The organism is Azorhizobium oxalatiphilum, assembly GCF_014635325.1.
Classification (GTDB): Bacteria; Pseudomonadota; Alphaproteobacteria; order Rhizobiales; family Xanthobacteraceae; genus Azorhizobium; species Azorhizobium oxalatiphilum.
Map to the genome: position 1 here is coordinate 338,907 of NZ_BMCT01000002.1, position 54,422 is coordinate 393,328.

General features: G+C 67.5%; 57 protein-coding genes and 1 tRNA gene (1 of these 58 only partly in view). 33 read left to right on the forward strand and 25 right to left on the reverse strand.

Annotated elements, in window-relative coordinates; genetic code table 11:
- Positions 1-933, reverse strand: the 5' portion of a protein-coding gene (gor, locus tag IEW24_RS10085) for a glutathione-disulfide reductase (protein WP_188578051.1). Its footprint begins 426 nt before the window's first position; 933 of the gene's 1,359 nt are visible here — the first part of the coding sequence; its start codon is at positions 931-933; the stop codon falls past the left edge of the window.
- 266 nt (positions 934-1,199) lie between these two features.
- On the opposite strand from gor, the gene IEW24_RS10090 reads away from it, so the two are divergent.
- Complete coding sequence (locus tag IEW24_RS10090) at positions 1,200-3,332, forward strand: glycosyltransferase family 2 protein (protein ID WP_188578053.1); 2,133 nt, start codon at positions 1,200-1,202, stop codon at positions 3,330-3,332.
- A gap of 57 nt (positions 3,333-3,389) precedes the next feature.
- Here the strand turns inward: IEW24_RS10090 and IEW24_RS10095 are convergent, their stop codons facing one another.
- Positions 3,390-3,920 carry a DUF2059 domain-containing protein gene (locus IEW24_RS10095; protein ID WP_188578054.1) on the reverse strand — a complete coding sequence of 177 codons (531 nt, stop codon included), beginning with the start codon at positions 3,918-3,920 and terminating at the stop codon, positions 3,390-3,392.
- Between the two features lie 21 nt (positions 3,921-3,941).
- Positions 3,942-4,652, reverse strand: coding sequence for a ribose-5-phosphate isomerase RpiA (rpiA, locus tag IEW24_RS10100; protein ID WP_188578057.1), 711 nt, complete (start codon positions 4,650-4,652; stop codon positions 3,942-3,944).
- 182 nt (positions 4,653-4,834) lie between these two features.
- Between rpiA and gph the strand changes: the two genes are divergently transcribed.
- The 3 genes from gph to IEW24_RS10115 all read left to right on the forward strand — a co-directional run bounded on the left by gph (position 4,835) and on the right by IEW24_RS10115 (position 6,544).
- Entirely contained in the window at positions 4,835-5,521 is a 687-nt protein-coding gene (gph, locus tag IEW24_RS10105) for a phosphoglycolate phosphatase (protein ID WP_188578059.1), read from the forward strand.
- A 102-nt stretch (positions 5,522-5,623) separates the two neighbouring features.
- Positions 5,624-5,698 (forward strand) — tRNA-Val (locus IEW24_RS10110).
- Between the two features lie 240 nt (positions 5,699-5,938).
- Positions 5,939-6,544 (forward strand): L,D-transpeptidase, encoded by a 606-nt coding sequence (locus tag IEW24_RS10115; RefSeq protein WP_244644287.1) that lies wholly within the window; start codon positions 5,939-5,941, stop codon positions 6,542-6,544.
- Between the two features lie 79 nt (positions 6,545-6,623).
- Here IEW24_RS10115 and IEW24_RS10120 read toward each other — a convergent pair whose 3' ends face one another.
- From IEW24_RS10120 to IEW24_RS10130, 3 genes are read right to left on the reverse strand one after another with little or no spacing between them, the layout of a single operon-like run.
- The gene (locus IEW24_RS10120; RefSeq protein ID WP_188578061.1) at positions 6,624-7,679 is read right to left on the reverse strand and encodes an ABC transporter substrate-binding protein; all 1,056 of its coding nucleotides are present in this window, start codon (positions 7,677-7,679) and stop codon (positions 6,624-6,626) included.
- 60 nt (positions 7,680-7,739) lie between these two features.
- Complete coding sequence (locus tag IEW24_RS10125; RefSeq protein ID WP_188578815.1) at positions 7,740-8,558, reverse strand: ABC transporter permease; 819 nt, start codon at positions 8,556-8,558, stop codon at positions 7,740-7,742.
- Positions 8,558-9,412, reverse strand: coding sequence for an ABC transporter ATP-binding protein (locus IEW24_RS10130; RefSeq protein ID WP_188578063.1), 855 nt, complete (start codon positions 9,410-9,412; stop codon positions 8,558-8,560). Before IEW24_RS10130 ends, IEW24_RS10125 begins: the two co-directional genes overlap by 1 nt.
- 303 nt (positions 9,413-9,715) lie before the next feature.
- Here IEW24_RS10130 and IEW24_RS10135 point away from each other — a divergent pair, with 303 nt between their 5' ends.
- Positions 9,716-10,039, forward strand: coding sequence for a hypothetical protein (locus IEW24_RS10135; protein ID WP_188578065.1), 324 nt, complete (start codon positions 9,716-9,718; stop codon positions 10,037-10,039).
- Positions 10,040-10,132: 93 nt separating this feature from the next.
- On the opposite strand, the gene infA is transcribed toward IEW24_RS10135, so the two are convergent.
- Together infA and IEW24_RS10145 are read right to left on the reverse strand one after the other, a co-directional pair.
- Complete coding sequence (gene infA / locus IEW24_RS10140; protein WP_188578066.1) at positions 10,133-10,408, reverse strand: translation initiation factor IF-1; 276 nt, start codon at positions 10,406-10,408, stop codon at positions 10,133-10,135.
- Positions 10,409-10,434: 26 nt separating this feature from the next.
- Positions 10,435-12,057 (reverse strand): DEAD/DEAH box helicase, encoded by a 1,623-nt coding sequence (locus IEW24_RS10145; protein ID WP_188578068.1) that lies wholly within the window; start codon positions 12,055-12,057, stop codon positions 10,435-10,437.
- A gap of 396 nt (positions 12,058-12,453) precedes the next feature.
- Between IEW24_RS10145 and IEW24_RS10150 the strand changes: the two genes are divergently transcribed.
- The 5 genes from IEW24_RS10150 (at position 12,454) to modC (ending at position 16,246) form a co-directional block, all read left to right on the forward strand.
- Entirely contained in the window at positions 12,454-13,020 is a 567-nt protein-coding gene (locus IEW24_RS10150) for a DedA family protein (protein WP_188578072.1), read from the forward strand.
- A gap of 52 nt (positions 13,021-13,072) precedes the next feature.
- On the forward strand, positions 13,073-13,375 hold the full coding sequence (locus IEW24_RS10155) for a hypothetical protein (RefSeq protein WP_188578074.1): 303 nt from the start codon (positions 13,073-13,075) through the stop codon (positions 13,373-13,375).
- An 80-nt stretch (positions 13,376-13,455) separates the two neighbouring features.
- The gene (modA, locus tag IEW24_RS10160) at positions 13,456-14,274 is read left to right on the forward strand and encodes a molybdate ABC transporter substrate-binding protein (RefSeq protein ID WP_244644289.1); all 819 of its coding nucleotides are present in this window, start codon (positions 13,456-13,458) and stop codon (positions 14,272-14,274) included.
- Between the two features lie 83 nt (positions 14,275-14,357).
- On the forward strand, positions 14,358-15,047 hold the full coding sequence (gene modB / locus IEW24_RS10165; RefSeq protein WP_188578076.1) for a molybdate ABC transporter permease subunit: 690 nt from the start codon (positions 14,358-14,360) through the stop codon (positions 15,045-15,047).
- On the forward strand, positions 15,044-16,246 hold the full coding sequence (gene modC, locus IEW24_RS10170; RefSeq protein ID WP_188578078.1) for a molybdenum ABC transporter ATP-binding protein: 1,203 nt from the start codon (positions 15,044-15,046) through the stop codon (positions 16,244-16,246). The genes modB and modC overlap by 4 nt, the downstream gene beginning before the upstream one ends.
- On the opposite strand, the gene IEW24_RS10175 is transcribed toward modC, so the two are convergent.
- From IEW24_RS10175 to IEW24_RS10200, 6 genes are all read right to left on the reverse strand, one after another.
- Complete coding sequence (locus IEW24_RS10175) at positions 16,179-16,574, reverse strand: winged helix-turn-helix domain-containing protein (protein WP_244644291.1); 396 nt, start codon at positions 16,572-16,574, stop codon at positions 16,179-16,181. The two genes, modC and IEW24_RS10175, sit on opposite strands and share 68 nt — an antisense overlap.
- A 199-nt stretch (positions 16,575-16,773) precedes the next feature.
- Entirely contained in the window at positions 16,774-17,151 is a 378-nt protein-coding gene (locus tag IEW24_RS10180) for a DUF2023 family protein (protein ID WP_188578080.1), read from the reverse strand.
- Entirely contained in the window at positions 17,130-17,612 is a 483-nt protein-coding gene (fldA, locus tag IEW24_RS10185; RefSeq protein WP_188578083.1) for a flavodoxin FldA, read from the reverse strand. The genes IEW24_RS10180 and fldA overlap by 22 nt, the downstream gene beginning before the upstream one ends.
- A 458-nt stretch (positions 17,613-18,070) precedes the next feature.
- Positions 18,071-19,090 carry a ketol-acid reductoisomerase gene (ilvC, locus tag IEW24_RS10190; protein ID WP_188578085.1) on the reverse strand — a complete coding sequence of 340 codons (1,020 nt, stop codon included), beginning with the start codon at positions 19,088-19,090 and terminating at the stop codon, positions 18,071-18,073.
- 72 nt (positions 19,091-19,162) lie between these two features.
- Positions 19,163-19,678 (reverse strand): acetolactate synthase small subunit, encoded by a 516-nt coding sequence (ilvN, locus tag IEW24_RS10195; protein WP_188578086.1) that lies wholly within the window; start codon positions 19,676-19,678, stop codon positions 19,163-19,165.
- 98 nt (positions 19,679-19,776) lie between these two features.
- Positions 19,777-21,537 (reverse strand): acetolactate synthase 3 large subunit, encoded by a 1,761-nt coding sequence (locus IEW24_RS10200; protein WP_188578089.1) that lies wholly within the window; start codon positions 21,535-21,537, stop codon positions 19,777-19,779.
- Between the two features lie 391 nt (positions 21,538-21,928).
- Here IEW24_RS10200 and IEW24_RS10205 point away from each other — a divergent pair, with 391 nt between their 5' ends.
- The 7 genes from IEW24_RS10205 (at position 21,929) to lpxK (ending at position 27,731) form a co-directional block, all read left to right on the forward strand.
- Positions 21,929-22,441, forward strand: coding sequence for a hypothetical protein (locus IEW24_RS10205; protein WP_188578091.1), 513 nt, complete (start codon positions 21,929-21,931; stop codon positions 22,439-22,441).
- A 67-nt stretch (positions 22,442-22,508) separates the two neighbouring features.
- Complete coding sequence (ubiA, locus tag IEW24_RS10210; protein ID WP_244644327.1) at positions 22,509-23,447, forward strand: 4-hydroxybenzoate octaprenyltransferase; 939 nt, start codon at positions 22,509-22,511, stop codon at positions 23,445-23,447.
- A 134-nt stretch (positions 23,448-23,581) separates the two neighbouring features.
- Positions 23,582-24,379 (forward strand): 3'(2'),5'-bisphosphate nucleotidase CysQ, encoded by a 798-nt coding sequence (locus IEW24_RS10215; RefSeq protein ID WP_188578821.1) that lies wholly within the window; start codon positions 23,582-23,584, stop codon positions 24,377-24,379.
- A 48-nt stretch (positions 24,380-24,427) separates the two neighbouring features.
- On the forward strand, positions 24,428-24,673 hold the full coding sequence (locus IEW24_RS10220) for a DUF4170 domain-containing protein (RefSeq protein ID WP_188578098.1): 246 nt from the start codon (positions 24,428-24,430) through the stop codon (positions 24,671-24,673).
- A gap of 18 nt (positions 24,674-24,691) precedes the next feature.
- The gene (locus tag IEW24_RS10225) at positions 24,692-25,426 is read left to right on the forward strand and encodes a lysophospholipid acyltransferase family protein (RefSeq protein WP_188578099.1); all 735 of its coding nucleotides are present in this window, start codon (positions 24,692-24,694) and stop codon (positions 25,424-25,426) included.
- Entirely contained in the window at positions 25,423-26,718 is a 1,296-nt protein-coding gene (locus tag IEW24_RS10230; protein ID WP_188578101.1) for a 3-deoxy-D-manno-octulosonic acid transferase, read from the forward strand. Before IEW24_RS10225 ends, IEW24_RS10230 begins: the two co-directional genes overlap by 4 nt.
- Positions 26,715-27,731: a tetraacyldisaccharide 4'-kinase gene (lpxK, locus tag IEW24_RS10235; protein ID WP_188578103.1), complete on the forward strand. Its 1,017-nt coding sequence runs from the start codon at positions 26,715-26,717 to the stop codon at positions 27,729-27,731. Before IEW24_RS10230 ends, lpxK begins: the two co-directional genes overlap by 4 nt.
- Before the next feature lie 261 nt (positions 27,732-27,992).
- Here lpxK and IEW24_RS10240 read toward each other — a convergent pair whose 3' ends face one another.
- Both IEW24_RS10240 and xseA read right to left on the reverse strand, forming a co-directional pair.
- Entirely contained in the window at positions 27,993-28,220 is a 228-nt protein-coding gene (locus IEW24_RS10240) for a DUF2093 domain-containing protein (protein ID WP_188578105.1), read from the reverse strand.
- Between the two features lie 103 nt (positions 28,221-28,323).
- Complete coding sequence (gene xseA / locus IEW24_RS10245; RefSeq protein WP_188578107.1) at positions 28,324-29,901, reverse strand: exodeoxyribonuclease VII large subunit; 1,578 nt, start codon at positions 29,899-29,901, stop codon at positions 28,324-28,326.
- Positions 29,902-30,033: 132 nt separating this feature from the next.
- Between xseA and purD the strand changes: the two genes are divergently transcribed.
- The 4 genes from purD to IEW24_RS10265 all read left to right on the forward strand — a co-directional run bounded on the left by purD (position 30,034) and on the right by IEW24_RS10265 (position 34,174).
- Complete coding sequence (purD, locus tag IEW24_RS10250; RefSeq protein ID WP_188578109.1) at positions 30,034-31,290, forward strand: phosphoribosylamine--glycine ligase; 1,257 nt, start codon at positions 30,034-30,036, stop codon at positions 31,288-31,290.
- Positions 31,291-31,388: 98 nt separating this feature from the next.
- Positions 31,389-32,303, forward strand: coding sequence for an alpha/beta fold hydrolase (locus tag IEW24_RS10255; RefSeq protein WP_188578111.1), 915 nt, complete (start codon positions 31,389-31,391; stop codon positions 32,301-32,303).
- A 148-nt stretch (positions 32,304-32,451) separates the two neighbouring features.
- On the forward strand, positions 32,452-32,922 hold the full coding sequence (locus IEW24_RS10260; protein WP_188578113.1) for a hypothetical protein: 471 nt from the start codon (positions 32,452-32,454) through the stop codon (positions 32,920-32,922).
- A 70-nt stretch (positions 32,923-32,992) separates the two neighbouring features.
- On the forward strand, positions 32,993-34,174 hold the full coding sequence (locus IEW24_RS10265; protein WP_188578115.1) for an NnrS family protein: 1,182 nt from the start codon (positions 32,993-32,995) through the stop codon (positions 34,172-34,174).
- On the opposite strand, the gene IEW24_RS10270 is transcribed toward IEW24_RS10265, so the two are convergent.
- A complete protein-coding gene (locus IEW24_RS10270) occupies positions 34,159-34,587 on the reverse strand; it encodes a nucleoside deaminase (protein ID WP_373870050.1) in 429 nt (142 codons plus the stop codon). The two genes, IEW24_RS10265 and IEW24_RS10270, sit on opposite strands and share 16 nt — an antisense overlap.
- A 183-nt stretch (positions 34,588-34,770) precedes the next feature.
- On the opposite strand from IEW24_RS10270, the gene IEW24_RS10275 reads away from it, so the two are divergent.
- On the forward strand, positions 34,771-36,873 hold the full coding sequence (locus IEW24_RS10275) for a pseudouridine synthase (RefSeq protein ID WP_188578119.1): 2,103 nt from the start codon (positions 34,771-34,773) through the stop codon (positions 36,871-36,873).
- 3 nt (positions 36,874-36,876) lie between these two features.
- Positions 36,877-37,434: a 16S rRNA (guanine(966)-N(2))-methyltransferase RsmD gene (gene rsmD, locus IEW24_RS10280; protein WP_188578121.1), complete on the forward strand. Its 558-nt coding sequence runs from the start codon at positions 36,877-36,879 to the stop codon at positions 37,432-37,434.
- A gap of 8 nt (positions 37,435-37,442) precedes the next feature.
- On the opposite strand, the gene IEW24_RS10285 is transcribed toward rsmD, so the two are convergent.
- Both IEW24_RS10285 and IEW24_RS10290 read right to left on the reverse strand, forming a co-directional pair.
- A complete protein-coding gene (locus tag IEW24_RS10285; RefSeq protein ID WP_188578123.1) occupies positions 37,443-38,141 on the reverse strand; it encodes a hypothetical protein in 699 nt (232 codons plus the stop codon).
- Between the two features lie 102 nt (positions 38,142-38,243).
- The gene (locus IEW24_RS10290) at positions 38,244-38,732 is read right to left on the reverse strand and encodes a MarR family winged helix-turn-helix transcriptional regulator (protein ID WP_188578125.1); all 489 of its coding nucleotides are present in this window, start codon (positions 38,730-38,732) and stop codon (positions 38,244-38,246) included.
- Positions 38,733-38,820: 88 nt separating this feature from the next.
- On the opposite strand from IEW24_RS10290, the gene IEW24_RS10295 reads away from it, so the two are divergent.
- Together IEW24_RS10295 and IEW24_RS10300 are read left to right on the forward strand one after the other, a co-directional pair.
- Positions 38,821-40,008 (forward strand): MFS transporter, encoded by a 1,188-nt coding sequence (locus IEW24_RS10295; RefSeq protein WP_188578126.1) that lies wholly within the window; start codon positions 38,821-38,823, stop codon positions 40,006-40,008.
- 11 nt (positions 40,009-40,019) lie between these two features.
- The gene (locus IEW24_RS10300; RefSeq protein WP_188578128.1) at positions 40,020-40,958 is read left to right on the forward strand and encodes an EamA family transporter; all 939 of its coding nucleotides are present in this window, start codon (positions 40,020-40,022) and stop codon (positions 40,956-40,958) included.
- On the opposite strand, the gene mutL is transcribed toward IEW24_RS10300, so the two are convergent.
- The 3 genes from mutL to efp form a co-directional block, all read right to left on the reverse strand.
- The gene (gene mutL, locus IEW24_RS10305; RefSeq protein ID WP_188578130.1) at positions 40,912-42,780 is read right to left on the reverse strand and encodes a DNA mismatch repair endonuclease MutL; all 1,869 of its coding nucleotides are present in this window, start codon (positions 42,778-42,780) and stop codon (positions 40,912-40,914) included. The two genes, IEW24_RS10300 and mutL, sit on opposite strands and share 47 nt — an antisense overlap.
- Before the next feature lie 109 nt (positions 42,781-42,889).
- Positions 42,890-43,312 carry a response regulator gene (locus IEW24_RS10310; RefSeq protein ID WP_188578132.1) on the reverse strand — a complete coding sequence of 141 codons (423 nt, stop codon included), beginning with the start codon at positions 43,310-43,312 and terminating at the stop codon, positions 42,890-42,892.
- A gap of 110 nt (positions 43,313-43,422) precedes the next feature.
- The gene (efp, locus tag IEW24_RS10315; protein WP_188578134.1) at positions 43,423-43,992 is read right to left on the reverse strand and encodes an elongation factor P; all 570 of its coding nucleotides are present in this window, start codon (positions 43,990-43,992) and stop codon (positions 43,423-43,425) included.
- Positions 43,993-44,151: 159 nt separating this feature from the next.
- Here efp and epmA point away from each other — a divergent pair, with 159 nt between their 5' ends.
- Together epmA and IEW24_RS10325 are read left to right on the forward strand one after the other, a co-directional pair.
- Positions 44,152-45,210 (forward strand): EF-P lysine aminoacylase EpmA, encoded by a 1,059-nt coding sequence (gene epmA / locus IEW24_RS10320; protein WP_188578136.1) that lies wholly within the window; start codon positions 44,152-44,154, stop codon positions 45,208-45,210.
- A gap of 88 nt (positions 45,211-45,298) precedes the next feature.
- Positions 45,299-45,775 carry a DoxX family protein gene (locus IEW24_RS10325; protein WP_210324176.1) on the forward strand — a complete coding sequence of 159 codons (477 nt, stop codon included), beginning with the start codon at positions 45,299-45,301 and terminating at the stop codon, positions 45,773-45,775.
- Between the two features lie 70 nt (positions 45,776-45,845).
- On the opposite strand, the gene rnhB is transcribed toward IEW24_RS10325, so the two are convergent.
- A complete protein-coding gene (rnhB, locus tag IEW24_RS10330) occupies positions 45,846-46,571 on the reverse strand; it encodes a ribonuclease HII (protein ID WP_188578137.1) in 726 nt (241 codons plus the stop codon).
- 142 nt (positions 46,572-46,713) lie between these two features.
- Positions 46,714-47,358, reverse strand: coding sequence for a hypothetical protein (locus IEW24_RS10335; protein ID WP_188578139.1), 645 nt, complete (start codon positions 47,356-47,358; stop codon positions 46,714-46,716).
- Positions 47,359-47,882: 524 nt separating this feature from the next.
- Here IEW24_RS10335 and ypfJ point away from each other — a divergent pair.
- On the forward strand, positions 47,883-48,758 hold the full coding sequence (gene ypfJ, locus IEW24_RS10340) for a KPN_02809 family neutral zinc metallopeptidase (RefSeq protein WP_188578141.1): 876 nt from the start codon (positions 47,883-47,885) through the stop codon (positions 48,756-48,758).
- Complete coding sequence (moaB, locus tag IEW24_RS10345; RefSeq protein WP_188578143.1) at positions 48,758-49,321, forward strand: molybdenum cofactor biosynthesis protein B; 564 nt, start codon at positions 48,758-48,760, stop codon at positions 49,319-49,321. The genes ypfJ and moaB overlap by 1 nt, the downstream gene beginning before the upstream one ends.
- Before the next feature lie 213 nt (positions 49,322-49,534).
- Here moaB and IEW24_RS10350 read toward each other — a convergent pair whose 3' ends face one another.
- A complete protein-coding gene (locus IEW24_RS10350) occupies positions 49,535-50,323 on the reverse strand; it encodes an HXXEE domain-containing protein (RefSeq protein WP_188578145.1) in 789 nt (262 codons plus the stop codon).
- Between the two features lie 157 nt (positions 50,324-50,480).
- On the opposite strand from IEW24_RS10350, the gene IEW24_RS10355 reads away from it, so the two are divergent.
- The 4 genes from IEW24_RS10355 (at position 50,481) to IEW24_RS10370 (ending at position 54,281) form a co-directional block, all read left to right on the forward strand.
- The gene (locus IEW24_RS10355) at positions 50,481-52,139 is read left to right on the forward strand and encodes an acyl-CoA dehydrogenase family protein (RefSeq protein ID WP_188578147.1); all 1,659 of its coding nucleotides are present in this window, start codon (positions 50,481-50,483) and stop codon (positions 52,137-52,139) included.
- 179 nt (positions 52,140-52,318) lie between these two features.
- Positions 52,319-52,600, forward strand: a complete 282-nt coding sequence (locus tag IEW24_RS10360; RefSeq protein ID WP_188578149.1) for an acyl carrier protein — start codon at positions 52,319-52,321, stop codon at positions 52,598-52,600.
- A gap of 15 nt (positions 52,601-52,615) precedes the next feature.
- Positions 52,616-53,089 (forward strand): 3-hydroxyacyl-ACP dehydratase FabZ family protein, encoded by a 474-nt coding sequence (locus IEW24_RS10365; protein ID WP_188578152.1) that lies wholly within the window; start codon positions 52,616-52,618, stop codon positions 53,087-53,089.
- Positions 53,082-54,281: a beta-ketoacyl-ACP synthase gene (locus IEW24_RS10370; RefSeq protein ID WP_188578154.1), complete on the forward strand. Its 1,200-nt coding sequence runs from the start codon at positions 53,082-53,084 to the stop codon at positions 54,279-54,281. Before IEW24_RS10365 ends, IEW24_RS10370 begins: the two co-directional genes overlap by 8 nt.
- Positions 54,282-54,422: the final 141 nt, after the last annotated feature.

Here is a 54,422-nt window from a genome sequence, read left to right on the forward strand (position 1 = left end):
GAGGTTAATGCGGTTGGTCACGTCGCCCACCGCATAGATGGACGGCACGTTGGTCTGCCCCTGCGCATCGACGATCACCGCACCCGATTTGTCCAGCGCCACGCCCACCGTATCGAGGCCGAGCTTCTGGGTGTTGGGCAGGCGGCCGATGGCGAGCATCACCTCTTCCACCACCAGTTCGCTGCCGTCGGACAGGGAGACGCGCTTGCCGCCCTCGGCCTTGGCAATGCCGGTGAGCGTGCGGCCGGTCAGGATGTCGATGCCCGCATGGCGCATCTCGGCGGCCACCAGCGTGCGCACATCCTCGTCGAAGCCGCGCAGGATCTGGTCGGCGCGCAGCACGAGGCTGACCTCGCAGCCGAGCGCCCGGAACAGGCAGGCGAACTCCACCGCGATATAGCCGCCGCCCTGCACGATGATGCGGCGCGGCAGCTGCGGCAGATGGAAAGCCTCGTTGGAGGTGATGGCCAGCTCGCAGCCGGGAATCGCCGGGCCGAGCGCGGGATGCGCACCCACCGCGATCAGGATGTACCTGGCCTCGATCACCTCGCCACTGCCGACGAGGCGCACGGTGTTCGGCCCTTCGATGACGGCCCGCTCATCCACGATCTCGACGCCGGGAGCGGCGAGGTTGCGGCGATAGATGCCCTCCAGCCTGCCGATCTCCGCATCCTTGCGGGCGATCAGGGTCGGCCAGTCGAAGCGGGCGTTCTCCACCGTCCAGCCATAGCCGGCCATGTCCTCCAGATCGTGGGCATAGCGGCCGGCATAGACGAACAGCTTCTTCGGCACGCAGCCGCGGATCACGCAGGTGCCGCCCAGCCGGTATTCCTCCGCCAGCATGACCTTGGCGCCATGCCCCGCCGCGATGCGCGCGGCGCGCACGCCGCCGGAGCCACCGCCGATGACGAACAGATCAACGCTTCGCGACATGCCTCAATCCTCCGGCGGTGGCGCGGCATCGCGCGCCCTGCCCGCCCGTATCCGGTCTTCGGGGTCGCGCGCTGCGCGCAGGACCGCTGGGGGGCGCAGTTCAAGTCCCTCGGGGGGGCGACGTCAAGCTGAAGGCACCCATGCGTCGCCGATCCACCGGCACGCCCTCTTGCTCGCGCCTCTTGCCCGCGCCCCATGATCGGTGCTTCAAACCGATGGTGGCCGGGGCGACCCGTCCGCCGACTTTTTCCAGTTGCGGCAGGTGCATGCCCGATCCCATTCCCCCCCGCTGGCTGCGCGCCCGGCGCACATCCGGTGGACAGGCCGAATTCCAGCTGCCTCCCGGCGTTCGCCTCAAGGTGCGGCGGCGCGGCTATGCCTTCGTGCTGGTGTTGGCCGGTGGCCCCGTCGAGGCGTACGGCGCCTTCCGCGACAAGACCGGCCGCAACCTCGGCCCTGCCCAGCTCAGCGCACCCGCATCCGGTGTCTTCATCCCTGAGGGCGCAGCGAGTCTGGTGCTGGAGCAGGCCGATCCGAGCCTGCGCGTGGGCTATTTTCCGCGCAGCAAAGTCGGCCTCAAGCTGCATGCCTTCGCCAATGGCGTGTTCGCCGCCCGCTCCATCCTGAAGCGCTGGCGTATGGCGGGGGCAGCAGCCCGCGACCTGCGCGGCACGCACGGCGCTCTCATTCAGGCGGGCCCCGCCCATCAGGCGGAACAGACCCAATTCTACCGGCGCTATCGCGAGCGTTTCGTCGGCGGCTTCCCCGAAGTGCCGGCGGCCGAGGCCGCCCCGCGCCTGACCTTCATCTCGACCTTCAGCACCATAGCCGACTTCAAGCTGGCTCAGGATGCATTGCAGCAACAGACCGATTCCCGATGGAACTGGCTGGTGAGCGTACCTGCTGCATCGCAGCAAGGGGTGCAGCAAAGCGTTGCGGATGGCGTCCGTGTGCGCCTGCTCACTGCGGGAGACGATCCGGCCGAGGATTTCAACGCGGCCCTTGCCGCTGTTGGAAATGCTGCGGAGCTGGTTGCCCCGCTCGATATGCGCGGACGGGTGACGCGGGATGCGGTCGCCATCATCCGCGCCGGCTTTGCGGCCCATGCGGACTGCCGCCTGCTCTATACGGACGAAGAGCGGCTCGATGCCGAGGGGCTGCCAGCGGAAGGGCTGTTCAAGCCCGCCTATAACCGGCATTTGCTGCGCAGCATCGACTATGTCGGCCAGCTGTGGGCGGTGCACAACGAGCGGCTGACGGAGATCGGCGGCGCCCGCATCGGCTTCGGCGGCGCATGGCGTTACGATCTGCTGCTGCGCGCGGCCGATCCCCTGCCCGCTGCTGTTATCCGCCACGTGCCGCGCGTCGCCTATGCCCGCACGCCGGACATGGGCGACGGCAGCTTCCCGCCGGACGCCGTTGAAGCCGCCTCCCGTGCCCTCGCCGGCGTCACCGGCACCGAAGTGATGGCCTCTGGCGGACGTCTGCGCCCGGTCTATGCCGTGCCGGAGCAAAAGCCGCTGGTTTCCTTCGTCATCCCGACGCGGGACCGCGCCGATCTGCTGGGCCTGACGCTGCGCTCCATGATCGCGCTGACGCGCTATCGGGACTTCGAGATCATCGTGGTGGACAACGGCTCGGTACAGCCCGAGACCTTTGCGCTGTTCGACGAGATCAAGGCCCTCTGGCCGGCCACGAAAATCGTGCGCGATGACGGCGACTTCAATTATCCGCGCATCTGCAACAATGGCGTGGATGCCGCGTCCGGCTCACTCATCTGCCTGCTCAACAACGACATGGAAGTGGTCGAGCCCGGCTGGCTGGACGAGATGGTGGCGCTCGCCAGCTTGCCCGGCGTGGGCGTGGTGGGTGCAAAGCTGCTGTTCCCGGACCGTACCATCCAGCATGCGGGCGTGATCGCCGGCCTATTCGCCTATGCCGGCCACTGGTTCGCCCATTCCGCCGCCGACGCTCCCGGCATTGGCAGCCGCCTGCGCAGCCGGCAGAACCTCTCCGCCGTCACCGGCGCCTGCCTGATGATCTCCCGCACCTGCTGGGACGCAATCGGCCCGCTGGATGCGGAGCGTTTCGCCGAGGACTGCAACGACATCGACCTGTGCCTGCGTGCGGTGGCGGCCGGCCATGAGCTGGTGTGGACGCCGTTCGCCTGCATCATCCACCACGAGTCGGCTTCGCGCGGAAAGCGCCGGGCCAAGGCGCATCGCGAGCGGCTGAAGGCGCAGCGGGCGCGGTTCGAGGCCCGCTGGCACGCCTCGACGCTGGTGGACCCGCACTACAATCCGAACCTGCGCCGCAAGAGCCTCTATGCGACCCTCGCCGCTGCCCCCGAGGGCAGCCTGGAGCCGCGCCTGAGCCGCGTGCCCCGGCCTCAGAACTGAAAAGGCCCCGGTGCGGAACACCGGGGCCTTTCAATCTTCAGGAAGCCGCAGGGCCGATCAGAGATCGTAGCCCTGCTTCTTCATCTCCTCGCGGATGCGGTTCATGGCATCCGAATTCAGCTTGGCGCCCCACTGCTGGATGCTGGTCACAGCCTGCTGGACGATCTGCGCGCGGTCGCTCACCAGCTTCTTGCCCACCGGGGTGGAATAGAAGGCCAGAGCCTCCTTCAGCTCGGCTTCCGTGAAGCGCTGGGCATAGGCGGTCGCGAGGATGTCCACGATCTCGCTCTTGCGCTTCTCGAATTCCGGGCGCAGCGCCAGCGCCGTGTCGCGCAGCTTCTTGGCCAGATCCGGATTGGTCTGGAGGAAGCCGAGGGCAGCGCCGTCGATGAGGTTGGGGATGACGCCGTCGAAGGCCCGGACCTCGCCGTTCGCCTCGACCAGCTCGCGGGCGACCTGCAGCTGGGACGAGGTCGGCTGGGACGAGGTCGGCTGGGGCGCCGCCGCCTGGGCCAGCGCGCCGCTGGTCATGAGACCGAGAGCGAAAAGGCCCATGCCCAGACGCCGGACGGATGGAAGCAGAGACATGCGTTTCTCCAGTGGGCAGATTCAGGCTGCGGTCTGATCTTCAAGCACGCGGATGCCGTCCGCGCCGGCCAGGACGGCACGGCGGGCAAGGCCAAGGAACAGGCCATGCTCGACGACGCCCGCCACCTCCTCCACCGCCCGGGCAAGGCGGCGCGGATCGGCGATCTGGCCGAGATGGGCATCGACGATGACATTGCCCTGATCGGTCACGAAGGGCTTGCCATCCTTGGTGTGGCGCAGGCGCAGCTCACCGGCGCAGCCGGCGGCGGCGATGGCGCTCTCCAGCCGGCGGGTGGTGGCGACGACGCCGAAGGTGACGATCTCGATGGGCAGCGGGAACACGCCCAGCGTGCCCACCAGCTTGGTCTCGTCAGCGATGACAATCATCTCGCGGGCGGCGCTGGCGACGATCTTCTCGCGCAGCAGCGCGCCGCCGCCGCCCTTGATCAGCGCGAGGCCGGGGCCAATCTCGTCGGCGCCGTCGATGCACAGATCGAGTTCAGGCTGCTCGTCCAGCGTCGCCAGCGGCACGCCCAGCGACAGAGCCTGCGCCTTGGTCTGCTCGGAGGTCGGCACGCCCACCACCTTGAGGCCGCCGGCCACGCGCTCGGCCAGCAGCGCGACGAAATGCTTGGCGGTCGAGCCCGTGCCGAGGCCGAGCCGCATCCCGTCCGTCACATATTCGAGCGCACGCGCGGCGGCGCGGCGTTTCAGATCCTCAGCATCGGCCATTTTAGACACGCTCTCGTAAAGCTGCTGGGCGTTGCCTAGCCGTGATCGCCGCGAACCACAAGCGGGGACGAGGCCAACACTTTTGGCGTTCCCCCGCGACGTAGCGCGCGAAAAGCGGCAGATTGGAGAGATATTTCCATGGCCGACAATCGTTCCGGCCCACGCAAAGGGACTGCCCCACCATGTCCGAGACCCGCCCCGTCATCGCCTTTGATCTTGACGGCACGCTTGTCGATACGGCTCCCGATCTCCTGTCCACGCTGGATTTGGTCCTCTCCACCCACAACATCCCCCCGGTGGATCGCGACGAGGCGCGCCCCATGATCGGCGGCGGCGCGCGCATGCTGATCATGCGCGCCCTCACCCATGCGGGCGTGGCGGTGGAGACGACCGAACTCGATCGCATGAACCGGCAGTTCCTCGATCATTATGCCGCGCACATCGCCGACGAGTCGCGTCCCTTTCCCGGCCTCATCGAGGCGCTGGACCGGCTGGAGGCGCAGGGAGCGATTCTCGCTGTTTGCACCAACAAGCTGGAATATCTCGCCCGCCTGCTGCTGGACGGGCTCGGCCTGACGCAGCGTTTCGCCGCCATCACGGGGGCGGACACCTACGGTATCGCCAAGCCCGATCCGAAGCCCCTGCTCTCGACGATTGCCGCCTGCGGGGGCGATCCGCGCCGGGCGATCATGGTCGGCGACAGCGCCACCGATGTGAACACCGCGCGAGCCTGCCGCATCCCGGCGGTGGCCGTGACGTTCGGCTATACGGAAATCCCGGCCGCGCAACTGGGCGCGGATCGAGTGATTGCACACTTTTCCGAGCTGGGTCTGGCTGTGGATGACTTGCTGCGATCCACAGCCGCGTGACGCCGGAACGGGATGAAGAGGCAGAGGGTGCTTGACACCCCGAGCCCCCCGCCATACACAGCCGACCTCGCTGCTGAACAACGGTTCGGCGGCAGGACGGATGGGCGATTAGCTCAGCGGGAGAGCACACCCTTCACACGGGTGGGGTCGCAGGTTCAATCCCTGCATCGCCCACCATCCGTTCCTCTCAAAACGTTCTGAAAAGCTTTGTCTTGCGCGCCGTCATACGGCGTCCACGCTCGCTTCGGCTCATGCTTTGCGCGCCCTGCCCTCGCGCGGCCGTGAACGGCCAAGCCCAAGAAACCGTTCCGAAGCGTGAACCAAACAATCACACAAGCGTTGCACGTCTGCCGCATATGCGGCGAAATCAGGTTCTTCTCCCGATAACCTCTCATGAGTTGCAGGGACTGATCGACGATGACGCTCAAAAGCCTCACGCTTGCGGCCGTTGCGGCCGCCCTTCTGGGCACGGTTTCCGCCCATGCGGCCCCCGGCCAGCCCGTCAACCGCAGCAATGATCCGTTCGGTTTCGCCGCTTTGTTCGGCGGCATGTCCGGCGGCGGTGCCGTGGTGGGCGTATCGCCCTTCGGGCGCCAGACGGTGTCCATCGACACCAAGTACAAGCCCGGCAACATCGTCATCAGCACCAGCGAGCGCCGGCTCTATTATGTGCAGAGCCCAGGACGAGCCATCGAATATGGCGTCGGCGTCGGCCGCGACGGCTTCCAGTGGTCGGGCGTGAAGACGGTCAGCGCCAAGAAGGAATGGCCCTCCTGGACGCCGCCGTCGCAGATGCTGAAGCGTCGCCCGGACCTGCCGCGCTACATGCCCGGCGGCATCGAGAATCCGCTCGGCGCCCGCGCCATGTATCTGGGCTCCAGCCTCTACCGCATCCACGGCTCCAACGAGCCGGAGACCATCGGACAGGCGGTGTCGTCCGGCTGCATCCGCATGACCAACGATGATGTGGTGGATCTCTATAACCGCGTGAAGGTGGGCGCGACCGTCTACGTCATGCGCTGAGCACGCCGCACCGACAAAAAAGGCGGGGCGCCGTTTCCGGGGCCCCGCCTTCTTTTTGGGTAAACCTTGAGACGTCAGCTCACTTGATGGTCTCGGACGCCTTCTTCACGAAGGTGCCATCAAAGGTCTTCGGCAGGTCGATGGTGGCGCTCTTCAGCTCCGGATCGAACTCCACCAGCATGTTAAGCGCATTCTTCATGCCGATCTCGGGGATCACGCCGGTGATCGAATAGGTAGGCTTGGATGCCTTCACCGCGGCCAGATAGAGCGTCTTGTCGCCGAGCAGATATTCCTCCGGCACCACCTTGGCCACGTCCTCCGGGCTCGCCTTCTCCAGCCACTTCAGCGACTTGTAGAAGGCATTCGTCAGCTTCTGGGTGGTCACCGGATTGGCGGCCACGAAGTCGCGCTTGAGGTAGAGCACCGCAGCCGGATTGGCGCCGCCGAAGATCTTCTGGTTGCCTTCCTCCGTGCGGGTATCGGCCAGCACGACCGCGTCGCCGTCGCTCTCCACCTTGGTGATGACGGGATCGAGATTGGCCATGGCGTCGATCTCGCCGCGCTTCATCTGCGCCACCGCGGATGCACCGCCGCCGACACCGATATAGGACACGTCGTCGGGCTTCAGGCCCTGCTTGGCCAGCAGGAAGTTGACGAAGAAGTTGGTAGAGGAGCCCGGCGCGGTCACGCCCACCTTGGCGCCCTTCAGGTCGGCCACGCTCTTGTACTTGGCGGCCTTGTCCTTCTGCACCACCAGCACGATGCCCGGATAGCGGCCGAGCTCGATCACCGAGACGATGTCCTGTCCCTTGGCCTGCATGCGGATGGTGTGCTCATAGGCGCCGGTCACGGCATCGATGGAGCCGCCGATCAGCGCCTGCAGGGATTTGGCGCCGCCACCGAAGTCATTGATGGTGACGTCGAGGCCTTCCTCTTTGAAATAGCCGTTCCGCTCCGCAATGGTCAGCGGGAGATAGTAGAGCAACGGCTTGCCGCCGACGCCCAGCGTCAGGGTCGGCTTCTCGGCCTTCTGGGCGAGCGCAGGCGCACCCTGCGCGGCGAGCCCGAGGGCGAGCGCCACCGCCGGCACGGCGACGCGCAGGAACTTTGAAAACACTGTCCGGTGGGAACGCATGGGTTTCCTCCTCACGTTTTTGCATTTTTACGCCCGGCCCACGATGGCCGGGCGGACAACTCAATGGCCGGCGGGAACGGTGGGCCGCCATACGGTGAGACGGTTCTCGATCACGGTCACAACGGCGTCGATCAGGATCACGAACACCGCCAGCACCAGCATGCCGGAGAATACGCCGGTCACGTCGAACACGCCTTCGGCCTGATGGATGCGATAGCCGAGGCCCGCCGCCGAGCCGAGATACTCGCCCACCACCGCGCCCACGAGGGCAAAGCCCACGGAGGTGTGCAGGGAGGAGAACATCCAGGTCAGCGCCGAGGGCCAGTAGACGTGGCGCAGCAGCTGGCGCTCCGACATGCCGAGCATGCGGGCGTTGTTGAGCACGGTGGGGCTCACTTCCTTCACGCCCTGATAGACGTTGAAGAAGACGATGAAGAACACGAGGCTCACGCCCAGCGCCACCTTCGACCAGATACCGAGGCCCAGCCACAGCGCGAAGATGGGCGCCAGCACCACGCGCGGCAGAGCATTCGCCATCTTCACATAGGGGTCGAAGACGGCAGCCACGATCCGCCGCCGGGCGAACCAGAAGCCGATCACCACGCCGCCGGCGGCGCCGATGGCGAAGGCGAGCGCGGTCTCAAGCAAGGTGATGCCGAGGTGATACCAGATGACCCCGGTGGCGAAATCCTTCCAGGTGCGCTCGAACACCGCCACGGGTGTGGAGAAGAAGAACGGGTCCAGCAGGAAGAAGGACTTTTGGGAGATCAGGCCGGCCGGCACCTTCCAGGTGGAGCCGATGTGCCAGATGCCGATGATGGCGACGGCCACCAGCAGTTGAAGGGCGAACAGCACCGGGCGTGAGGACAACAGACGCATCACGCGGCACCTTCCGTTTGACGATAGCCCTTCACCACTTCCTCGCGCAGCGCGCCCCAGATCTCCCGATGCAGCGCATGGAATTCCGGGGTGAGGCGCACCTCCGCGATGTCGCGCGGGCGCTCAAGATTGACCCGCCATTCGCCGATGATGCGGGAGGCCGGACCGGCGCTCATGATCACCACCCGGTCGGCGAGCGCGATGGCCTCGTCGAGATCGTGGGTGACGAACATCACCGCCTTGCGGTCGAGGCTCCAGAGATCGAGCAGGAGATTGCCCATGATCTGCCGGGTCTGCGCATCCAGCGGCCCGAACGGCTCGTCCATGAGCAGGATCTTGGGATCGCGGATCAGCACCTGCGCGAGGCCCACGCGCTTGCGCTGGCCGCCGGAGAGCATATGCGGATAGCGTTCGCCGAAGGCGCCGAGCCCCACCCGCTTCAGCCAGTCCTGAGACCGCGCCTTCGCCTCGGCGGCGGAGACCCCGGCGATCTCGAGGCCGATGGACACGTTGTCCAGCACCGTCTTCCAGGGGAACAGGGCTTCGGCCTGAAACAGATATCCCGCCTGCCGGTTCAGCCCGGCGAGCGGTGCGCCGAAGATGCGGACATTGCCGGCGGCAGGCACCAGCAGACCTGCGGCCGCGTTCAGCAGCGTGGACTTGCCGCAACCGGTCGGCCCCACGATGGCGAGGAACTCGCCATCCGCGACCCTGAGGTTGGCGCCCTCCACGGCCACGAACGGCGCATCCTTCGGACGGCTGCCGGGAAACGCGATGCGGACACCTTCGAGTTCCGCCGCCGCCGGCGCACCCGTTACGGGTGTTGCATCGGCGAGGCCACCAACCCCTGACATGCTTCCTCCACTGCCGCGCCGGCAATCCCGGCCCTCGGTTTCCTCCTACTATGCTTCTGTGCGTCACAGAACCACACGGCGTAATTAAATTGCTTGGCGTGTGGCATTGCAGGTGAAAAACTGCGTGCAGTGCAGCATTTCTTTCGCAGAAATGCGCTTTGCCGACGGGATCGGCGAGCCCGCGACCAATGCGCCCCGCTCGCCAGCGGGGGAAATTTACGTAACGGTACCAGAGATTTGATGCATGCAATGTAGGCGGTTGATAGGTAGCGAAACCGCTGCGGTCATGCTATTTCTGGGTGCATGAGCTACTACGCACGCGCGCAACGCCCGACCGCAGACTCATCCCAGGACGGCAGCGCCGGAAGCCAGGCGGCCGGCGGCGTCCAGGTTCGTATTCTTCTCACCCAGATGGCGCAGGCTTTCGTGCTTCAGTCCGGTCTCGCCGGGCGGATCACCTGGCTGACCGAGCATGCCAGCGGCTTCCACAGCGCCATCCAGCAGGGCGACCGGGTGGGCCTGTCGGATTCTTCGCGGCATGATCTGATCGTGCTGCGCCGCCGCGTGCTGCTGGACCCGGCGGTGCTCGAAATCACGCTGGACATGCCGCCCACCAGCCGCATCTGAAGCGCAGTCCGGAAGGGCAGCCGGGAAAAGCCGTTTGGACATGAAAAAAGCCGGGTCGAAGCCCGGCTTTTGTTTTGTCGTGGACGCTGCTGATCAGCGACGACGGAAGTTCTGCTGGCGCCGGGCGCCGGGCGGCGGCGCGCTGCCTTCCGCCTTGTGGCGGAAATTGATCCGGCCGCGATCGAGATCGTAGGGGGACATTTCCACCACGACGCGATCGCCCTCGATGGTGCGGATGCGGTTCTTCTTCATCTTGCCGGCCGCATAGGCCAGAATCTGATGATCATTGTCGAGCCGCACGCGGAAGTTGCCGTCAGGCAGCACTTCCGTCACCGTTCCTTCGAACTCCAGCAGTTCTTCTTTCGCCATATAGCTTGCTCCAGCTTCCCCAAATATCAGCGAGCCGGGCGCCGTGCCGGCCCCGTCTTGTCGCTGCGAACGGACGAAGCCGTCCGCATGAAACCAACCGCGCCCATCTCCGAGCCCTGCGAGCGCTGCCCGTTCTGGCTGCGCCCGTTGCGCTCGTGACGGGACGCTTCATTGCGCACACCACCACCCGCCGCCGGACGACCCTCAGGCTTGCGGTTGCCTTCCGGCTTCCGGTTCTCCTGATGCTGGCCGGAGGCCGAGCGCTGACGCGGCGCCTGCGAACGCTCACCATGCGAACGCTCGCCGTGGGGGCGCTCCGAGCGCTCCCCCTGCTGACGCTCGCCCTGATGGCGCTCACCATGGCGCTCACCACGGGGACGGTCGCCCCGGTTGCGCTCGCCATTTGAACGCTCACCATGCGAACGCTCGCCGCGCGGCCGGTCGCCCTGCGGGCGGCTGCCGCGACGCTGCTCACCATCGGCCGCCACCGGAAGCGGCGTGCCGGTCGGGGCCTGCCGGGCCTCGCCGCGCCGATCCGTCGTCGGGAGCGACATGCGGATCAGCTTCTCGATGGACCGCAGGTATGCGCGCTCTTCACCGTCGCACAGCGAGATGGCGATGCCTTCCCGCCCAGCGCGAGCCGTACGGCCGATCCGATGGACATAGGATTCGGGCACGTTCGGCAGATCGTAATTTACCACATGGCTCACGCCGGTGACATCGATGCCGCGAGCGGCGATGTCGGTGGCCACCAGCGTGCGCAGGGTGCCTTCGCGGAAGGCCGCGAGCACGCGGTCGCGCTGGTTCTGGGACTTGTTGCCATGGATCGCCTCGGCGGCGAGGCCGTTGCGGGCCAGCACCTGCACCACCTTGTCCGCGCCATGCTTGGTGCGGGTGAAGACGAGGGTGCGGTCGATCTCCTCCGTGCGCAGGATCTCGGCGAGGATCTGGGCCTTGTTGCCCTTCTCCACGAAGATCACACGCTGGTCCACGCGATCCGCCGTCTTGGCGACGGGGGTCACGGCAACCGTCACCGGATTGCGCAGCATGGAGCCCGCGAGATCGGCGATGGCGCTCGGCATGGTGGCCGAGAAGAACAGGCTGTGGCGCTTGGGCGGCAGCTTGCGCACAACGGCGCGGATGGAATGGACGAAGCCCATGTCCAGCATCTGGTCGGCTTCGTCGAGAACGAAGACTTCCACCTGATCGAGACGGACCGCGTGGTTGTCCACGAGGTCGATCAGGCGTCCGGGCGTGGCGACCAGCACATCGACGCCGCGATGGAGGGCGCGGATCTGGCGGCCCATGGGCACGCCGCCGATGGCCAGCGTCGTGGACAGGCGAATGTGACGGCCGAACTTGTCGAAATTGTCGAGGATCTGGCCGGACAGTTCGCGGGTCGGCGAGAGCACCAGAACGCGAACGCTCTTGGGCTGGACGGGACGCGGGTTACGGGCCAGATGGTCAAGGATGGGAAGCGCGAAGGCGGCTGTCTTGCCGGTGCCGGTCTGGGCGATGCCGATCAGATCCTTGCCGCCGAGAACGGCGGGAATGGCCTGGGCCTGAATGGGGGTCGGAGTGATGTGCTTCTCTTCAGTGAGGGCACGGACGATAGGCTCGGCGAGGCCGAGTTCGTGGAAAGAGGTCAAGCTCTGTCTTTCATGGGCGAAAGCCGGCCGCGCCGCACATTGGGGCACGCACGCGCTGTCGCGGGGGTCTTTGACACCCCGCGTGGCCTGGGCTGTCGCAATCATTCGGATGAAATCGGGCCGAAGCCGTTCGAGCGTACCAGAAATGATCCGGGCGATCTCGGAGGGCGGTTTCCGCTACGCGGCCCGAGAGCGACCCGAGATGGACCTTTCACAGGCACCTTGATCGCTACGAGCTGCCATATGGCCCAGATCCATGTTCTTTTCAAGGCTGTTGCTGCTGCGCTGCGACATTAGGAGAAAATCGCGCTGCTCATCACCTCAACATTCCGCTAGGAGAGGTATCCTCACTTGATTTGCGCCGCGCTCGCACAGAGATAGGGCTGCGGAGGTGGCATGTTCGATTTCAATTCTATCGTCTCGCCGGTGCTGGCTTTTGTGGAACAGCACCAGCAATGGGCCGCTCCTATCGTTTTCGCGCTCGCCTTCGGGGAATCGCTGGCCGTCCTCTCGATCTTCATTCCCGCCACCGTGCTTCTGCTTGGCATCGGCGCGCTGATCGAGGCGAGCGGGCTCAGCTTCTGGCCCATCTGGATGGCGGCAAGCCTGGGCGCCATCCTCGGCGACACCGTCTCCTACATCATCGGCTATTATTTCAAGGACGGCGTCAAGCGCATGTGGCCGCTGTCCCGGCACCCCGAGATGGTGGCGCAGGCGGAATCCTTCTTCGCCCGCTATGGCGTGTGGGGTGTCGCCGTGGGCCGCTTCTTCGGGCCCGCGCGGGCGGTGGTGCCGCTGCTGGCCGGCATTCTCGCCATGCGGCAGATCCCGTTCCAGATCGCCAATATCGGCAGCGCCTTCGCATGGTCCTTCGCCATGCTGGCACCCGGTGCGGCAGCGCTGAAACTGCTGGATCATCTGCCCAACTCCTCCGAGGGCTGGCTGCGCATGCTGGGATTGTGAAGGAACACGTCCTTTCCGGCCGGGGTTGCCCGTTTAACCCCGGAGGAAAGGCATGATGTTCAAAGTCCACTCCCTGTTCGCCTGCGGGTTGCTCGCGGGCGCTCTCGCCGCGCCCCTGCCCGCCTCGGCCCAGACCGGCAACAGCCAGCGACCGCCCGATGCGCCCGGCCCCACCGTGCCCGGCCCGCGGCCGGGGGAAAACCTCAGCGACCAGCTGCGCCGTAACGACGGTGTCATCCCGCCGGCACAGAATCTCGATCCGGAAATCCGCAAGACGCCGACGGATACGGGCACCACGCCGGTGATCCCGCCGCCCGGCACGCCAGGTGGGGATAACAGCCTCCAACCGAAATAGAACGGTTCCACTCTAGCTTGGGAGCGATGGTGCGCGGCACAGAAAGCTGTATATGACGGGATATAACGATGGAGGTCTCCATGTCCCGTCTCGCCACTGCTCTCAGCCGTTTCGATGCCCGCTTTCATGGCCGCCGCGCCCTGCTCTCGATGGCCCTCGCCGCCGTGGTCGGCGCGGCCGTGCCGACCTTCGCCCGCGCCCAGGAAGCGGTGACGGTGTTTGCGGCGGCCAGCATGACCAACGCCATCCAGGACATCTCGAAGGCCTATACCGAGAAGACCAAGGTGCCGGTCCGCACCTCGTTCGCCGCCTCCTCCGATCTCGCCAAGCAGATCCAGTCCGGCGCGCCGGCCAATGTGTTCATCTCCGCCGACACGCGCTGGATGGACTTCATGGAGAAGAACGATCTGGTCGTGAAGGACACCCGCGTCGAGCCCATCGGCAACTCGCTGGTGGTGATCGTTCCCTCCACCAAGCCCACCAAGATCACCATCAATTCGTCCTTCGACTTCGAGACCCTGCTCGGCAAGGACGGCAAGCTCGTCACCGGCATTCCGGAGAGCGTGCCGGTGGGCGTCTACGCCAAGGCGGCGCTGACCAAGCTCGGCCTGTGGGACAAGGTGCGTCCGCACGTGGTGGGCGCCGAGAGCGTGCGCGCCGCGCTGGCTCTGGTGGAGCGCGGCGAGGCCGCCGCCGGCATCGTCTATGCGACCGACGCCGCCGTGGCCAAGAACGTGACGGTCGCCGGCACCTTCCCGGCCGACAGCCATGATCCTGTGGTCTATCCCTTCGCCATCGTGAAGGGGCAGGACACCCCGGCCGCCAAGGCCTTCTTCGAATACCTGCTGAGCCCCGAGGCGAAGGCGGTCTACGCGAAGTACGGCTTCACCACCAAGTGAGGTTCTGAACGGTTTCCTTGCGCCGGCAGTCTTCTGCCGGCGTAAGGTCATGTGGTCTCAGGTCATCGAGGAATCCCGCCGTCATGCTGACACCGGAGGAATGGACCGCCGTAAGGCTCAGCCTGCAGGTGGCATTCTGGGCCACTGTCTGGAGTTTGCCGCCCGGCATCCTCGTCGCCTTCATCCTCTCGCGCCTGCATTTCCCCGGGCGCGGCCTGTTCGACGGGCTGATCCACCTGCCGCTGGTGCTGCCGCGCGTGGTGGTGGGCTATCTGCTGCTGCTGCTGCTCGGCGCGCGCGGCACCTTCGGCTTCTATCTGAACGAATGGTTCGGCATCCGCCTGATCTTCTCCACCGCCGGCGCCACGGTCGCCGCCGCCGTGGTGTCCTTTCCGCTCACGGTGAACGCCATCCGCCTGTCGCTGGACGCGGTGGACAAGGGCCTCGAGACCGCCGCCCGCACGCTCGGCGCCTCCCGGCTCGATGTCTTCTTCAGCATCACCCTGCCGCTCATGCTGCCCGGCATCCTCTCTGGCACGCTCATTTCGCTGGCCTCGGCGCTGGGCGAGTTCGGCGCCACCATCACCTTCGTCTCCAACGTGGAAGGCGTGACGCGCACCATTCCGCTCGCCATCTACAGCGCCACCAGCATGCCGGACGGCGACGACATCGCGCTCCGGCTCACCATCGTGTCCATCGTGCTCGCGCTCGGCGCCCTGCTGCTGGCCGAGTTTGCCGATCGCCGCATCCGCGTGGTTCTGGGGCGCATATGATCGAGATCGACGTCGCCCTCACCCGCTCGACCAGCTTCAAGCTGGAGGCGCGCTTCACCGCGCCGGATCGTGGCGTCACCGCGCTGTTCGGCCGCTCGGGCGCCGGCAAGAGCACCATCATTTACATGGTGGCCGGCACCGTGCGGCCTGACCGGGGCCGCATCCAGATCGGCGATGCCGTCTTCTTCGACGCCGCCACCCGCACCGAATTGCCCATGGAGCAGCGCCGCGTCGGCTATGTGTTCCAGGATTCGCGTCTGTTTCCGCACATGAAGGTGGAAACCAACCTGCGCTATGGCGAGCGGCGGGCGAAAGAGAAGCGCATCAGCTTCGACGCCGTGGTGGGCATGCTGGGCATCGGCCACCTGTTGAGCCGCCGCCCGCACACCTTGTCCGGCGGCGAGCGCCAGCGCGTCGCCATCGGCCGCGCGCTCCTGGCCCAGCCGCGCCTGCTGCTCATGGACGAGCCGCTGGCGGCGCTGGACGAGCAGCGCAAGGCGGAAATCCTGCCCTATCTGGAGCGGCTGCGGGACGAGCTGAAGCTGCCCATCCTCTATGTCAGCCATTCGCTGGAAGAGGTGCTGCGCCTCTCCGACATGATCGTGGCCATGGCCGATGGCGGCGTGGTGGCGGCGGGGTCGGTGTCGCAGGTGATGTCGCGCCCCGAGATGCTGCCCATCGTCGGGCGCTTCGATCTCGGCACCATCCTCGACTGCACGGTGAAGGCGCACGATCCGGACTTCGCCTTGTCCACCCTCGCCTTCGCCGATGGCGAATTGCGGGTGCCGCTGGTGGACCTGCCGCTCGGCACCCCCGCCCGCGCCCGCATTCGCTCGCGCGACGTGGCCCTGTCCTTGTCCCGGCCCATGGATGTGTCCGTGACCAACCGCCTCGCCGGCACGGTGGCCGATATCCGCCGCGAGGAAGGCCCCTATGCCGATGTGGGCGTGGACCTCGGCCATGCGGTGCTGCGTTCGCTCGTCACCAAGGAGAGCGTGGCGCGTCTCGCGCTGGAGCCGGGCATGCCCGTCTGGGTGATGATCAAGGCGGTGGCGGTCGATTCGCGCTCGCCGCTGTTCGACGCCCCCGCCCCCGGCGCGACGCTACCCGAACCCGCTAACCCACCTAAGGTCAGCCCGCCTCAGACGCCTTCGCTGCGTCTTGTCGGGGCTGATACGCCTTCGCGAGGGAACGGGTAAGTTCCGCCACCGCGCCTTCGGTGGCCTTGGCGCTCTGCCGCTCCATGGCGCGGTAGAGCGCGATCAGGCGATGGCCGAAGGGGGTGATGTCCGTGCCGCTGCCCCGCCGGCCGGGATGGGTGAGGATCACCCGCTCCTCGAACATGCGGTCCAGCTCGTCCATGAGCAGCCACGCCCGGCGATAGCTCATGCCGATGGCCTTGGCCGCCGAGAGAATGGAGCCGTGGGTGCCCACCGCCTCCAGCAGCATGATCTTGCCCGGCCCGAGCTTGCGGCCATCGGCGAAATCAAGGCGGAGGAAGGTGCGGGCGGCGGGGGTGTCGGTCACGGCATGTCCTTAGAGTGTTTCATTGTTTCATGGAAACACTGAAACACTCCAACCTATTGATAGAGAATGTTTTTCGGCTTGGATTGCGGAGCAAACCAAGTCGAACATGCTCTAGGCGGCCATGGAGCGGACCGGCGGGCGATCATAGCCTCAAGTGGAGCCGCCGCAGAACCCCAAAGGCGCCGCCCCTCCCCGCTGCTCAGTGGCAGGTCCCGCAGAGCGGCGCCCGCGCACAGCGCGTCAGATAACGCACGCATTGCTGCTCGCGGTCGTAACCCAGCAGCGTGCCGAGCATGAAATCCTCTTCCGGCGTGAGCTGGCAAAGGGGTTTCGTGACAATGCTGCGGGTGGTGTCCACGAAAGCGGCGCGGCCGAAGAACAGGTTGACCTTCACCGAATTCACTTCCTGCACGAAGTGGTCGATCTCGGTCTCCTCCAGCCGCGTCAGGATGTTCGGCAGTTCCTGCGCGCCCATGGTCATGAGAAACAGGCAGCGCACGCCCCGCCTGTACTCATAGATGTTGTGGTTGAAAATGCGGAGCGTGACGGTCTCGTCTAGACCAGCTTGGCCAGCCATTCCGTCACCCGCTTCTCGGTCTTGGAGGACTGGGTGTCGGGGTCGATCGCCAGACCGACGAACTGGCCGTCCCGCTCGGCGGCGGAGCCGGTGTAGCTGTAGCCGGAGGTGTCGGTGAAGCCGACCACCTCGCCGCCCTGCTCCACGGCCATGTCATAGAGGATGCCCATGGCGTCCACGAAGCTGTCCGGATAGGTCTCCTGATCGCCGGTGCCGAAGAGCGCGATCTTCTTGCCGGAGAGATTGGCGGACTTCATGGTGTCCACATTGGCTTCCCAATCGGTCTGGAGATCACCGGCGCCATAGGTGGGCGAGCCGAGGATGAGCAGGTCGCAGCTCTCGAAGTCGGACACCTTGGCGTCCTTGATGTCGATGGCCTTGCCCGACGCCTTCTTGGCGATGCGGGAGGCGAGGCCCTTGGTCGCGCCGCCATCCGAGCCATAGATCACATTGATAATCATGGGTCCGTCTTCCGTCTGGCCTCAAATCGGGAACGCCGCGCCATGCCGGCGTCGGACGGCCCTGCTCATCAGCGGGGCAGGACGAAAATTGAGGCAGCGAAAGTGCGGTCACAACATAGGGGTTTTACGTATTGGCGCAGTTATAAATGAGAATGATTCAATGGAGTATAAATACGACGCAGATGTCAGCTTTCCGACAATAGCTTGCATACGAATGACAATCGGAAAGACGGCAATTATTTTCTGAATACTGAAAGTCGATAGCCATAGCTCCGGCACTGCGAACCACCGGCACATGACAGGCGCTCGCCCGCCGGCCCGCGACCCACAACTGTTAATTGCGGGGATGGAGCAGCCAGGCCCCTCAAGTTACAGCACATCTTGCCCACCGCCGGATGTGAAAAACCCGCCGCCCCTTTCGGAGCGGCGGGCCTGGAAAGCGTCCGTTCGAAACGAACTCAGTTCTTGGTCTTGTCGACCAGCGCCTTGGCCTTGATCCACGGCATCATGTCACGCAGCTTCTCACCGACCTCTTCGATCTGGTGGGCGTTGTGGCGGGCGCGGGTGGCCTTGAACGAAGCCTGATTGACCTTGTTCTCCAGCATCCAGTCGCGGGTGAACTTGCCGGACTGGATGTCGTTCAGCACGCGCTTCATCTCGGCCTTGGTCTCGGGCGTGATGATGCGGGGGCCGGTCACGTACTCGCCATACTCCGCGGTGTTGGAGATGGAGTAGTTCATGTTGGCAATGCCGCCCTCATAGATGAGGTCGACGATCAGCTTCACTTCGTGCAGGCACTCGAAATAGGCCATCTCGGGCGCGTAGCCGGCTTCCACCAGCGTCTCGAAGCCGGCGCGGATCAGCTCCACGAGGCCGCCGCAGAGGACGACCTGCTCGCCGAACAGATCGGTCTCGCACTCTTCCTTGAAGGTGGTCTCGATGATGCCGGCGCGGCCGCCGCCATTGGCCGAGGCGTAGGACAGGCCGAGGTCATGGGCGTTGCCCGAGGCGTCCTGCGCGATGGCGATGAGGGTCGGCACGCCGCCGCCACGCTGATACTCCGAGCGCACGGTGTGGCCGGGGCCCTTGGGGGCGATCATGAGCACGTCGAGATCCTTGCGGGCCTCGATGAGGTTGAAGTGCACGTTCAGGCCGTGGGCGAACAGGAGGGCGGCGCCCTGCTTCATGTTCTCGTGCAGGCTGTCACGATAGATGTCGGCCTGGAGCTCGTCCGGGGTGAGCATCATCACCACGTCGCCCCACTTGGCGGCATCGGCGGGGGCCATGACCTTGAAGCCTTCGGCCTCGGCCTTCTTGGTGGTGGCGGAGCCGGGACGCAGGGCGACCACGATGTCCTTCACGCCGCTGTCGCGCAGGTTGAGCGCATGGGCATGGCCCTGGCTGCCGTAGCCGACAATGACAACCTTCTTGCCCTTGATCAGGTTCAGGTCGGCATCACGATCATAATAAACGCGCATGGACTTTCCTCTTTATTGAACGGTTGAAGGGGGTACGGGACGAACCCGGATCTCTTGGGCGCAGCCCGGCCGTCACATGGCCTCGGGGCCGCGGGAAATGGCGACGGTGCCGGTGCGCGACACCTCGACGAGCCCGAGCGGCTGCATCAGCAGCGCGAACTGGTCGATCTTGTCGGACTTGCCGGTGATCTCGAACACGAAGCTCTCGGTGGTGGCGTCGATGACGCGGGCGCGGAACGCCTCGCCCAGCCGCAGCGCCTCGCTGCGCGCCTCGCCGGTGCCGCGCACCTTCACCATGGCCAGCTCACGCTCCAGCGAGATGGCTTCCACGGTGAGGTCGCGCACCCGGTGCACCGGCACCAGCCGATCGAGCTGATTGCGGATCTGCTCGATCACCATGGGCGTGCCGGTGGTGACGATGGTGATGCGGGAGAGATGTCCCTCCTGGCTCACCTCGGACACGGTGAGGCTGTCGATATTGTAGCCACGGCCGGAAAACAGGCCGATCACGCGGGCCAGCACGCCCGGCTCGTTGTCCACGAGGACGGACAGGGTGTGGCGTTCAGTCTTTTCTTGCGCGAGGGACATGAAAGGGTCTCTGCGGGAAACGGAGGGAAAGGCGCTCGGAGGCAGGTGGCGGCCAGCCGCGCTGAAGCGGCCGGCCTTTTGGCGTCACACCGGCATCGTCACACCAGCATCTTGCCTTCGTCGGAGATGGCGGCGTCGAGATCGATCGCCATGTCGCCGAGGATCATCTCGTTATGGGCGCGGCCCGACGGGATCATGGGGAAGCAGTTTTCCTGCTGGTCCACGATGCAATCGAAGATCACCGGACGCTTGACGTTGATCATCTCCTGGATGGCCGCATCGAGGTCGCCCGGCTTTTCGCAGCGGATGCCCACGCCGCCATAGGCCTCCGACAGCTTCACGAAGTCCGGCAGGGCCTCGGAATAGGAGTGCGAATAGCGCCCGCCATGCAGCAGTTCCTGCCACTGGCGCACCATGCCCATGTAGCGGTTGTTCAGGATGAACACCTTCACCGGCAGGTTGAACTGGATGGCGGTGGCCATCTCCTGAATGTTCATCTGGATGGAGGCTTCGCCCGCGATGTCGATGCACAGAGCGTCCGGATGGGCGATCTGCGCGCCGATGGCGGCGGGCAGACCGTAGCCCATGGTGCCGAGGCCGCCGGAGGTCATCCAGCGGTTCGGCTCCTCGAAGCGGAAGAACTGCGCCGCCCACATCTGGTGCTGGCCGACCTCGGTGGAGATGTAGACGTCGCGATCCTTGGTGGCCGCATACAGGCGTTCGATGGCCTGCTGCGGCTTGATGACATCCGCCACCTGCCGGTAGGCCAGCGAATTGCGCGCCCGCCAGCGGCCGATCTGCGCCCACCAGGCATCCAGCGCGTCCCGGTCGATGTGCCGGTCCTGCGACTTCCACGTGGTGATCAGGGCTTCCAGCACCTTGGTGCAGTCGCCGATGATGGGCAGGTCCACCTTGACGTTCTTGTTGATGGACGAGGGGTCGATGTCGATGTGGATCTTCTTCGAGCCGGGCGAGAAGGCGTCCAGCCGCCCGGTGATGCGGTCGTCGAAGCGCGCGCCGATGCAGACCATGACGTCGCAGTCATGCATGGTCATGTTGGCTTCGTAGGTGCCGTGCATGCCCAGCATGCCAAGCCACTGGCTGTTCGCCGCGGGGAAGGCGCCGAGACCCATCAGCGTGGAGGTGACGGGAACGCCGGTGAGGCGCGCCAGCTCACGCAGGGCACGGCTCGCCGCCGGGCCGGAATTGATGACGCCGCCGCCGGTATAGAAGATCGGCCGCTTGGCGGCAGAGATCATCTCCACGGCCTGCTGGATCTTGTCGTTGTCGCCCACCAGCTTCGGCTTGTAGGTCTTGTGCTCGATATTCTCGCGGCCGACGTAGGTGCCCTTGGCGAACTGCACGTCCTTCGGAATATCGACGACAACCGGACCCGGCCGGCCGTTCTGGGCCACGTAGAAGGCCTCGTGCAGGATGCGCGCGAGGTCGTTGATGTCGCGGACCAGATAATTGTGCTTGGTGCAGGGCCGGGTGATGCCGACCGTGTCGCACTCCTGGAAGGCGTCGTTGCCGATGAGATGGGTGGCGACCTGACCGGAGATGCAGACCAGCGGGATCGAATCCATCAGCGCGTCGGCAAGGCCGGTGACGGCATTGGTGGCGCCGGGACCGGACGTGACCAGAACCACGCCCACCTTGCCGGAGGAACGGGCATAGCCTTCCGCCGAATGCAGCGCCGCCTGCTCGTGGCGCACCAGGATGTGCTCGATATGGTTCTGCTGGAACAGAGCGTCGTAGATCGGCAGCACGGCACCGCCCGGATAGCCGAACAGGTGGTCGACCCCCTGATCCTTGAGCGCCTGGATCACCATCTCGGCGCCGGTCATCTCCTTGCTCATCTCTCCACTCCTCTGCAGTCCCCGCGCCACTGGCGCCCCCGGCTGCTCAAATTTCCGAACTCAGGCGTTCCCGAACCGAACCTGTAGAAACGACGAAGGGGCCCCAAGGGCCCCTCGTCACGCGCCACCGATCCTCTGCGAAGCCGTCAGGCCGTCGCGGGGGTGGCGCGTCTGCGTACAAGGATAATGGTAACGATGTTGCGCATCGGCGCGGTCGCCCTTTCGAAAGTTGCGCGAACCTACCCACAGACGAAATCTCCGTCAAGGCGGGCTGTCACGCTTTTTTGCAGCCGGGGGGCACGAAAGGCCATCACTTCCTTCCGCCCCGATATTGCCCCAACAATCAGGTCTTTGTAAGAAAACCCATTCTCCGACCTAGCGGAAACAGGACATGCCCGGGATCACTCACTCGCCGCGCTTCAAGGGCTCGATCGCCTTCGGCCTCGCCCTCGCGCTTTGCACGGCCGGAACAGTGCCTGCGCTGGCCGATTGCCAGACGGACTTCATGGCCCTGCGCTCGGATATGGACGCCAAGGGCAAGCTCCTTCAGGCCGCAGGCAAGAACAAGAGCGGGCCGCAGGAGCTGTGCCCGCTGTTCCGCAGCTACACCACTGCGGAAGCGAAGGCGGCCCAGTATCTGAAAGAGAACAAGGACTGGTGCCAGATCCCCGAGGAGACCATCAAGGCCGCCCTCGCCAACAATGTGAAGACCGCCCAGCTGCGTGACCGCGTCTGTCAGGCCGCCGCCAGCGGCGCCGGCGCGGGTGGCGGCGGGCCGGCCAAGCCGCCGCCGCAGGGCAGCCTGTCGCAGGCGCTCGGCGTCACCACCGGCTATGTGCCCGGCGAGAGCAGCAACCGTGGCGGGGTGTTCGACACCCTCACGGGTAACGCTCTGTCCAAGTGAGGATACTGTGAGCGGTGATTTCAGGGAGGCGGGAGAGGGTCAGGCCCTCGCCGACCGCCCACCCTTCGTGACCGTTGCGGATGCCCCCGCCGGCAATTGGGTGGACCGCTATGCGCCCGCCCCCATCCGCCCCTATCTCCATCTGGCGCGCATGGATCGCCCCATCGGCAGCTGGCTGCTGCTGCTGCCCTGCTGGTGGTCCACGGCTCTGGCGGCGGGCGCGGCGCGCGCGCCCTATCCCGATCCGCGCCTGCTGATCCTGTTCGCCATCGGCGCCGTCGCCATGCGCGGGGCGGGCTGCACCTGGAACGACATCCTCGATCGCAAGATCGACCGCATGGTGGCCCGCACCCGTAGCCGGCCCATCGCCAGCGGCGCCATCAGCCTGCCGGCCGCCTTCGCCTTTCTGGCACTGCAACTGCTGATCGGCCTCGCCGTCCTGCTGTCGCTGCCGCGCTTCGCCGTCATCACCGGCCTCGCCTCCATGGGCGTGGTGGCTATCTATCCGCTGATGAAGCGCATCACCTCGGTGCCGCAGGCGGTGCTGGGCATCGCCTTCTCCTGGGGCGCGCTCATGGGCTGGGCCTGCGTGTTCCAGAGCATCGACGATCCGGCCCTGCTGCTGTTTGCCGGCGCGGTGTGCTGGGTGTTCGCCTACGACACCATCTATGCCCATCAGGACCGCGAGGACGACGCCATCGTCGGCGTACGCTCCACTGCCCTGCTGTTCGGTCAGGCGAGCTGGCTGGCGCTGGCGCTCTGCTACACCGCCACCACCGTCTTTTTCGGGCTGGCGCTGATGGGCGCGGGCGCGGGCGTGATCGCCTGGATCGGCCTCGGCGCCTTCGCCTACCACCTCTACGGGCAGGTGCGGCGGCTGGACATCGACGACGGGGCGCTCTGCCTTGCCATCTTCAAGTCCAACCGGGATGCGGGACTGATCCTCTTCGCGGGACTCAGCCTCGATGTGATCACCCAGCACCTCGGCGCGCTCTGGCTGCCCTGATTCCCATTCGGGCCCACCCCTGAACGGTACCCTGTTCGCCTCCGGGGGGAATCCTCTCGGAGGCTTGGCTTGCCTTGGTTCGCCGGGGCGCTTATGGCCTGCGCATGATTTCCCCGCCCTCCTCCGCCCGCACCATGCTCGACTCAGCCGAGGTGGCCGCGCGCCATCTCGCCGATGCGGTCAGCGCCGCAGGCGCGGTTGCGCTGGCCATGTTTCGCACGGGCGACGTGTCGTCCTGGTTCAAGAACAACAATTCGCCGGTCACTGAAGCCGACATCGCCGTGGATCGGTTCCTGCGCGAGCGGCTGATGACGCTGGCGCCGGACTATGGCTGGCTGTCCGAGGAAACCGCCGACAGCCCCGACCGCCTCTCGCGCATGCGCGTATGGGTAGTGGACCCCATCGACGGCACCCGCGCCTTCATGGCCGGCGGCGAGGACTGGACCGTTTCGGCCGCGCTGGTGGAGGCCGGACGCCCCATCGCCGCAGCCCTCTTCGCCCCGGTCACGGATGAACTTTTCGTGGCCTCCGCCGGTGGCGGTGCCCGGCGCAACGGCCAGCCCATCCAGGCAGGCACGCGGGCCGAGCTGGACGGGGCCGCGATCTCGGGTCCGGCGCAGATGGTGGACCATCTGGCGATGCGCGCCGGAATCTTGCGCCAGCCGAGGGTGCGCTCGCTGGCCCTGCGCATCACGCGGGTGGCGACCGCAGAGTTGGACGTGGCCCTCGCCACAGGTAATGCACATGACTGGGATATCGCCGCCGCGGACCTTCTGGTGCAGGAAGCCCACGGCTTTCTGACCGGGCTGGATGGCCGCCCTCTGACTTATAATGCTACGGTTCCCCGGCACGGAGTCCTTGTGTCGGCGGGCCGGGCGTTGCATGAGACTGCACTGTCCGCAGCGCGTGGGGACACCGGCAGCCAGCCCTGACGCCCCGCCGCTTCATCGTTGCATTCGCCTGTTCCGGGATCCGACGACATGACTGACCGTAAACAACTGCCCCACCTCGTTTTCGGCGGGGAGCTGAAGGAAATTGGCTCGACGGAGTTCAAGGACCTCAGCCAGCTCGACCTCGTCGGCATCTATCCCGATTACGCCACCGCGACCGCGGCCTGGAAGGCCAAGGCGCAGATGACCGTCGACAATGCGATGATGCGTTATTTCGTGGTGCATCTGCATCGCCTGCTGGACCCCGAGACCGACAAGCCGGTCGCCGGGCTCTGAGGACGGAACTTCCAGAACATGTGGCGTCGCATTCGGACCAACCGGGGCGTCCAGGTCGCCCTGGGCACGGCCTTCGCTTATTATTTCAAGGCCGTGGCCAGGACGACGAACTTCGTCGTGGAGCCGTCGGACATCTATGAGCGCATCGAGGACAATCTGCCGCTCATCATGACCTTCTGGCACGGGCAGCATTTCCTGACGCCCTTCGTCATGAAGCCCCACCACAAGGCCAAGGTGCTGATCTCCCGCCATGCGGACGCCGAGATCAACGCCATCGCGGCGGAGAAGCTCGGGGTCGGCACCATTCGCGGGTCCGGCGCCACGTCGCCGCGTGATTTTCATCGCAAGGGCGGCGTGTCCGCGACATATGCGATGATTGACACCCTCGAACAGGGGATCAATGTGGCGATGACGGCCGACGTGCCCAAGATCGCCCGTCACGTGGGCAAGGGCGTCATCGTCATCGCGCGCCATTCCGGCCGCCCCATCTTCCCGATCGCCATGGCAACCAGCAGACGCATCAAGCTGAAGAGTTGGGATCGCGCCGCCCTCAACCTGCCCTTCAGCAAGGGCGCGGCGGTGGTGGCCGAGCCTGTCTGGGTGCCCCGCGATCTCGACGACGCCGGCATGGAAGCCATGCGCCAGCTGGTGCAGCAGCGCCTTGAGGCCGCCACCGCCCGCGCCGAGGCGCTGGTGGGACGCGGGCAGGCCCCGGCCCTCGTCTATGGCAGCACCTCCGAGGCTGGCCGATGAGGGGGCGGCCGCTGCCGGTCCCCCTGCGGCTCTATCGCGGTGCTGCTTCCGCCGCGACCCTTCTGGCCCCGGCGTGGCTGCGCTACCGCATCTCCAAGGGCAAGGAAGACCCGGCCCGCATCGGCGAGCGCCGGGGCATCACCCGGCAGGAACGCCCCTTCGGCCCGCTGATCTGGGTGCATGGGGCGAGCGTGGGCGAGATCGTCTCGGTGCTGCCGCTGGTGGAGCGCATCGTCGGGCGCGGCTTCCACATCCTGCTCACCTCCGGCACGCTGACCTCCAGCCGGGTGGCCGCCCGCCGGGCGCCGCGCGGCGTCATCCACCAGTTCGTGCCGCTGGATGCGCCGAGCTTCGTGCGCCGCTTCCTCGGCCACTGGAAGCCGGATCTGGTGCTGCTGGCCGAATCCGAGCTGTGGCCGAATCTGATGACCGAGCTGGACCGGCGCGGCACCGCCGTGGTGATGGTGAACGGTCGCCTGTCGCAGCGCTCGGCCGAGCGCTGGGCTCGCCTGCCCCGCAGCGCCCGCGCCTTGCTCTCCCGCGTGGACCTGTGCCTCGCCCAGACCCCCGAGGATGGCGCCCGCTTCAAGGCGCTCGGCGCGCCGCGCGTGGAAGTGGCCGGCAATCTGAAATTCGACGTGCCTGCCCCGCCGGCCGATTCCAATCTGCTTGGCCGCCTGCAGGCGGTCATCGGCCATCGCCCGGTGCTGCTCGCCGCCTCCACCCATCCGGGCGAGGACGAGGTGGTGCTGGAGGCGCACCGGCACATCCGCACCCAGTTGCCGGACCTCATCACCCTCATCGCCCCGCGCCATCCCGAGCGTGGCAGCGACATCATGGCGCTCGCCGAGGGCGCGGGCCTTGCCGCCGCCCAGCGCAGCCACGGCCAGTTGCCCCATGGCGAGACCGAAATCTACGTGGCCGACACCATTGGCGAGCTGGGCCTGTTCTACCGCCTCGCGCCGGTGGCCTTCCTCGGCGGCTCGCTGGTGCGTCACGGCGGACAGAACCCCATCGAGCCGGCCAAGATCGGCAGCGTGGTGCTGCACGGCCCGCATGTATGGAATTTCGGCGCGGTCTATGCCCGCCTCGATGGCGATCAGGGTTCGGTGCAGGTTGGCGATGCCGAGGACATGGCCCGCGCCGCCCTCGACATCTTCCTCACACCCGGAACCCATGAGCGCATCGCGCATGCCGCATGGCATGCGGTCGAGGCCCTGAGCGGCGCGCTGGACCGGACGCTGGCGGCGGTGGAGCCCTATCTGCTCCAGATCCGGCTGGCCGGAAAATGATGGGGCGCGCGCCGGGCTTCTGGTCGCGGCCGGGCAGCCTTGCCGGACTTCTGCTGGCGCCCATCGGCTGGATCGTCGGCCAGATCACCCTCCGCCGCATGTCCGGCCCCTCGGCGAGCGTTCCGGTGCCGGTGATCTGCATCGGCAATCCCACCGTGGGCGGCGCCGGCAAGACTCCGACCACGCTTGCCCTCATCGCCCGCCTTCAGGTCCGTGGCGCCACGCCTTTCGCTTTGCTGCGCGGCCATGGCGGCAGCCTTGCCGGGCCTGTGCGCGTCGATCCGGCAACCCACGACGCCACGCAGGTGGGCGATGAATCCCTGCTGCTGGCGGCAGCGGCGCCCACCATCGTCTCCCGCGATCGGCTTGCCGGTGCGCGCCTCGCCGTCTCACAGGGCGCGACCCACATCCTCATGGATGACGGCTTCCAGAACCCGAGCCTGCGCAAGGACGTGAGCCTGCTGGTGATCGACGGCGCCGCCGGCATCGGCAACGGCCATGTGCTGCCGGCCGGCCCCCTGCGTGCGCCGCTGGTGCCGCAGCTCAAGGCCGCCGATGCGGTGCTGGTGGTGGGGCCGGGCGCGGCAGGCGCGACAGTTGCGCGCGCGGCGGAACGGCTGGGGAAAGGCGTCCTCTCCGGCAGCGTGCGGCCCGATCCGGCGGTCATCGCCGGGCTGGCGGGCGGTGCGGTGCTGGCCTTCGCAGGGATCGGCCGACCGGAAAAATTCGCCGCCAGCCTGACGGCTGCGGGAGTCACCGTGGCCGAACTGCGGGCCTTTCCGGACCACCATCCCTATGCGGAGGCCGAGATCGCGGAACTCGCCGCGCGCGCGGCCATCCAGGGTCTGCGGCTGGTGACGACCACCAAGGACATGGCACGCCTGCAAGGCACGCCCTTCGCGCGCCACCGGCACGCGATCACGGTGCTGCCCGTGGAGATGGATATGGAGCCCGCCGCTGTACTGGACGGGCTGATCGCGACGGCGGAGGCCCGGGCGACCGGACAGACCTGAGACCGGCTCATGCCACAGTAGATCGTCATGCCCGGACTTGATCCGGGCATCCACGTCCATCCGCTGGGAAAATCGACGGACATTTTGGCGAACGGTCGCCGCATGCCCCGTCTTCGCATCGTCCACTGTCGGCCCGACGTGGATGCCCGGATCAAGTCCGGGCATGACGATGCTTTGTTGCATCAATGGTGCTGCATGAATGGCGTGGCGGGCGAAGCAGAATGCCGCGCCGCTTCCGCAGGCAACACGTTCCCGGAAGGCTCAGCCTTCGCTCTTCGGCAGTTCCATCGTCCGCTTCAGCACGGCCTGCGGATCGGCATAGGCCTCCTGCAGGTCCACGCTCCAGTAGCGCAGTTCGTCGAGCGGGATCTGCTGGTCCGTGACCGCGCACCGCACGAAGCTGCCGGGGCGCAGGATGCGAAATTCGCCGTCGAGATAGCGGATTTCGGCCTCACCCTGAGGTTCCGGAAAACGTTCGAATCGATTCATCACGGCGCAACAGGACCTTGAAAGCGGGGACGGCCGGAGCCGCATTCGGCGCAAGATAATGCCTTTGCGTCCGCGCCGAAAGAGCAGGTCCGGCGCGCCGTCTTCAACTGTCGAACAGCGTGCCCTGCGAAGGCTTGGGCGTCCCGCCCCTGCCGGGCTTGGCCGCAGGCGCCCCGCCCGCCACCACACCGACGCGTCCGTCGGCGAACTCCAGCTCCAGCCGCGCCCCGCTCGCCACAGTCGCAGCCGCATGCACCGCCTGCCCCTCCGCATCGCGCACCAGCGCAAAGCCGCGCGCCAGCACGCCCTTGTAGGACAGGGCCCGCATGAGCTGATCCACCGCCCCGAGCCGCTGCCCCCGCGCCTTCAGATCCCCCGCCATGGCGCGGCCCAACCGCGCATCCAGCGTGGCGAGGCGCTCGCGTCGCAGCGCGATCTGCGCCTGCTGGGCGCGCAGATTGGTGGCCTGCGCCGTGCGCAGCCGGTCGGAGAAGACCGCCAGCCGATCCCCGCGCCGCTGCACCAGAGCCGTCAGCCCGCCGGTGAGACGGGTGCCGAGCCCCTGCGCCCGCTCGGCCAGGCGTTCCAACCGCACCCGCAGCGCGGCCGGCGAAAGCCGCGCACGGGCGGCCTCATACTGCATGCGATGGGCCACCGCATTGGCGCGTAGCGCGCGCGGCAGGCGGTCGGAGGCGGCATCCAGCCGCTGGCGCGGCGTCGCCAGCAGCGTATCGGCGGAAGGCAGATGCCGGGCGAGCGCCCGGAAATCCCCGCGCCGCCGCTCCAGCAGACGCAGGGGAGCAATGGCGAGGCGATCCCCGAGCCCATCCACGGCGGCGAGGAGATCGGCCCGCACCGGCACCACCATCTCGGCGGCGGCGGTGGGCGTGGGCGCCCGCACGTCGGAGGCAAAATCGATCAGGGTGACGTCGGTCTCGTGCCCCACGGCCGAGACCAGAGGGATCATGCTTTCCGCCGCCGCCCGCACCACGGCCTCGTCGGAGAAGCCCAGCAGGTCTTCCAGCGAGCCGCCGCCGCGCGCGACGATGAGCACGTCGGGTCGCGGGATCGGGCCGTTCTCCGGCAGCGCATTGAAGCCCCGGATGGCCTGCGCCACCTCGGCGGCGGAGGTTTCGCCCTGCACCCGCACCGGCCACACCAGCACCTGACGGGGAAAACGATCGCTCAGGCGATGCAGGATATCGCGGATCACAGCACCGGTGGGCGACGTCACCACGCCGATCACGTTCGGCAGATAGGGCAGCAGGCTTTTCCGCGCCGGATCGAACAGGCCCTCTGCGGCCAAGCGCCGCTTGCGCTCGTCCAGCATGGCCATGATGGCGCCGGCCCCGGCGAACTCCAGGCTCTCGATGACGATCTGGTAGCCCGACTTGCCCGGATAGGTGGTGAGCTTGCCGGTGGCCACCACCTCAAGCCCTTCCTCCGGTCGCAGGCGCAGGCGGGCGAAGGTGCCTTTCCAGATGATGGCGTCGAGCTTGGCGCCCTCGTCCTTCAGGCTGAAATAAGCGTGGCCCGAGGAATGGGGGCCGCGATATCCAGAGATTTCTCCGCGCACCCGAACGTGACCATAGGCATCCTCCACCGTCCGCCTGAGCGCGAACGACAGCTCGGTGACGCTCCATTCGGGCGCGTTGGCGCGGGTTTCATAAGGATCGCTCATGGGAATCACACGGCAGCTTGATGACGAGGCAGAAGCATAGCCGCTATCTCATATGCAGCGGGCGCAATGCCCAACCCCTTGTTCCCAAGGCCGTGAGCCGATAGCCAAACGGAAACGGGGGAAGACAGTCCGATGAACGTGCTCCTGCTCGGCTCCGGTGGCCGCGAACATGCCCTCGCCTGGAAGCTCGCCCAGAGCTCCGGCATGGGTCAATTCTATGCGCTGCCCGGCAATCCCGGCATCGCGGAACTCGCCGAACCCGTGGAGGGCATCGCCCTCTCCGCCCACGACACGCTGGTCCGCTGGTGTCTGGACCATGCCATCGATCTCGTGGTGGTCGGCCCCGAGGCGCCGCTGGTGGCCGGCCTCGTGGACCGGCTCTCGGACGCCGGCATCGCCGCCTTCGGCCCCACCGCCGCTGCCGCACGTCTGGAAGGCTCCAAGCTCTTCACCAAGGAACTGTGCCGGGCCAACGGCATTCCCACCGCCGCCTTCGGCCGTTTCACCAAGGCCGAGGACGCCGCCGCTTATGTGAAGCACGAGGGTGCGCCCATCGTGGTGAAGGCGGACGGCCTCATGGCCGGCAAGGGCGTGGTGGTCGCGCAGACGGTGGAAGAAGCCATCGAGGCCATCGAGCAGGTGTTCGCGTCCGGCGGCGCCGAAGTGCTGGTGGAAGCCTTCATGGAAGGCGAGGAGGCCAGCCTCTTCTGCCTCGTGGATGGCGAGACCGTGGTGTCCTTCGGCAGCGCGCAGGACCACAAGCGCGCCTTCGACGGCGACCTCGGCCCCAACACCGGCGGCATGGGCGCCTATTCTCCGGCCAAGGTGCTGACGGCCGAGCTGGAGCGCGAGGCCATCGAGCGCATCGTGAAGCCCACCGCCAAGGCCATGGCGGATGCCGGCACGCCGTATCGCGGCATCCTCTATGCCGGCCTGATCCTGACCGCCGATGGGCCCAAGCTGATCGAGTACAACTGCCGCTTCGGTGATCCCGAGTGCCAGGTGTTGATGCCCCGCTTCACCGGCGACCTGCTGGAGACGCTGAACGCGGTGGCCCATGGCCGTCTCGCCGAGGTGTCGCTGACGTGGTCGGACGCCGCGGCGATCACCATCGCCTACGCCAGCCGGGGCTATCCCGGCGCGCACCAGACCGGTAGCGAGATCAAGGGGTTGGAGGCTGCTGCTGCGGTGGAAGGTGTGCTGGTGTTCCAGGCCGGCACCAAGCGTCTCGGCGCGCAGATCCTCTCCAACGGCGGCCGCGTGCTCAACATCACCGCCACCGGCCCGACGCTGAAGATCGCCCGCGACCGCGCCTATGAGGCCGCCGGCCTCATCGACTGGCCGGACGGCTTTTATCGCCGCGACATCGGCTGGCGCGCGCTCGGCTGACCCCTGACATTCGGGCGCGGCGCCTGCCTCTGGCGGGTGCCGCCTCTCCTGTGCGACCCTCCCGGTCAACGGCGCTCAAAGTCCGCAGGGAGGCCCCGATGCCCGATCTCGCCGATCTCTTTCCCGGCTTCGAAGCCCATAATGTCGATACGCCCGCCGGCCGTATCTTCGCGCGCTCGGGTGGCTCCGGCCCGCCCTTGCTGCTGCTCCATGGCTTCCCGCAGACCGGCGTGATGTGGCATCGCCTCGCCCCCACGCTCGCCGAGCACTACAGCCTCGTCATCCCCGATCTGCCCGGCTACGGCTGGAGCGCGGCGCCCGAGCCCGGCCGCGACCATGCGCCTTATTCCAAGCGCGCCATGGGGGAAGCGCTGGTGCGGCTGATGGAGCATCTCGGCCACGCCCATTTCGCACTGCTGGGCCATGACCGGGGCGCGCGGGTCGGCTACCGCATCGGCCTTGACCATCCCGGCCGGCTGGACCGCCTCGCGGTGCTGGACATCGTGCCCACCTCGGCCATGTGGCATGGCATGGACCGCAGCCGGGCCATGACCACCTATCACTGGATGTTCCTCGCCCAGCCCGCGCCGTTGCCGGAGACGCTGATCGGCAAGGACCCCGGCTTCTATTTCGACTGGACGCTGAAGAGCTGGACGGCGGACAAGGATCTCACCGCCTTCGATCCGCGGGCGCTGGCCCATTACCGCGCTGCCTGCGCCTCGCCGGACCATATCCGGGCCATGTGCGAGGATTATCGCGCCGGGGCCACCATCGACCTTGCCCATGACGAGGCGGACCTCGCCGCCGGCCGGGTCATCGACTGCCCGGTACTGGCGCTGTGGGGCAGTACCGGCATTCCCGCCAAGGGCGAAAGCCCGCTCAAGGCCTGGCAGGCCTTCGGCCCGAAGGTGGCGGGTGCGCCCGTGGAGGGCGGGCATTTCCTCGCCGAGGAGAATCCGGACGGCGTACTGAAGGCGCTCCTGCCGTTCCTGAAGGGCGAAGCCCCGGTCTGATCCTCCCCTGCGCTGCCATGCCGCGCCCGGCTGGCGGGGGCGAGACCCGAGGTCGCATGGGTTCCGGCAGGTTCCGGCCACATAGTTCAGCTTGGCGTCCGGGCGTGTGCGGTCAGGTGGGATCGGCGGCCGGTGCCGGATCGTTGGAATGGACGACATTACCCTTGCCCGCGCCTTTCACGTGCTGACGGTGCTGCACTGGATCGGCGGCCTCGCCTTCGTAACGCTGGTGGTACTGCCGCTCTCCCGGATGATGCCGGGCGCGCAGGGTGTCGCGCTGTTCGAGACGGTGGAGGCGCGCTTTTCGGGGCAGGTGCGCTGGTCGGTGCCGCTGGCGGGCCTGACCGGGCTCTGGATGACCCTGCGCATGGATCTTTGGGCGCGCTTTCAGGATCCGGCCTTCTGGTGGATGCATGCCATGCTCGCGCTGTGGGCGGCGTTCATGCTGCTTCTGTTCGTCATCGAGCCGCTTCTGCACCATCGGATCGCGGCACTTGCGCTCGCCGCGCCGGTGCCGGTCCTGCGGCGCATCAGCCTCCTGCACCGTGTCCTGCTCACCGTGACCGCGCTGACCGTCTTCAGCGCGGTGGCGGGCGCGCACGGACTTTTCCTTTTCTAGGAGCCGGATCGGTTCGGACTGACAATCCGAACCGGGGATCCGCCTCCAAAAGCTTTGATGGAGCCGCCACATGGCACGGACCGCACAGACCCAGCGCGCCTATACGGGCCCGGCCCTGTGGAGCCGAGGCTTCCGACCCTTCTTCCTCGCCGCCGGCATCTGGGCCGCGCTCGCCATCGCCATCTGGCCCGCCATACTGATGGGCCGGGTCACGCTGCCGACCGCTTTCGGGCCGGTGGATTGGCACGTCCACGAAATGCTGTTCGGCTATGGCGCGGCTGTGGTGGCCGGCTTCCTTCTCACCGCGATCCCGAACTGGACCGGCCGCCTGCCGGTGGCCGGCGCGTCGCTTGCGGCGCTCGCCGGGCTGTGGCTCGCCGGACGCATCGCCGTGCTGATGTCCGGTTCCATCGGCTGGACCGGCGCGCTGCTAATCGACTCGGCCTTCCTGCTCGCCTTCGCGCTGGTGACGGCGCGGGAGATCGTCGCCGGGAAAAACTGGCGCAATGCCAAGGTCGTTGGCATCGTCCTGATGCTGGCGATCGCCAATATCGCCTTCCATCTGGAGGCGGCATGGACAGGAAGCGCCACCTTCGCCGCGCGCGCCGGCATCGGCCTGCTGGTCCTGCTCATCCTTCTGGTGGGCGGCCGTGTGGTGCCGAGCTTCACCGGCAACTGGCTGGCCCGGCAGGGTCTCCCGGCCCGCCCGGTGCCCTTTGGTCGTCCGGACGGCGCGATCCTGCTTCTGGCCGCAGCCGCTCTGCTGGTCTGGATCGCCCATCCCGAAGGCCCGCTGACCGGCACTCTTCTGCTGTGCGCCGGCATGGCGAACCTCTGGCGGCTGGCGCGATGGCAGGGCTGGCGCACCCTTTCCGATCCGCTGGTGCTGGTGCTGCATGTGGGGTTCGCGCTGACGGCGATCGGCTTTCTCGCAGCCGCCGCCCACGCCTTCGCGCCATCCATGGTTCCAGCCGCGCTTGGTCTCCACATCTGGGCCATCGGCGGGATCGGCGGCATGACGCTGGCCATCATGACCCGCGCCACGCTCGGGCATACCGGCCGCGCGCTGCACGCCTCGCGGCTGACGGTCCTGATCTATCTGGCGATCGCCGCCGCCCTGCTGACGCGGGCCGTGGCCGCACTGCCCGTGCCCCATCAGATGCCGCTGATCCATCTCAGCGCGACCTTGTGGGTGATCGCCTTCGTGCTGTTCCTGATGTCCTACGGCCGGATGCTCTACCGCCGCTCCTGAAAGAAGGTCCGCAGCACCTCGGCCGCCTGCCGCTCGGCGATGCCGCCATAGACCTCGGGGCTGTGGTGGCAGGTGGGCTGGGAGAAGAAGCGCGGGCCGCTCTCCACCGCCCCGCCCTTCGGGTCCGGCGCGCCGTAATAGAGCCGGCGGATGCGCGAGAAGGAGATGGCCCCCGCGCACATGGCACAGGGCTCCAGCGTCACATAGAGATCGCAGGTGAGCAGGCGCTCGGCCTTGAGCTGTGCCGCCCCCGCCCGCAGCACCAGCATTTCCGCGTGTGCCGTGGGATCGGAGAGTTCGCGGGTGCGGTTGCCGTCGCGCGCCACCACCTGGCTGCCGCGCACCAGCACGGCACCCACCGGCACCTCGCCCCGCGTGGCGGCGGCGCGCGCCTCATTGAGGGCCATCTGCATGAAAGTTTCGCTCAACCTGCCCGCCCCCAAAGCGCGTGTTCGATCTGATTCCCCGCTATAATCTAGGGACGGAACTGCTCAGATTGAATTAACCGTCCCTTCCGGGCGCCCCGCCACGCCGAATCCACCCCGGATCGCGTTTCCTCATCTCGTCTCGCCGCGCGGATCGTGCTATCGCCGCGCATGCCTCGTACATCGCCTCCCCGCAAGGACAAGAACAACGTCCCGCGCGCCAAACGTGCCCTTCCCCGCCCGGCCCCCAAGGAGGCCGAGCGCATCGCGAAGGTGATCGCCCGCGCCGGCCTCGGCTCGCGCCGTGAAATCGAAGACTGGATCGCGGAAGGCCGCGTGTCGGTGAACGGCAAGGTGCTGGAATCGCCCGCCTTCACCGTGACCGCCACGGACGAGATCAAGGTGGACGGCCAGCCTCTGCCCGAGCGCGAGCGCACGCGCCTGTTCCTCTATCACAAGCCCAATGGCGTCGTGACCACCAACCGGGATCCGGAAGGCCGCACCACGCTGTTCGAGCTGCTGCCGCCCACGCTGCCCCGTCTCGTGTCCGTCGGCCGGCTCGATCTGAATTCCGAGGGCCTGCTGCTGCTGACCAATGACGGCGGCCTCGCCCGCGTGCTGGAGCTGCCCGAGACCGGCTGGCTGCGCCGTTACCGCGTGCGCGCCAAGGGCACGGTGGACCAGTCGCAGCTGGACGGCCTGATCAAGGGCATCACGGTGGAGGGCGTCGAGTACGGCTCCATCGAGGCGGTGCTGGACCGGGTGCAGGGCGCGAACGTCTGGATCACGGTGGCGCTGCGCGAAGGCAAGAACCGCGAAGTCCGCAACGTGCTCGGCGCGCTCGGCCTGCAGGTGAACCGGCTGATCCGTGTCTCCTACGGCCCGTTCCAGCTCGGCGACGTTCCCGAGGGCGGCGTCGAGGAAGTGCGCACTCGCATCCTGCGCGACCAGTTGGGCGATGACATCACCGCAGCCGCGCAGGCCGACTTCAATGGCCCGCTGATCGAGCGCGAGGAAGAGGACGTGCGCCCCGCCCGCGCCACCGCGACCGAGAAGCGCGCCGCACGTGCTGCGGAAGCTGCCGCTGAAAAGCCCGCGCGCGGCGCCCGGCGCGCCGTCCGCGAGGAGATCGACCCCGAGCGTCCGCCGCGCGTGCCGCTGCGCAAGCGCGAAGGCGAGCAGGACCGCAAGATCGTGCGTGTCGGCACGGTGGCTGATCGCAAGGGCCGCGAGATCAAGGTGGAGCGCAAGCTCGCCCCGCTGGCCGAGGACAAGCCCGCCCGCCGCCCCCGTGGCGAGCGTTCGGAAGAAGGCCGTGGCCGCGCTCCCGCCCGCGAGGGCAGCGAGGGTCGCGGCTCCGGCCGTTTCGCCCGTGGCGAAGGCCGGTCTTCAGAGGGCCGGAGCCGCGAGGATCGTCCCGAGCGTCCGTTCCGCGAGCGGGACGGCGCGGCGAAGTCCCCGCGCTTCAGCCGTGGCGGGGATGAGCGCCCGTCCCGTCCGCCGCGCGGCGATGCCCCGCGCCGGGGCACCCGCAGCGAGCCCCGTGAAGAGGCCGTTCCGCCCTTCCGCGATCGCATCGAGCGCAGTTCCTGGCGCGCCGACGAGGCGCCCGCCCGCGAGCGCTCCGAGCGCCCCCGGCGCGACCGTCCGGAGCGCGAGGGCAGCGAACGCCCCTTCCGCCAGCGCGACGACAGCCGCCCCGGCCGCGAGTTCAAGCCGAGGACCGGCGCGCCGCGCGGACGTGGCGCCCCCGGCGAGGATGGACCTGACCGCTCGGGCCGCAGCCCGTGGCGTTCGGACGAGGATCGTCCCGCCCGCGCCCGTCCCCAGCGCGAGCGTACCGAAGGCGACCGTCCCGCACGGGCCGGCCGTTCGGATCGCCCGCAGCGTGAACGTCCCGAAGGCGACCGCCCGCAGCGCGCCGGCCGTTCGGACCGTCCGCAGCGCGAGGGCAGCGAACGTCCCTTCCGCCAGCGCGAGGAGCGTGCGCCGGGCACCTTCAAGCCGCGTTTCGCCCGTGATCGTGACGCGGGCGGCGATGATGTCGGCTTCTCCGGCGCGGGTCGCGGTGGCAAGCCCGGCTTCAAGGCCGAAGGCCGTGGCGGTCCCCGTGGTGGCAAGCCGGGCGGGTTCAAGTCCGGCGGCCCGCGCGGCGATGGCCCGTCGAGAGGCGGTCCGGGTGGCGGTCCCGCGCGTGGCAAGGGTGGCCCGAAGGCAGGCGGCCCCAAGGGTCGCCCCACGGGCGGCAAGCCGGGTCCGCGTTCGCGCGGCTAAGGCATGCGCATCGTCGGCGGCAGGCATCGCGGGCGCCCATTACAGGCGCCCGCCTCCAAGGCGACCCGGCCCACGTCGGATCGCCTGCGTGAGAGCCTGTTCAACATGCTGGCCCACGCCTATGGCGATGCCACCGAGGGGGCCCGCGTGCTGGACCTGTTCGCCGGCACCGGCGCGCTCGGCCTTGAGGCGCTGTCGCGCGGCGCAACCTATGCGCTGTTCGTGGAAGAGGCGGCCGAGGCGCGCGGGCTGATCCGCAGCAATGTGGAAGCGCTGGGCCAGACCGGGGCCACTCGCATCTTCCGCCGCGACGCCACCAGCCTTGGCGACATGGGGCCGGGCACGGCCTATGACCTCGTCTTCTGCGATCCACCCTATGGCAAGAGCCTCGCCGAAGCGGCGCTGCGTTCCGCGCTGGCGGGCGGCTGGCTGACCCCGAACGCCCTCATCGTGGTTGAGGAGGAGGCCGGCGCCTTCACCCTCCCCGAAGGCTTCGAAGAAATCGAGCGCCGCCGCTATGACGACAGCGAACTGACCTTCCTCCAGCCGGTTGAGGCCTGAACCCCTGATCAGGCCGCCTGCGCCTGCACTGCGCCCCCGGCCTGCCGGATCACGGCCATGAAGGCCGCGTGCCCGGCCGCGTCATGGGCGAGCAGGCGCAGTTCCACCGGAAGCCCGGCATCCTGCTGCTGCTCGGCAAGAGCCAGCGCCGGCTTGCCTGCCATCGGCGGCCAGTAGGCCGTGATGGTGGCGATCTCGGCCAGCTGTTCCTCGTCGGCGCTCCACACCGGGTTCTCCATGAAGGCCAGAGCCGCCGCCGGAATCCGGATCTGCTGCGGGGCAGCCTGACGCTCCCGCGTGATGCGCGCGCCGATGGCCTCGCGCAGGCGTCCCGTCTCCGCGAACAGTGCGTCGGCGCTGACGGGCAGTTCGCCAGTCGGCAGGGTCTCGGCCAGAGACATGCGGAAGGCGAACAGGTCCGCTTCGCCGCCGTCCGCGGCATCGTCGGACCGCATCCCTCCGGTCAGCAGGTGCCAGAGGTCGCGCAGCCGGTCCAGCAGGCCGGGCCGCATGTCCTGGCGCATCTGTGCGCCCAGCTCACCCATGGCGTCGAGCTTCGCCGCCAGCCGGGCTTCCAGCAATTGCGTGCGCGCCTCACAGGCAGGCGCGGCCTCCGCCCAGAGCTGAGGAATGTCGTGTGCGGCCAACAGGCGGGAAAGAAGGGCGAGGGACTGTTCGGGAGGCGCCAGCCAGAAGGTGTCGGACACCACTGCTCCTTCTCGGAACGCGATACATTGTGCACCGCAGCAGCCTAGAAAGCCGCACTATCCCAGACAAGAGCCAATAAGTTTTGCCGGCGAATGATTGGGTCACGCCGATTGCGCGTCGAGCAGCTTGCCCAGCAGCACGGAGAGCTGCGCCCGCTCGCCGGCGGTGAGCACGGCCACGATCTTCTGCTGGTTCGCCACATGGGCGGACACCACCGTGTCGATCAGGGTGATGCCTCCTTCAGTGAGCGCCACCAACGTCCCGCGCCCATCGGCGGGATTGCGGCGGCGCTCCACCAGGGCAGCCTTTTCCAGCCGGTCGATGCGGTTGGTCATGCTGCCCGACGAGATCATCGCCGCCTCATAGAGATCGGTCGGCGTCAGCGCATAGGGCGCGCCACTGCGCCGCAGGGTCGCCAGAACGTCGAACTCACCCGGCTGGAGCCCGAAGGAGGCGAACAGCGGGTTGAGTCTGTCGCGGGAGATCACCAGCGCAGCCTCTCCCAGCCGCCCCAGCAGCACCATCGCATCGGTTGCCAGTTCCGGACGCTCCCGCGCCCACTGCTCCGCCGCCCGCTCCGCCCGGTCCATCGCGCACCTATCTTGACATCAAGATATATATCTCTACGTAGAGACTTATCTCGCAAACACTTCATCCGCAAGGCGGAAATGGGATCGCATGTCCTCTCTAGCCCCCAAAGTCATGCCGTTGGCCGGCCGGATCGCGTTTCCGGTGGCGGTGGTGCTGGTCGGCCTCAACCTGCGTCCGCTTCTGGCCGCCATCGGCCCGCTGGCGGATCCGATCCAGCGCGCCACGGGCCTGACCGACACCGGACTCGCCACCCTCACCACGCTGCCGGTCGCCTTGATGGGCGCCTGCCTGCTGGCGAGCCGGCATATCCGTAGCCGGCTCAGGGAAAAGACCGGGATCGGCCTCGGCCTTGCCCTCATTCTCCTCACCTGCCTCTGGCGCTGGACGGACACCGGAGGCGCCGGCCTGATCCTGTCCGCCGTGCTGGGCGGAATCGGCATCGCTTTGGTGCAGGCGTTGATGCCGGTGGTCATCCGGGGGCGAGCCGGGCCGGCCTCGGCCGGGCTCATGGGGCTCTATTCCACGGCCATCATGGGTGGGGCGATGATCGCCAGCATGGCCGCGCCCTGGCTGGAGCAGATGGCCGGCTGGGCCACCGGGCTCGGGATCTGGGCCCTGCCGGCCATGCTCGGCCTGCTGATCTGGGGCCGCACCCCGGACATGCCGGATACCGGCGCCTCCCAGCCGCCGCCGGTCGCGCATTCCGCTCGCGCCTGGCTCCTGCTCATCTTCTTCGGCCTCGGCACCGGCGCCTATACGCTGGTTCTGGCGTGGCTGCCGCCCTTCTACACACGGCTCGGCTGGTCCGCCCCGGCGGCCGGCGCGCTGCTGGGCCTGCTCACGCTGGCGGAAGTGGTCGCGGGGCTGGCCGTCTCGGTCTGGGTTGGCCGCGCGCCGGATCGGCGTCCCGCTCTGCTTGCGGCCATCGGCGCCCTGCTCGGCGGCCTGCTCATGCTGTGCCTTGCCCCACTGGCGCTGGCGCTTCCGGCGGCGGTGCTGAGCGGGCTCGGCATCGGCGCGCTGTTCCCGCTGGGCCTGATCATCGCCATGGACCATGGGGAAGGCGCGGGCGAGGCCGGCGCCATCGCCGGCTTCGTGCAGGGCGGCGGCTATGGGCTGGCCGCATTGCTGCCGCTGGCGGCCGGGCTGCTGCGGCAACATCTCGCCGATTTGACGCCGGCCTGGTGGTTGATGGCCGCTCTGTGCCTCCTCATGATGCTGATCGCCGTGCGCTTCCACCCCACCGATCGCATCCGCCTGTCGCGCACCCCGTAGGGACACCGGCCATGACCGCCTCGCACACCGGCCAGCCGGCGCCGGCCGCCGCCCCACGACAGGGGCTGGACATTCTCCTCACCGCCATCGCGCCTCTGATCTGGGGCAGCACCTATATCGTCACCACGCAGATGCTGCCCGCCGGCATGCCACTGACGGTATCCACAATCCGCGCGCTCCCCACCGGCCTGCTGCTGCTCCTGCTGGTGCGGCGCCTGCCGGCCGGCATCTGGTGGGTACGCGCCTTCCTGCTGGGCGCGCTGAATTTCTCCGTCTTCTGGTATCTGCTGTTCGTGGCCGCCTATCGCCTGCCCGGCGGGGTCGCCGCCACGGTGGGCGCAGTGCAGCCGCTGATCGTCATCGCTCTCGCGCGGGTCTTCCTCGGCAGGCCGGTGCGCGGCGCGGTGGTGCTGGCCGCCCTTGTCGGCATGGCCGGCGTGGCGCTGCTGGTGCTCACGCCTTCCGCACGGCTCGATCCTGTGGGCATCATGGCCAGCCTCGGCGGCGCGGTGTCCATGGCGTTCGGGACGGTGCTCAGCCGCAGATGGCAGCCTCCGGTGTCGGCCCTCACCTTCACCGCATGGCAGTTGGTGGCGGGCGGCCTGCTTCTGCTCCCCGTGGCCCTGCTGCTTGAGCCCGCCTTGCCGCCGCTCGATGCCCGCGCCCTCGCCGGCTTTGCCTGGCTGGGGCTGATCGGCGCGGGCGTCACCTATGTGCTGTGGTTCCGGGGCGTGGCGCGGCTGGAGCCCTCGGTGGTGTCTTCGCTCGGCTTCCTCAGCCCGGCCATGGCGGTGACACTGGGCTGGCTCGCGCTTCAGCAAGCCCTCACCGTGGCGCAGATGGCCGGCGTGCTGATGGTGGTGGGCAGCATCTGGCTGGTGCAGCGCTTCGAGCGCTCATCCCTCAGCGCCGGGCGAACAGCTTCTCCACGTCCGCCAGCGAAAGGGTGACGAACGTCGGACGGCCGTGGTTGCACTCGCCCGCATTGGGGGTGGCCTCCATCTCCCGCAGCAGCGCGTTCATCTCCTCCACCCGCAGGCGGCGGCCGGCGCGCACCGAACCGTGGCAGGCCATGGTGGCGGCCACGTGCAGAAGACGCCGCTCCAGAGGCAGGGCATCGTCCCACTCGGCCGCATGCTCGGCGACATCGCGCACCAGCTTGGTCACGTCGGCCTTCGACAGCAGCGCCGGCACCTCGCGCACCAGCACCGCGCCATGGCCGAAGCTCTCGACCACGAGGCCGAGTGCCTCCAGATCGGCGGCCCGTTCCACCAGCCGATCGGCCTCGGCGGGATCGAGATCCACCACGGCGGGCACCAGCAGCCCCTGCCGGCCGACGCCGTCGCGCTCCAGCGCGCCCTTCAGCTTCTCATAGACGAGGCGCTCATGGGCGGCGTGCTGGTCCACCAGCACCACGCCGTCGCGGGTCTGGGCGACGATATAGGTCTCGTGCAGCTGCGCCCGCGCCGCGCCCAGCGGCCGGTCGAGGTCGCCGCTGTCCGGCGCGATCTCGGCCGGGCGGGCGTCGGCGGCGGGCGGCCCCATGTCGAAGGTGGACTGCACGGCCATGGCGAAGCCGTCCAGCTCCGCGTCCGGCGCGGCGGCCGCCGCCGGACGGGCGATGGAAGCCCGCCAGTCATAGCCGCCCGCCGGCACGGGATCGGGCCGGTAGGTGCTGCGCAGCTGCGGCATGGCTGCGGCGGGGCGCGGCGGCTCCAGTTCGGGCGCGCGAGCCAGCGACACCAGACGGTCGGCCATGCTGGCCGCCGTGCGCGGCACCCGCTCGGCCAGCGCATCGGTGAGGGTACGCACAAGGAGCGCGCGTACATTGCCGCCGTCGCGGAAGCGCACCTCGGTCTTGGCGGGATGGACGTTCACGTCCACCTCGCGCGGATCGAGCTGCAGGAACAGCGCCAGCACCGGATAGCGATCGGAGGGCAGCAGGTCGGAATAGGCCGCGCGCAGGGCGCCCATGAGCAGCTTGTCCTTCACCGGACGGCCGTTCACGAACAGATATTGCGACAGGGAATTGGCCTTGGAGAAGGTAGGCAGGCCGGCAAGTCCGGTCAGTTCCACCCCGCCGCGCAGGCCGTGCACTGGAATGACATTGCGCCCGACTTCCGCGCCCAGCACGTCGGCCACGCGCGCGGCCCGTCCCGCCTCATCGGCGCTGCGGGCCACCCAGGTGATGGGCGGGCGCTCGTCGGTGACGAGGGTGAAGGCCGCGTCCGGCCGGGCCAAAGCGAGGCGGCGCACCACGTCCACCGCCGCCGCCGTCTCGGCGCGGTCGGATTTCAGGAATTTCAGGCGCGCGGGCGTGGCGAAGAACAGGTCGCGCACCTCCACCCGGGTGCCGCCATTGAGCGCTGCCGGGCGCGGCGGGGTGACGACGCCGCCCTCCACCCGGATCTCGAACGCATGCGGTGCACCCTTGGGCCGGCTGGCGATGGAGAGCCGCGCCACGGACCCGATGGAGGGCAGTGCCTCGCCCCGGAAGCCGAGGGTGGAAATGGAGAGAAGATCTTCGGTGGGCAGCTTGGAGGTGGCGTGGCGCTCCACGGCCAATGACAGCTCGTCGGCACTCATGCCGCCGCCATTGTCGGAAATGCGGATCAGCAGTCGCCCGCCGCCATCCAGAACCACTTCGATGGCGGATGCGCGGGCATCGAGCGCGTTCTCCACCAGTTCCTTGACGGCCGCCGCCGGACGCTCCACCACCTCGCCGGCGGCGATGCGGTCGATGAGCACGGGCGGCAGGCGGCGAATGGTCATGGGCGGACGCGACTCGGAGATTCTGGGAGCCGCAATCCTACAGGGGCGGACGCCCGCCACCTAGCCGAGGGCCTGTGGCCTGTGCATGGCGGGGATGAAACCGTCCGGATCAGAACGACATGGAATGGTCGGAGCCGGAATGGCGGTCGGGCCCGCTGTCATCGTCATCGTCGGTCTCGAAGACCTCGCGCAAGGCGGCGTCGATGCCGACGATGGTATACGGCTTGGGCACGCTGAGCGCGCCGTGGAAGCGCTCGGGAAAGCTCTGCGGGGCCACATGGCCGCTGCAGAAGATCAGCGGAATGCCCCGATCCGCCAGAATGTCGGCGGCGGAAAACACCACGTCCCCATGCAGATTCACGTCGAGGATGGCCGCATCCATCTGCGCCCTCTCGGCCAGACGCATGGCGTCACCGAGCGTGCCGGCCGGGCCGACCACGTCGTAGCCAAGGGCCTCGAGGTTGTCCTGAAGGCCGAGGGCCACCAGAAACTCGTCCTCGACGATCAAGATACGCTTTGCAGAACGACCCATGATCCAGATGCCTCAAATTCCCCCGTCAGCCATCTAACGGGGGAATCAGGACTCTGGTTCCGCTGGATAAGGATACCGTCGAACAATCCGTTCGAAGGTCAGTCGGTGCCTCAGTCCTTGGCGCGTTCCACGTAGGAGGCATCCGCCGTCAGGATGACGATGCGGGTGCCGGACGCCACGTGCGGGGGCACCATGGTGCGCACGCCGTTGGACAGCATGGCGGGCTTGTAGGAGGAGGATGCCGTCTGGCCCTTCACGGTCGGCTCGGTGTCCACGATCTCCAGCGTCACGCGCGCCGGCAGGTCGATGGCGATGGCGTTGCCGTTATAGGTGGAGAGCATGCATTCCATGCCTTCCTGCAGATACACGGACTGCTCGCCGACCACGTCCTTGGGGACCGCGATCTGCTCGTAATTGTCCGGGTTCATGAAGGTGTAGCCGTCGCTGTCCTCATAGAGGTAGGTGTGCGGCCGATCTTCCACATAGGCGCGCTCCACCTGCTCGGTGGTGCGATAGCGCTCGGACACCTTCACGCCGTCGGAGATGCGGCGCATGTCAAGCTGGGTGACGGGCGTGCCCTTGCCGGGGTGGATGTTCTCGGCGCTGAGAATGACGTAGAGCTTGTCGTCCATCTCGACGACATTGCCCTTGCGCAGAGAGCTGGCGATGACCTTGACCACGGTTTCTCTTCCTCAGACAGATTTTGGCGGCATGCCGCAAAGTTTGATCGGGGCGCAACATAGCGATCTTCTCGATTTGCGCCAGCCTCGGCCCGGTCTTTTCCGGATGTGCCCGTTCCGCCCCCGTTTCTGAGGCCCGGTTTTTAGGGTTCCGCAGCCATGCGCTTTTACCCCGACAACACTCCGTGGTGGTCCCGCGCACTCTACGCCGACCGCCGCCCCTTCCTGATCGCCCGCAACCGCATCATCGCGGCCATCCGCGCGGATTTCGACGCGCAGGATTTCGTCGAGGTGGAGACGCCGGTCCTCCAGCATTCGCCGGGCAACGAGGCGCATCTGCACGCCTTCGCCACCGAATGGCATCGGCCGGAGGGCGGCACGCTGCCCTATTATCTGCGCACCTCGCCGGAATTCTCCGCCAAGAAGCTGCTGGCGGCAGGCGAGCCGCGCATCTTCGAACTGGCCCGGGTGTTCCGCGACCGCGAGCGCGGCGCGACCCATCATCCCGAATTCACCATGCTGGAATGGTATCGCGCCAAGGAGCCCTATGAGGCGCTCATGACCGATTGCGCCCGCCTCATGGGAATCGCCGCCAGGGCCGGCGGCGTGCACGTGCTCTCGCACCGGGACCGCACCTGCGATCCCTTCGCCACGCCGGAACGCCTCACCGTCATGGATGCCTTCCGGCGGCATGCCGGCATCCACCTCTCGCCCTTCCTGGCCGGCCCCGGCACGGAGCCCGAGGCCGCGCCCTTCGCCCGCGCCGCAAAGGCCGCCGGCATCCGGGTCGCCGAAGACGACACATGGGCAGACGTCTTCTCCCGCGTTCTGGTGGAGAAGGTGGAGCCTCAGCTCGGCAACGGCGTGCCGACGATCCTGTGCGAATATCCCACCAGCGAGGCCGCCCTCGCCCGCCCCAAGCCCTCCGACACGCGCGTGGCGGAACGCTTCGAGCTCTATGCCTGCGGCGTGGAACTGGCCAATGCCTTCGGCGAATTGACCGATCCGGACGAGCAGCGCCGGCGGTTCGAAGTGGAGATGGACGAGAAGGCCCGCCTCTATGGCGAGCGCTATCCCATCGACGAGGGCTTCCTCACGGCGCTCGCCCAGATGCCGCCCGCCAGCGGCTGTGCGCTGGGGCTGGACCGGCTGGTCATGCTCGCCAGCGGCGCCCGGAAGATCGAGGATGTCCTATGGGCATCGGTAGAAATACGGTGACACCGTTTCGCCTCATTTTGCGATGCGTCAATGCCCGTTTCCGCACAGAGTCGAATGGTCGCACCCATCGACAAGCGGAGATCAAACAATGTCTATCGGCGTTTCCAAGGGCGGCCCGCTCGCTGCCGGCAACGGCGGTTTCGTGCGGCGCCTCATCGGCCCAGTCACCCTCCCCAATCGCTTCGACCTGACGGACGGCATGAATGTCCTGCGCATGGTCGCGGGGCTTTGGTACCTGCCGCACGTCTATCAGAAGCTTTCGGGGATCGAGGGCTCGCTGAAGTTCTTCGCCTCCGCCGGCCTTACCCCCGCGCCCCTGTTCCTCGGCCTCGCCATCGTGTTCGAGAGCCTGGCCTTCATCGGCCTGACGTTCGGCCTGTTCACCCGCTGGATCGGCCTCGTCTCGTTCGGCTGCATGGCGGTCGCGGCCTACGCCATCCTCCAGACCAAGGGCATCAACTGGTACTGGGCCAAGGGCGGCGAGGAATATCTGGCCTTCTGGGCCTTCGCCTCGCTGGCCATCGCCATCGATGCGTGGCGCAAGGAACAGGCGCTGGCAAAGTGAGCGCCGCCTGAATTCGGTCGGCAGATCACCAAGGGGCCGGACGGAGCAAGCCGTCCGGCCCCTGTCTTTTCTACACTGGCTCCGAAGGCAGCAGCGCCGCCAGCGGCACGTTCTCCGGCTCGTCCAGCGCGAACAGCACCAGTTGCTGCGCCCGCACCGGCGCGAAGCTGGTGCGGTGGTGGCGGCAGGGGCCGAGGCGCCGGAGCGCCGAGCCGTGTTCGGCCGTGCCATAGCCCATGTGCCGCTCGAACCCGTAACCGGGAAAGGCGGCGCCCAGAGAGGTCATCAGCCGGTCGCGCGTCACCTTGGCGACGATGGACGCCGCCGCGATGGATGCCACCAGCGCATCGCCGCCGATCACCATCTCCACTTCGCAGGGCATGGGCGGGCGGTCGTTGCCGTCCACGAACACCAGTTGCGGGGCGGACGGCAGGCCGTGCACCGCATTGGCCAGCGCCCAGAGGGTCGCCTGCCGGATGTTGTCGCGGTCGATGCGGGCCGGCGGCGCGAGGGTCACGGACACCTCGGCGGTGGCGTAGATCTCCTCGAACAGGGCTTCCCGCCGCGCGGCCGAAAGCTTCTTGGAATCATCGAGTCCAACAGGAATGCGCTTGGGGTCGAGCACCACGGCGGCGGCCACCACCGGGCCGGCCAGCGGCCCCCGTCCGGCCTCATCGGCGCCGGCCACGGGCGTAAAACCGTTCTTGTAGGCGGCACGCTCGCGCTTGAAGCCGAGGCCACCCTGCACCTTGGCCGTCCGTGCCGGACGCCCCGTGCGACTCACTTTTTCCGTCATGGGTGGAGATTGGTTCCCCTTGGGTCCGCTGGCAACGGGACAGCGCGCCGCGCGACAGGCAGGACGCAGTTTCAGATGTCATCGATAAGGATGCGGGATCAAGTCGGATGTGCCGGGATAGGTTGACCTCAGACCGGTGCCATCACCCAATCTGCCCCCGAAGAGTCGGCCTCTTCGTCTCTGCGCGATCAATGCGCTGGCGACGTTTGATGATTATCGCCGCAACAAGCCCATAGACGACTCGCGTAAGCACGCACCCCAACACCACAAACATAGATCCAATTATTATTTTGGACAAATTTATACCAAGTACAACCAGCGCCAACCCAACCACAAACATTGCCAACGGCAAAATATATGCAAAAGAAAGCCACACCACCACATAATAGATCATATAATCGACATGCGTAAACTTATCATTCATGAACCCCGCAAGCTGAAGCAGCTTCCGCAGGAACGGGGGCGCAAGAGGACGGTCCGGCGCGAGTCCGCTGCGAATACGCTCAAGGCGATCGCGGTACAGTTTCGCGATACTGCCCGCGCCAAGTGAAAAAATGGCGATAAACACAAGCCAATAAAGAGGTCCATCCACCGGGATGCCTGCAGCTCGCGCGACGAATGAGGTCATGATTAACGCGACAGGGTGGAATAAAACCATCGTCGCAACGAAAAACGCTAGATATTTTCCTCGGTCAGGATTTTCTCGAAAAGATTCGGGCTTAAGTCTCAGGAGCCGCGCAATGGCTTTTCCGCGCGGCGGCAACTTCTCATACTCGCTCTCAGACATCAGCCCCACCACACAAGGGCCGGCAAAGCCGGCGCTCACCCACTCATGCGCTTATTGAGCGCCACGGAGGCTATGCCATGATCTTCCCGATCGCTTCTCGGCCGTAAAGCCAAGTCGGCGCAGATTGGAATAATACCGACCTGCCGCGTCTAGACCCCGTTGAGGTGCGGCAGGTCAAATTATGGTGGAGACCGCTCGCACGAAGAATGGCGCGCAATCATCCGATCAAGACGACTGGAGTCGCCAATAGAGGCCGATCACCGATAGGACCGCGCCCCCGGTAAGTCCGGCGGCTCGATCAGATTAAACGGCGTGTCCATCGTTGTGCGGACAACCGTGTCGAGAACGCCTGCCAGAGTCGGCGTCGGCGATCCGCCCGCGCTGCACAAGCTTGACGGGGCGCCACCGCGCCGCCACTGATCCGCCGTCAGGTGGCGTTTTTATGGTACGGGATTGAACCGGACCACCCCGCCGGCATTGTCCCAAGCGGGGCCGTGGGAGCCCGGAGCCACCGGGAGGGCGACATGCGTCTGGACGACTTCCGACCGAGCGACAATGTGGAGGACCGGCGCGGCATGCGCATGCCCGGCGGCGGACGGGGTGGCCTCGGCATCGGCACCATCATCGTCGTTGGCCTCGTGGGCTGGGCGCTGGGCATCAACCCGCTCGTCCTGCTCTCCGGCCTCGAATCCATGCAGGGTGGCGGCAGCTATCAGCAAAGCGCGCCGCAGCAGCAGGGCCGCACCGGAGCGCCGGACGACCAGCTCGGCCAGTTCGCCGCCAAGGTGCTGGCCAGCACCGAGCAGGTGTGGACCGACATCTTCCGCGGCCAGGGCAAGACCTATCAGGATCCGAAGATGGTCCTGTTCACGGGTCAGGTGCGCTCGGCCTGCGGCGATGCCAGCGCGGCCATGGGGCCGTTCTATTGCCCCTCGGACCAGAAGGTCTATCTGGACCTCAGCTTCTTCCAGGATCTCGCCACCCGCTTTCGCGCGCCTGGCGATTTCGCCTCGGCCTATGTGATCGCCCACGAGGTGGGCCACCACGTGCAGAACATCACCGGCATCCTGCCCAAGCTCCAGCAGGCGCAGCGGCAGGCCTCCACCAAGCGCGAGGCCAACGGCATCTCCGTGCGCTCCGAGCTGATGGCCGATTGCCTCGCAGGCGTCTGGGCCTATCACGCCAACGAGCGCTACCGGGTGCTGGAGCCCGGCGATGTGGAGGAAGGCATCGCCGCCGCCTCGGCGGTGGGCGACGACCGTCTGCAGCGGCAGGCGCAGGGCACGGTGGTGCCGGACAGTTTCACCCACGGCTCCTCGCAGCAGCGCGTGAACTGGTTCATGCGCGGACTGAAGAGCGGCTCCATGCAGCAGTGCAACACCTTGCAGGGAGCCATCTGATGCCCGGCCTCGACGAGACGCGTCCGTTCGTTCCGCTCAACATCGCGGTGCTGACCATTTCCGACACCCGCACGCTGGCGGACGACCGCTCCGGCAACGTGCTGGCCGAGCGCCTCACCACCGCCGGCCACACGCTCGCCGACCGCAGGATCGTCACCGACGACGTGGAGGCGATCCGCGACGTGGTGAAAGGCTGGATCGCCGACAAGGCGGTGGATGTGGTCATCACCACCGGCGGCACCGGCTTCACCGGCCGCGACGTGACGCCGGAGGCGCTGGAGCCTTTGTTCGAGAAGCGCATGGAGGGCTTCTCGACGGTGTTCCACATCATCTCCTTCGCCAAGATCGGCACCTCGACCCTGCAGAGCCGGGCGACGGCGGGGGTGGCGAACGCCACCTACATCTTCTGCCTGCCGGGCTCGCCGGGCGCCTGCAAGGACGGCTGGGACGAGATCCTCGTCAACCAGCTCGACGTGCGCTTCCGCCCCTGCAACTTCGTGGAAATCCTGCCGCGTCTCGATGAGCACCTGAAGCGCGCCAAGGCCCAGGGCGCCACGGTCTGAGGAGGCGGTAGGCAGGAGGTTCGGCATTAATGCCGGACGCTGATGCCACAAAGCAACGTCATGGCCGGGCTTGTCCCGGCCATCCACGCCGGGCCGACAATGCAGACCTCGGAAGACTGATCTCAGTGGCACTGCGTGGATGCCCGGGACAAGCCCGGGCATGACGGCCTATTGCTGAATGCATGCCGCTCTGCGATTGCCCGGTGGGTCTCCTTAGACCGCCTTCTGCTTCGGCTTCGCACGGGGCGCGCGCGGCTTGCGCTCGCCCGAGGACGGCGGGCGGGCGGAGGGGCGCTCCGGCGGCGCGGCCGCTTTGGGCCGGATGCCGACGGCCATGAGGCCGGCCGGCACGAAGGCATTCAGCACCTGCACCGCGTTGAGCAGCCACAGGCCGATGAAGCCGTGCAGGAAGGCTTGCAGCGATCCCATCAGGATCACATGCACCGCCACGCCCCCACCCACCACGAAGGCGAGCGCGCGCTTCGGCACGCCGGCGCGCTGGATCGCCACCGCCAAAGTCCACAGGCTGAGCGGCACGAACAGCAGCACCGCCGTGAACAGACCGGGATTGTAGCGTCCCTCCACCAGAGCCGCGCCCATGTGGACACCCGCATTCACCAGCGGCACCGCCACGAAGCTGAGGCCGATGGCCGGCCAGCGGCGCGCGGTCAGCACGGACAACAGGCCCGCGATCCAGACCGAACCCACGTTCACCGCCGTAACGAAGGACAGGGGCACAGGGCAGGAGATGGCATCGCCATAGCCGAGCGTGCGGCACATGTCGGCGCGAAAGGCGTAGGGTTGCCCGAGCAGATCGACGCCATGCTCCTCGAACTGGTGCAGCAGATAGGCGGTGAACCCCAGCCAGATCAGCCACGGCAGATCGTGCCAGCGCGGGATGGCGCGGTTGGCCTGAAGCCCGTCGGTGGTGAGGAGAACGATCAGCAGGGCGAGCGCGGCGCCCAGTCCGATCCATGGCCAGATGATTGCGAACAACGGCATGCGGCGAGACTAGAGGGCGCGCTCCCTGAGCGGAAGCATCACCCCATCCCCATGGCCCGCTATACCCAATTTGCTTGAACAGCGCGCAAAAGCCGCATCTGATGGGGCGAGAAACATAGAGTGGGCAAAGCCCGCCGCGCGTCTCGGGAGAGCGCTTATGGCTTTAGTCTCGTCCGGGCCCAGCCCCACCCCTTCGGCCTTCGGCTCGCCGCCGGACGAGGACGGGCAGAACCAGACGCCGCCCTTCGCCGACTTCAACCTCGTCGGCCTCGACGGCCCGCTGCGCGGCGCACTGGGCGGACAGGGCCGGGTGCCGCCGGAGATCATGGCCTTCGGCGCCGAATGGGGCAGCCAGGACCGGCTCTGCCTCGGCCGCGTCGCCAATGAGAACCCGCCGCGCCTGAAGACCCACGATCCACGCGGGCGCCGGCTCGATCTCGTGGAGTTCCACCCCGCCTATCATGCCCTCATGGCGGCCAGCAGCGCGTCGGGCCTGCACAGCTCCACCTGGAATGGTGAACGGCATCGCGACCGCGCCGCCCGCCTTTTCATCACCTCTCAGGTGGAGGCGGGCCATGTCTGCCCGCTGACCATGACTCATGCGGCGCCTGCGGCCCTTGCCGCCGCGCCCGCGCTGAAGGCCGAATGGCTGCCGCGCATCACCTCGCGTCTGTATGACGGCCGCTTCCTGCCCTTCTGGGAGAAAAACTCCGTCACCCTCGGCATGGGCATGACCGAACGGCAGGGCGGCACCGACGTGCGGGCGAACACCACGCTCGCCTCACCCATCGGGGGCGAGGAATACGAGATCACCGGGCATAAATGGTTCTTCTCCGCCCCCATGAGCGATGCCTTCCTCGTGCTGGCACAGGCACCGGGAGGCCTTACCTGCTTCCTCATGCCCCGCTTCCGGCCGGACGGCGGGGTGAACGCCCTGCACCTCCAGCGCCTCAAGGACAAGCTGGGCAATCGCTCCAATGCCTCGTCCGAAGTGGAGTTCGACCGTGCCTTCGCCTGGCGGGTCGGTCCCGAGGGACGCGGGGTGGCGACGATTCTCGAAATGGTGCAGCTCACCCGCCTCGACTGCGCCGTCTCCTCCGCCGGCCTCATGCGCATGGCCCTCGCACAGGCCATGCACCACGCCCGGCACCGGATGGTGTTCGGCAAGCTGCTGCTGGAGCAGCCCGCCATGCGCGCCGTGCTGGCGGATCTGGCGCTGGAGAGCGAGGCGGCAACCGCCGTCACCCTGCGCCTCGCCGCCAGCTTCGATGGCGCGAGATCCGATCCGGCCGAGGCGGCGCGGGCGCGGCTGCTCACCCCGGCGGTCAAGTTCGCCGTCTGCAAGGCGGCGCCGGCCTATGTCTACGAGGCCATGGAGTCGCTCGGCGGCAATGGTTATGTGGAGGAGAGCGCCCTGCCCCGCCTCTATCGCGAGGCTCCGGTCAACGCCATCTGGGAAGGCACCGGCACGGTGGTGGCGCTCGATCTTTTGCGAGCGGCCTCCCGCGAGCCGGAAGCCATCCGCGCCCTCGTGACCGATCTGGCGGCGGAGGCGGGCGACCTGCCCGGCGTCGCCGGCACCGCGCAGCAGATTCTCGCCGATCTCGCCCATCCGCAGCCCGAGGCTTTGGCCCGGCGCGCCGCCGACCGGCTGGCGCTTCTGGCCGCGACCGCGGCTCTGGCGGCGAGCGCGCCCTCGGCCGTGGCGGACGCCTATGCGGTCACGCGGCTCGCCGCGCCGCGTGCCCTGTTCGGAACCAATGATGTGGCCGCGGCGGCCGAAATCCTTATGCAACGCGCTTTTGACGCGCCATGACCGGCGCGCGGCGGGGGACGCCGCACGCCGGTGCCATTGAAACGTGAGGCCGGCTTCGCTATAGGGGCCGACGACGATTCCGATAAGGCCAGTTGGCCACCCTTTGCCGTGGCAGCCGGCCCGCTTCAAGCGGGGCGGCTGCCGGTCATGCGGCAGAGACCATTCAAAGAGGCGTTCTGATGTCTTCAACGTTCGAGACCGTGGCCAACATCATCGCCGAGACGTGCGACATCCCGCGTGACACCATCACGCAGGAAAGCCATGCCATCGACGACCTCGGTATCGACAGCCTCGACTTCCTGGACATTGCCTTCGCCATCGACAAGGCGTTCGGCATCAAGCTGCCGCTTGAGCAGTGGACGCAGGAAGTGAACGACGGCAAGGCCACCACCGAGCAGTATTTCGTGCTCAAGAACCTCTGCGCCCGCATCGACGAGCTGGTCGCGGCGAAGACCGCCTGAGGCCGGGCCGAGCGAATGCGCCCCGAAGTCTTCAAGATGATCGACCGGGTCGTCTCCATCGACCCCGGTCTTGAGACCATCCATTGTCAGGGACTGGTCCCGCACGAAAGCTCCATCTTCGATGGACATTTCCCGGGCCATCCCATCATGCCCGGCGTGCTGCTGATCGAGGCCATGGCCCAGACCACCGGCTGGCTGGTGCTCGCCCGCAACCGCTTCGACAAGATGCCCTTCCTGGCCACCGTCAAGGAAGCGAAGCTGCGCACTTTCGTGCTGCCGGGCCAGAATCTCGACCTCTATTCGCACATCCAGCACGAGGGCTCCGGCTTCGTCGTGGCGCACACCAAGGCGCTGCTCGACGGCAAGCCGATCTGCAATGCCGAGCTGGTGTTCCGCGTCCTGCCCTGGCCGGAAGGCAAGATGAAGGACGTGGTGCTGAAGGTGGCCGGGCACGTGGAATTCCCCGTGGCGGATTTTACTGATGCATGATGACAAGCGGCCGGGCCAACGTGACGTCTGGATCACCGGCATCGGCCTCGTCTCCTCGCTTGGCGAGGGGCTGGATGCCCACTGGGCGGCGCTGAACGGCGGCTCCGCCCCCGTGACCGACGCCGAGCGCTTCGCGCCCTATCTGGTGCATCCGCTGGTCAAGCTGAACTACGACCAGCAGATCCCGAAGAAGGGCGACCAGCGCCAGATGGAAGCCTGGCAGCGGATCGGCACCTATGCGGCCGGCCTTGCCCTCGATTCGGCCGGCATCGCCAAGACGCCCGAGATCCTCGGCCATACCGACATGATCGTGGCCGCCGGCGGCGGCGAGCGCGACTTCAAGGTGGATGCGGAGATCCTCAACGATCTCATGGTGTCCAACGACTGGGGCCGCTCGCTGAACGAGCGCCTGCTCTCCGACCTGCGCCCGACCCTGTCACTGGCCCAGCTGTCCAACCTGCTGGCCGGCAACATCTCCATCGTGCATGGCGTCACTGGCTCCTCGCGCACCTTCATGGGCGAGGAAAGCGCTGGCGTTGATGCCACCCGGGTCGCCTATTCGCGCATCGCGGCAGGCCAGAGCGAGATCGGCCTCGTGGGCGGTGCCTACAATGCCGAACGCGAGGACATGCTGCTCCTCTATGCGCTGAACGACCTCTGCATGACCGGCAGCTTCCGCCCCGTGTTGGGCGATGAGGCCGCGCCCGGCATCCCGTCCGGCTCCATGGGCGCCTTCCTGGTGCTGGAATCGCCCGAGCACGCCACGGCGCGCGGCGCCAAGCCCATCGCCAAGCTCTCCGGCGTGTGGTCCGAGCGTGCCCGCCGCACCGAGGACGGCACGGTGGCTGCCACGGTCAGCAAGTTGCTCGCAACCGCCGGCACCGCCAGCGGCACCGCCGTCTATTCCGGCGCCACCGGCGCACGGGGCGCGACGGAAGCGGAAGGCGAGGCACTGAAGGCCGCCGGCCTACCCGTGCGCGTCCTTGCCAACCGCATCGGCCACGGCTTCGAGGCGCAGTTCCCCGCCATGCTCGGCCTTGCGGCGCTCAGCCTGTCGCACGGCGCGGCCATCGCCGCAGCCCCGACCTCTGCGCTGGAGACGGCGCAGGTTGGCCCGCTGGAGCGCGTGGTCGTGACTTCCGTCGGCCATTGGCGCGGCGAAGGCGCGGCGCTGGTGGAGAAGGCCGGCTGATCCGGACCTGAAGCTTTCCGGCTTCAGACAAAGATTTGCAGTCGCCCGGCGGATTTTCCGGCCGGGCGGCTTCGTTTCCGGGGTGAAATATCGCGCGGGCGCATTAGGTTTGGGCCACGTCCTGCCCGAGCCGCTCGGGCC

What these genes read in the sequence shown, in the direction of transcription:
- IEW24_RS10090 (WP_188578053.1), top strand. Translation starts at nt 1,200, where the DNA reads ATGCCCGATCCCATTCCCCCCCGCTGGCTGCGCGCCCGGCGCACATCC.
- IEW24_RS10095 (WP_188578054.1), bottom strand. Translation starts at nt 3,920, where the DNA reads ATGTCTCTGCTTCCATCCGTCCGGCGTCTGGGCATGGGCCTTTTCGCT.
- rpiA (WP_188578057.1), bottom strand. Translation starts at nt 4,652, where the DNA reads ATGGCCGATGCTGAGGATCTGAAACGCCGCGCCGCCGCGCGTGCGCTC.
- gph (WP_188578059.1), top strand. Translation starts at nt 4,835, where the DNA reads ATGTCCGAGACCCGCCCCGTCATCGCCTTTGATCTTGACGGCACGCTT.
- IEW24_RS10115 (WP_244644287.1), top strand. Translation starts at nt 5,939, where the DNA reads ATGACGCTCAAAAGCCTCACGCTTGCGGCCGTTGCGGCCGCCCTTCTG.
- IEW24_RS10120 (WP_188578061.1), bottom strand. Translation starts at nt 7,679, where the DNA reads ATGCGTTCCCACCGGACAGTGTTTTCAAAGTTCCTGCGCGTCGCCGTG.
- IEW24_RS10125 (WP_188578815.1), bottom strand. Translation starts at nt 8,558, where the DNA reads ATGCGTCTGTTGTCCTCACGCCCGGTGCTGTTCGCCCTTCAACTGCTG.
- IEW24_RS10130 (WP_188578063.1), bottom strand. Translation starts at nt 9,412, where the DNA reads ATGTCAGGGGTTGGTGGCCTCGCCGATGCAACACCCGTAACGGGTGCG.
- IEW24_RS10135 (WP_188578065.1), top strand. Translation starts at nt 9,716, where the DNA reads ATGAGCTACTACGCACGCGCGCAACGCCCGACCGCAGACTCATCCCAG.
- infA (WP_188578066.1), bottom strand. Translation starts at nt 10,408, where the DNA reads ATGGCGAAAGAAGAACTGCTGGAGTTCGAAGGAACGGTGACGGAAGTG.
- IEW24_RS10150 (WP_188578072.1), top strand. Translation starts at nt 12,454, where the DNA reads ATGTTCGATTTCAATTCTATCGTCTCGCCGGTGCTGGCTTTTGTGGAA.
- IEW24_RS10155 (WP_188578074.1), top strand. Translation starts at nt 13,073, where the DNA reads ATGATGTTCAAAGTCCACTCCCTGTTCGCCTGCGGGTTGCTCGCGGGC.
- modA (WP_244644289.1), top strand. Translation starts at nt 13,456, where the DNA reads ATGTCCCGTCTCGCCACTGCTCTCAGCCGTTTCGATGCCCGCTTTCAT.
- modB (WP_188578076.1), top strand. Translation starts at nt 14,358, where the DNA reads ATGCTGACACCGGAGGAATGGACCGCCGTAAGGCTCAGCCTGCAGGTG.
- modC (WP_188578078.1), top strand. Translation starts at nt 15,044, where the DNA reads ATGATCGAGATCGACGTCGCCCTCACCCGCTCGACCAGCTTCAAGCTG.
- IEW24_RS10180 (WP_188578080.1), bottom strand. Translation starts at nt 17,151, where the DNA reads ATGGCTGGCCAAGCTGGTCTAGACGAGACCGTCACGCTCCGCATTTTC.
- fldA (WP_188578083.1), bottom strand. Translation starts at nt 17,612, where the DNA reads ATGATTATCAATGTGATCTATGGCTCGGATGGCGGCGCGACCAAGGGC.
- ilvC (WP_188578085.1), bottom strand. Translation starts at nt 19,090, where the DNA reads ATGCGCGTTTATTATGATCGTGATGCCGACCTGAACCTGATCAAGGGC.
- ilvN (WP_188578086.1), bottom strand. Translation starts at nt 19,678, where the DNA reads ATGTCCCTCGCGCAAGAAAAGACTGAACGCCACACCCTGTCCGTCCTC.
- IEW24_RS10200 (WP_188578089.1), bottom strand. Translation starts at nt 21,537, where the DNA reads ATGAGCAAGGAGATGACCGGCGCCGAGATGGTGATCCAGGCGCTCAAG.
- IEW24_RS10205 (WP_188578091.1), top strand. Translation starts at nt 21,929, where the DNA reads ATGCCCGGGATCACTCACTCGCCGCGCTTCAAGGGCTCGATCGCCTTC.
- IEW24_RS10215 (WP_188578821.1), top strand. Translation starts at nt 23,582, where the DNA reads ATGCTCGACTCAGCCGAGGTGGCCGCGCGCCATCTCGCCGATGCGGTC.
- IEW24_RS10220 (WP_188578098.1), top strand. Translation starts at nt 24,428, where the DNA reads ATGACTGACCGTAAACAACTGCCCCACCTCGTTTTCGGCGGGGAGCTG.
- IEW24_RS10225 (WP_188578099.1), top strand. Translation starts at nt 24,692, where the DNA reads ATGTGGCGTCGCATTCGGACCAACCGGGGCGTCCAGGTCGCCCTGGGC.
- IEW24_RS10230 (WP_188578101.1), top strand. Translation starts at nt 25,423, where the DNA reads ATGAGGGGGCGGCCGCTGCCGGTCCCCCTGCGGCTCTATCGCGGTGCT.
- lpxK (WP_188578103.1), top strand. Translation starts at nt 26,715, where the DNA reads ATGATGGGGCGCGCGCCGGGCTTCTGGTCGCGGCCGGGCAGCCTTGCC.
- IEW24_RS10240 (WP_188578105.1), bottom strand. Translation starts at nt 28,220, where the DNA reads ATGAATCGATTCGAACGTTTTCCGGAACCTCAGGGTGAGGCCGAAATC.
- xseA (WP_188578107.1), bottom strand. Translation starts at nt 29,901, where the DNA reads ATGAGCGATCCTTATGAAACCCGCGCCAACGCGCCCGAATGGAGCGTC.
- purD (WP_188578109.1), top strand. Translation starts at nt 30,034, where the DNA reads ATGAACGTGCTCCTGCTCGGCTCCGGTGGCCGCGAACATGCCCTCGCC.
- IEW24_RS10255 (WP_188578111.1), top strand. Translation starts at nt 31,389, where the DNA reads ATGCCCGATCTCGCCGATCTCTTTCCCGGCTTCGAAGCCCATAATGTC.
- IEW24_RS10260 (WP_188578113.1), top strand. Translation starts at nt 32,452, where the DNA reads ATGGACGACATTACCCTTGCCCGCGCCTTTCACGTGCTGACGGTGCTG.
- IEW24_RS10265 (WP_188578115.1), top strand. Translation starts at nt 32,993, where the DNA reads ATGGCACGGACCGCACAGACCCAGCGCGCCTATACGGGCCCGGCCCTG.
- IEW24_RS10270 (WP_373870050.1), bottom strand. Translation starts at nt 34,587, where the DNA reads ATGCAGATGGCCCTCAATGAGGCGCGCGCCGCCGCCACGCGGGGCGAG.
- IEW24_RS10275 (WP_188578119.1), top strand. Translation starts at nt 34,771, where the DNA reads ATGCCTCGTACATCGCCTCCCCGCAAGGACAAGAACAACGTCCCGCGC.
- rsmD (WP_188578121.1), top strand. Translation starts at nt 36,877, where the DNA reads ATGCGCATCGTCGGCGGCAGGCATCGCGGGCGCCCATTACAGGCGCCC.
- IEW24_RS10290 (WP_188578125.1), bottom strand. Translation starts at nt 38,732, where the DNA reads ATGGACCGGGCGGAGCGGGCGGCGGAGCAGTGGGCGCGGGAGCGTCCG.
- IEW24_RS10295 (WP_188578126.1), top strand. Translation starts at nt 38,821, where the DNA reads ATGTCCTCTCTAGCCCCCAAAGTCATGCCGTTGGCCGGCCGGATCGCG.
- IEW24_RS10300 (WP_188578128.1), top strand. Translation starts at nt 40,020, where the DNA reads ATGACCGCCTCGCACACCGGCCAGCCGGCGCCGGCCGCCGCCCCACGA.
- mutL (WP_188578130.1), bottom strand. Translation starts at nt 42,780, where the DNA reads ATGACCATTCGCCGCCTGCCGCCCGTGCTCATCGACCGCATCGCCGCC.
- IEW24_RS10310 (WP_188578132.1), bottom strand. Translation starts at nt 43,312, where the DNA reads ATGGGTCGTTCTGCAAAGCGTATCTTGATCGTCGAGGACGAGTTTCTG.
- epmA (WP_188578136.1), top strand. Translation starts at nt 44,152, where the DNA reads ATGCGCTTTTACCCCGACAACACTCCGTGGTGGTCCCGCGCACTCTAC.
- IEW24_RS10325 (WP_210324176.1), top strand. Translation starts at nt 45,299, where the DNA reads ATGTCTATCGGCGTTTCCAAGGGCGGCCCGCTCGCTGCCGGCAACGGC.
- rnhB (WP_188578137.1), bottom strand. Translation starts at nt 46,571, where the DNA reads ATGACGGAAAAAGTGAGTCGCACGGGGCGTCCGGCACGGACGGCCAAG.
- IEW24_RS10335 (WP_188578139.1), bottom strand. Translation starts at nt 47,358, where the DNA reads ATGTCTGAGAGCGAGTATGAGAAGTTGCCGCCGCGCGGAAAAGCCATT.
- ypfJ (WP_188578141.1), top strand. Translation starts at nt 47,883, where the DNA reads ATGCGTCTGGACGACTTCCGACCGAGCGACAATGTGGAGGACCGGCGC.
- moaB (WP_188578143.1), top strand. Translation starts at nt 48,758, where the DNA reads ATGCCCGGCCTCGACGAGACGCGTCCGTTCGTTCCGCTCAACATCGCG.
- IEW24_RS10350 (WP_188578145.1), bottom strand. Translation starts at nt 50,323, where the DNA reads ATGCCGTTGTTCGCAATCATCTGGCCATGGATCGGACTGGGCGCCGCG.
- IEW24_RS10355 (WP_188578147.1), top strand. Translation starts at nt 50,481, where the DNA reads ATGGCTTTAGTCTCGTCCGGGCCCAGCCCCACCCCTTCGGCCTTCGGC.
- IEW24_RS10360 (WP_188578149.1), top strand. Translation starts at nt 52,319, where the DNA reads ATGTCTTCAACGTTCGAGACCGTGGCCAACATCATCGCCGAGACGTGC.
- IEW24_RS10365 (WP_188578152.1), top strand. Translation starts at nt 52,616, where the DNA reads ATGCGCCCCGAAGTCTTCAAGATGATCGACCGGGTCGTCTCCATCGAC.
- IEW24_RS10370 (WP_188578154.1), top strand. Translation starts at nt 53,082, where the DNA reads ATGCATGATGACAAGCGGCCGGGCCAACGTGACGTCTGGATCACCGGC.